50 protein-coding genes, 1 pseudogene and 1 riboswitch (1 of these 52 running past the window's edge) are annotated in these 57,671 nt (G+C 27.2%); of the genes and pseudogenes, 47 read left to right on the forward strand and 4 right to left on the reverse strand.

All coding sequences use genetic code 11. From position 1 onward, the window contains the following. The 5 genes from RYM86_RS10610 to RYM86_RS10630 all read left to right on the forward strand — a co-directional run. Window positions 1–460: carbohydrate-binding protein (locus RYM86_RS10610; RefSeq protein ID WP_315080335.1), on the forward strand; the 460-nt coding region annotated here is incomplete at its 5' end. A 336-nt stretch (window positions 461–796) separates the two neighbouring features. Further along, window positions 797–881: riboswitch (cyclic di-GMP riboswitch) on the forward strand. A 271-nt stretch (window positions 882–1,152) separates the two neighbouring features. After that, entirely contained in the window at window positions 1,153–2,913 is a 1,761-nt protein-coding gene (locus RYM86_RS10615; protein WP_315080337.1) for an immunoglobulin-like domain-containing protein, read from the forward strand. Window positions 2,914–3,270: 357 nt separating this feature from the next. Beyond that, a complete protein-coding gene (locus RYM86_RS10620) occupies window positions 3,271–4,188 on the forward strand; it encodes an LD-carboxypeptidase (protein ID WP_315080340.1) in 918 nt (305 codons plus the stop codon). A gap of 116 nt (window positions 4,189–4,304) precedes the next feature. Continuing rightward, complete coding sequence (locus RYM86_RS10625) at window positions 4,305–5,120, forward strand: mechanosensitive ion channel domain-containing protein (RefSeq protein ID WP_315080343.1); 816 nt, start codon at window positions 4,305–4,307, stop codon at window positions 5,118–5,120. A gap of 355 nt (window positions 5,121–5,475) precedes the next feature. After that, the gene (locus tag RYM86_RS10630) at window positions 5,476–6,423 is read left to right on the forward strand and encodes a ComEC/Rec2 family competence protein (protein WP_315080345.1); all 948 of its coding nucleotides are present in this window, start codon (window positions 5,476–5,478) and stop codon (window positions 6,421–6,423) included. A 15-nt stretch (window positions 6,424–6,438) separates the two neighbouring features. Here RYM86_RS10630 and RYM86_RS10635 read toward each other — a convergent pair whose 3' ends face one another. Further along, window positions 6,439–6,879, reverse strand: coding sequence for an MFS transporter (locus tag RYM86_RS10635; RefSeq protein WP_315080349.1), 441 nt, complete (start codon window positions 6,877–6,879; stop codon window positions 6,439–6,441). Between the two features lie 432 nt (window positions 6,880–7,311). Here RYM86_RS10635 and RYM86_RS10640 point away from each other — a divergent pair, with 432 nt between their 5' ends. From RYM86_RS10640 to RYM86_RS10700, 13 genes are all read left to right on the forward strand, one after another. Further along, window positions 7,312–7,458 (forward strand): hypothetical protein, encoded by a 147-nt coding sequence (locus RYM86_RS10640; RefSeq protein ID WP_315080350.1) that lies wholly within the window; start codon window positions 7,312–7,314, stop codon window positions 7,456–7,458. Between the two features lie 302 nt (window positions 7,459–7,760). Further along, window positions 7,761–9,377, forward strand: coding sequence for a cell division protein ZapA (gene zapA, locus RYM86_RS10645; RefSeq protein ID WP_315080351.1), 1,617 nt, complete (start codon window positions 7,761–7,763; stop codon window positions 9,375–9,377). 154 nt (window positions 9,378–9,531) lie between these two features. After that, window positions 9,532–11,877 carry a U32 family peptidase gene (locus RYM86_RS10650; protein ID WP_315080353.1) on the forward strand — a complete coding sequence of 782 codons (2,346 nt, stop codon included), beginning with the start codon at window positions 9,532–9,534 and terminating at the stop codon, window positions 11,875–11,877. A 13-nt stretch (window positions 11,878–11,890) separates the two neighbouring features. Continuing rightward, window positions 11,891–14,248, forward strand: a complete 2,358-nt coding sequence (locus RYM86_RS10655; protein WP_315080356.1) for an endonuclease MutS2 — start codon at window positions 11,891–11,893, stop codon at window positions 14,246–14,248. A 375-nt stretch (window positions 14,249–14,623) separates the two neighbouring features. Then, entirely contained in the window at window positions 14,624–15,355 is a 732-nt protein-coding gene (locus RYM86_RS10660) for a DUF523 domain-containing protein (RefSeq protein ID WP_315080358.1), read from the forward strand. A 166-nt stretch (window positions 15,356–15,521) separates the two neighbouring features. Then, window positions 15,522–17,249, forward strand: coding sequence for a phospho-sugar mutase (locus RYM86_RS10665; protein WP_315080359.1), 1,728 nt, complete (start codon window positions 15,522–15,524; stop codon window positions 17,247–17,249). Between the two features lie 99 nt (window positions 17,250–17,348). Beyond that, entirely contained in the window at window positions 17,349–18,437 is a 1,089-nt protein-coding gene (locus RYM86_RS10670; RefSeq protein WP_315080360.1) for a tetratricopeptide repeat protein, read from the forward strand. Window positions 18,438–19,037: 600 nt separating this feature from the next. After that, window positions 19,038–19,751 (forward strand): WecB/TagA/CpsF family glycosyltransferase, encoded by a 714-nt coding sequence (locus RYM86_RS10675; RefSeq protein ID WP_315080361.1) that lies wholly within the window; start codon window positions 19,038–19,040, stop codon window positions 19,749–19,751. Window positions 19,752–19,756: 5 nt separating this feature from the next. After that, the gene (murJ, locus tag RYM86_RS10680) at window positions 19,757–21,289 is read left to right on the forward strand and encodes a murein biosynthesis integral membrane protein MurJ (protein WP_315080363.1); all 1,533 of its coding nucleotides are present in this window, start codon (window positions 19,757–19,759) and stop codon (window positions 21,287–21,289) included. A gap of 11 nt (window positions 21,290–21,300) precedes the next feature. Then, entirely contained in the window at window positions 21,301–22,584 is a 1,284-nt protein-coding gene (locus RYM86_RS10685; protein ID WP_315080364.1) for a glycosyl transferase group 1, read from the forward strand. A gap of 5 nt (window positions 22,585–22,589) precedes the next feature. Next, window positions 22,590–23,753: a glycosyltransferase gene (locus tag RYM86_RS10690; RefSeq protein WP_315080365.1), complete on the forward strand. Its 1,164-nt coding sequence runs from the start codon at window positions 22,590–22,592 to the stop codon at window positions 23,751–23,753. Next, complete coding sequence (locus RYM86_RS10695; protein ID WP_315080367.1) at window positions 23,734–24,972, forward strand: O-antigen ligase family protein; 1,239 nt, start codon at window positions 23,734–23,736, stop codon at window positions 24,970–24,972. Before RYM86_RS10690 ends, RYM86_RS10695 begins: the two co-directional genes overlap by 20 nt. 12 nt (window positions 24,973–24,984) lie before the next feature. Continuing rightward, window positions 24,985–25,635, forward strand: coding sequence for a cyclodeaminase/cyclohydrolase family protein (locus RYM86_RS10700; RefSeq protein WP_315080369.1), 651 nt, complete (start codon window positions 24,985–24,987; stop codon window positions 25,633–25,635). A 381-nt stretch (window positions 25,636–26,016) separates the two neighbouring features. Here the strand turns inward: RYM86_RS10700 and pdaA are convergent, their stop codons facing one another. Next, on the reverse strand, window positions 26,017–26,763 hold the full coding sequence (pdaA, locus tag RYM86_RS10705; RefSeq protein ID WP_315080451.1) for a delta-lactam-biosynthetic de-N-acetylase: 747 nt from the start codon (window positions 26,761–26,763) through the stop codon (window positions 26,017–26,019). A 550-nt stretch (window positions 26,764–27,313) separates the two neighbouring features. Between pdaA and ychF the strand changes: the two genes are divergently transcribed. The 3 genes from ychF (at window position 27,314) to RYM86_RS10720 (ending at window position 30,863) form a co-directional block, all read left to right on the forward strand. After that, on the forward strand, window positions 27,314–28,411 hold the full coding sequence (gene ychF / locus RYM86_RS10710) for a redox-regulated ATPase YchF (protein ID WP_315080371.1): 1,098 nt from the start codon (window positions 27,314–27,316) through the stop codon (window positions 28,409–28,411). A 151-nt stretch (window positions 28,412–28,562) separates the two neighbouring features. Continuing rightward, the gene (locus RYM86_RS10715) at window positions 28,563–29,399 is read left to right on the forward strand and encodes a TerC/Alx family metal homeostasis membrane protein (protein WP_315080373.1); all 837 of its coding nucleotides are present in this window, start codon (window positions 28,563–28,565) and stop codon (window positions 29,397–29,399) included. A gap of 126 nt (window positions 29,400–29,525) precedes the next feature. Further along, window positions 29,526–30,863, forward strand: coding sequence for an FAD-dependent oxidoreductase (locus RYM86_RS10720; protein ID WP_315080375.1), 1,338 nt, complete (start codon window positions 29,526–29,528; stop codon window positions 30,861–30,863). A 275-nt stretch (window positions 30,864–31,138) separates the two neighbouring features. Here the strand turns inward: RYM86_RS10720 and RYM86_RS10725 are convergent. Beyond that, window positions 31,139–31,597, reverse strand: a pseudogene (locus RYM86_RS10725) (AzlC family ABC transporter permease); the annotation flags it as partial. A 194-nt stretch (window positions 31,598–31,791) separates the two neighbouring features. Here RYM86_RS10725 and RYM86_RS10730 point away from each other — a divergent pair. The 21 genes from RYM86_RS10730 (at window position 31,792) to RYM86_RS10830 (ending at window position 50,780) form a co-directional block, all read left to right on the forward strand. Next, window positions 31,792–32,073: a hypothetical protein gene (locus RYM86_RS10730; RefSeq protein WP_315080376.1), complete on the forward strand. Its 282-nt coding sequence runs from the start codon at window positions 31,792–31,794 to the stop codon at window positions 32,071–32,073. A gap of 169 nt (window positions 32,074–32,242) precedes the next feature. Beyond that, the gene (gene mraZ, locus RYM86_RS10735; protein WP_315080377.1) at window positions 32,243–32,671 is read left to right on the forward strand and encodes a division/cell wall cluster transcriptional repressor MraZ; all 429 of its coding nucleotides are present in this window, start codon (window positions 32,243–32,245) and stop codon (window positions 32,669–32,671) included. A gap of 12 nt (window positions 32,672–32,683) precedes the next feature. After that, window positions 32,684–33,616, forward strand: a complete 933-nt coding sequence (gene rsmH / locus RYM86_RS10740; RefSeq protein ID WP_315080379.1) for a 16S rRNA (cytosine(1402)-N(4))-methyltransferase RsmH — start codon at window positions 32,684–32,686, stop codon at window positions 33,614–33,616. Between the two features lie 37 nt (window positions 33,617–33,653). Then, entirely contained in the window at window positions 33,654–34,166 is a 513-nt protein-coding gene (locus tag RYM86_RS10745) for a cell division protein FtsL (protein WP_315080380.1), read from the forward strand. 166 nt (window positions 34,167–34,332) lie between these two features. Continuing rightward, on the forward strand, window positions 34,333–36,591 hold the full coding sequence (locus RYM86_RS10750; protein ID WP_315080381.1) for a stage V sporulation protein D: 2,259 nt from the start codon (window positions 34,333–34,335) through the stop codon (window positions 36,589–36,591). A 124-nt stretch (window positions 36,592–36,715) separates the two neighbouring features. Beyond that, complete coding sequence (locus RYM86_RS10755) at window positions 36,716–38,170, forward strand: UDP-N-acetylmuramoyl-L-alanyl-D-glutamate--2,6-diaminopimelate ligase (RefSeq protein WP_315080382.1); 1,455 nt, start codon at window positions 36,716–36,718, stop codon at window positions 38,168–38,170. A gap of 18 nt (window positions 38,171–38,188) precedes the next feature. Next, window positions 38,189–39,550 carry a UDP-N-acetylmuramoyl-tripeptide--D-alanyl-D-alanine ligase gene (murF, locus tag RYM86_RS10760; RefSeq protein ID WP_315080384.1) on the forward strand — a complete coding sequence of 454 codons (1,362 nt, stop codon included), beginning with the start codon at window positions 38,189–38,191 and terminating at the stop codon, window positions 39,548–39,550. Window positions 39,551–39,590: 40 nt separating this feature from the next. Then, window positions 39,591–40,565, forward strand: coding sequence for a phospho-N-acetylmuramoyl-pentapeptide-transferase (mraY, locus tag RYM86_RS10765; RefSeq protein ID WP_315080386.1), 975 nt, complete (start codon window positions 39,591–39,593; stop codon window positions 40,563–40,565). A 142-nt stretch (window positions 40,566–40,707) separates the two neighbouring features. Next, window positions 40,708–41,832 (forward strand): stage V sporulation protein E, encoded by a 1,125-nt coding sequence (gene spoVE, locus RYM86_RS10770; protein WP_315080388.1) that lies wholly within the window; start codon window positions 40,708–40,710, stop codon window positions 41,830–41,832. Window positions 41,833–42,409: 577 nt separating this feature from the next. Further along, complete coding sequence (locus tag RYM86_RS10775) at window positions 42,410–43,075, forward strand: FtsQ-type POTRA domain-containing protein (protein WP_315080452.1); 666 nt, start codon at window positions 42,410–42,412, stop codon at window positions 43,073–43,075. A 15-nt stretch (window positions 43,076–43,090) separates the two neighbouring features. Further along, on the forward strand, window positions 43,091–43,819 hold the full coding sequence (locus RYM86_RS10780; RefSeq protein ID WP_315080389.1) for a DUF881 domain-containing protein: 729 nt from the start codon (window positions 43,091–43,093) through the stop codon (window positions 43,817–43,819). Window positions 43,820–43,839: 20 nt separating this feature from the next. Then, window positions 43,840–44,178 carry a small basic family protein gene (locus tag RYM86_RS10785; RefSeq protein ID WP_003371191.1) on the forward strand — a complete coding sequence of 113 codons (339 nt, stop codon included), beginning with the start codon at window positions 43,840–43,842 and terminating at the stop codon, window positions 44,176–44,178. Between the two features lie 13 nt (window positions 44,179–44,191). Continuing rightward, on the forward strand, window positions 44,192–44,923 hold the full coding sequence (locus RYM86_RS10790) for a DUF881 domain-containing protein (RefSeq protein WP_315080393.1): 732 nt from the start codon (window positions 44,192–44,194) through the stop codon (window positions 44,921–44,923). Window positions 44,924–45,023: 100 nt separating this feature from the next. Continuing rightward, complete coding sequence (locus tag RYM86_RS10795) at window positions 45,024–45,698, forward strand: YggS family pyridoxal phosphate-dependent enzyme (protein ID WP_315080396.1); 675 nt, start codon at window positions 45,024–45,026, stop codon at window positions 45,696–45,698. Continuing rightward, the gene (locus RYM86_RS10800) at window positions 45,698–46,159 is read left to right on the forward strand and encodes a cell division protein SepF (protein WP_315080398.1); all 462 of its coding nucleotides are present in this window, start codon (window positions 45,698–45,700) and stop codon (window positions 46,157–46,159) included. Before RYM86_RS10795 ends, RYM86_RS10800 begins: the two co-directional genes overlap by 1 nt. 8 nt (window positions 46,160–46,167) lie before the next feature. Next, window positions 46,168–46,434 (forward strand): YggT family protein, encoded by a 267-nt coding sequence (locus RYM86_RS10805; protein ID WP_315080401.1) that lies wholly within the window; start codon window positions 46,168–46,170, stop codon window positions 46,432–46,434. 2 nt (window positions 46,435–46,436) lie between these two features. After that, the gene (locus RYM86_RS10810; protein WP_315080403.1) at window positions 46,437–47,201 is read left to right on the forward strand and encodes a YlmH/Sll1252 family protein; all 765 of its coding nucleotides are present in this window, start codon (window positions 46,437–46,439) and stop codon (window positions 47,199–47,201) included. Window positions 47,202–47,214: 13 nt separating this feature from the next. Continuing rightward, a complete protein-coding gene (locus RYM86_RS10815) occupies window positions 47,215–47,835 on the forward strand; it encodes a DivIVA domain-containing protein (RefSeq protein WP_315080405.1) in 621 nt (206 codons plus the stop codon). Between the two features lie 277 nt (window positions 47,836–48,112). Then, the gene (locus tag RYM86_RS10820) at window positions 48,113–49,021 is read left to right on the forward strand and encodes an RluA family pseudouridine synthase (RefSeq protein ID WP_315080407.1); all 909 of its coding nucleotides are present in this window, start codon (window positions 48,113–48,115) and stop codon (window positions 49,019–49,021) included. A gap of 27 nt (window positions 49,022–49,048) precedes the next feature. Then, window positions 49,049–49,591 (forward strand): bifunctional pyr operon transcriptional regulator/uracil phosphoribosyltransferase PyrR, encoded by a 543-nt coding sequence (pyrR, locus tag RYM86_RS10825; RefSeq protein ID WP_315080410.1) that lies wholly within the window; start codon window positions 49,049–49,051, stop codon window positions 49,589–49,591. A gap of 28 nt (window positions 49,592–49,619) precedes the next feature. Next, entirely contained in the window at window positions 49,620–50,780 is a 1,161-nt protein-coding gene (locus tag RYM86_RS10830) for a class I SAM-dependent RNA methyltransferase (protein ID WP_315080412.1), read from the forward strand. Window positions 50,781–51,265: 485 nt separating this feature from the next. Here RYM86_RS10830 and RYM86_RS10835 read toward each other — a convergent pair whose 3' ends face one another. Beyond that, window positions 51,266–52,999 carry an NFACT RNA binding domain-containing protein gene (locus RYM86_RS10835; protein WP_315080413.1) on the reverse strand — a complete coding sequence of 578 codons (1,734 nt, stop codon included), beginning with the start codon at window positions 52,997–52,999 and terminating at the stop codon, window positions 51,266–51,268. 262 nt (window positions 53,000–53,261) lie between these two features. Between RYM86_RS10835 and dapF the strand changes: the two genes are divergently transcribed. The 5 genes from dapF to RYM86_RS10860 form a co-directional block, all read left to right on the forward strand. Further along, on the forward strand, window positions 53,262–54,083 hold the full coding sequence (gene dapF, locus RYM86_RS10840; protein WP_315080414.1) for a diaminopimelate epimerase: 822 nt from the start codon (window positions 53,262–53,264) through the stop codon (window positions 54,081–54,083). A 26-nt stretch (window positions 54,084–54,109) separates the two neighbouring features. Continuing rightward, window positions 54,110–55,114, forward strand: a complete 1,005-nt coding sequence (locus RYM86_RS10845) for a hypothetical protein (RefSeq protein WP_315080415.1) — start codon at window positions 54,110–54,112, stop codon at window positions 55,112–55,114. Window positions 55,115–55,208: 94 nt separating this feature from the next. Next, a complete protein-coding gene (locus RYM86_RS10850) occupies window positions 55,209–56,585 on the forward strand; it encodes a GspE/PulE family protein (RefSeq protein ID WP_315080416.1) in 1,377 nt (458 codons plus the stop codon). Further along, window positions 56,572–57,648, forward strand: coding sequence for a type II secretion system F family protein (locus RYM86_RS10855; protein WP_315080418.1), 1,077 nt, complete (start codon window positions 56,572–56,574; stop codon window positions 57,646–57,648). The genes RYM86_RS10850 and RYM86_RS10855 overlap by 14 nt, the downstream gene beginning before the upstream one ends. Then, a protein-coding gene (locus tag RYM86_RS10860) for a prepilin-type N-terminal cleavage/methylation domain-containing protein (RefSeq protein WP_315080420.1) crosses the window boundary here: on the forward strand, window positions 57,645–57,671 show its start. It continues 411 nt past the right edge of the window; 27 of the gene's 438 nt are visible here — the first part of the coding sequence; the start codon lies at window positions 57,645–57,647; its stop codon lies off the right edge, out of view. The genes RYM86_RS10855 and RYM86_RS10860 overlap by 4 nt, the downstream gene beginning before the upstream one ends.

Genomic DNA, 57,671 nt, shown 5'->3' on the forward strand with positions numbered 1-57,671 from the left:
GGCAGGTGTTACTGCAAAAGATAAGGAAGATGGAGACTTAACTTCAAAGATTAAAGTTGAAGGTGACGTTAATACTGAAGTAACAGGTAAATATAACTTAACTTATACAGTTGCAGATAGTGAAGGACTTAAGGATGTTAAGGAATGCTACATTACAGTTAAAGAAGTATCAGAAATTGAAGATACTTATGATCCAAACAAAATATATTTAGAAGGTGATACTGTAATCTACAAAGGTAACAAGTACACAGCTAAGTGGTGGGTTAAGGGAGAAAATCCTGACAAATCAGAGGCTTGGAAAAAGGAAGTTATTCCAAATGAAGACGGATCTGTAGATTATGAAGAAGGATCTATTTATGTTGAAGGTGATAAGGTTAATTATAATGGAAAAATGTATGAAGCTAAATGGTGGACTAAATCAATTCCAGGCAGCGATGATTCTTGGAAGTTAATAGCATAATATAAAATTAAGGATGTCTTAGAATTCTAAGACATCCTATTTTAATGAATGATTTTAAAACAAAGCTTAAAATTTAATTTATGATTGTAAAATATAATTGGCAAACGGTGGGTTTGTCTTTTGTTGGCATTTTATAAAATATGAATAAATTGTAATGCTATAAAGTTAATTTGTTTTCATACGATAAGAATTATGTAGACATTGTTATTTTATTGTTACTTTCAAGAGGATATTTGTTACTTTGGGATAATACATTTTAAAGTGCTTTTACAGATTATCCTAAAGTGTAAATAGACTAGAAAAATGCCAATAATTATATGTATACAACTTTCAATAAAATTCAATAGGCATAGCTAGGGAAATCTAGTGACGCAAAGCTAAAGGGGCTAAAGAAGAAATTCCATGCCAGCCAGTTGCCGATTAATATTAATTTATTAATTGTATAAGATTTTCTTTGTTTTAAAAAAACTAAGACACATTTCAAAAATAATAGACCAGTATGCTTATCTATTTTGCATCATACTGTGTCGTCAAGTTCAGCTAATAACTCGATATTAACTAAACTTGCCTCCTTGTGTAACATCAAATATACCATGCATATTTGATCTATTATTTTCTTTTATGTGCCTAAAGAAAAACTTTAGCTGCTTATTGAAATTTTAAATAAAATTTCTAATAGGAGGAAAATATTTATGAGCTTAAAGAAAAATTACAAACTAAGGACAATGGTTGCAACATCTGTTGTATGTACAGTGATGGTAGGTATGTCATTCACACCTATGTATACAGGTATGACAGCCTTTGCAAAGGACAATGAAGAGGCAGACTTAACTTACACAGTTAAAAATTCAGAAGGATTAAAAGCAGAAAAACAACGTGTAATTGCAGTAGCTGAAAATGATGCTGATTTTGGCGTTGGACAAGGTATTCAATGGCCAAAGCAAGTTAACGCACCATTCATTGATATGGTAGCTTGGGTTACTAAACCAGGATACTCTAATAATGGCGCAGCCAACCTGGCTAAAATATCAGAAGATACTGGAGTTGAATTCTTTAACCTAGGTTTTATTCAACCTATATCTAATACGATTAAAGATGGTAAAGTTCAATGGGGCTGGGGCGGATACCAAGTATTAAATGAACAAAATAAAGATAACGATCAATATACCAATGGTATTAAGAAGTCAATAAAAGATCTACGCGAAATGGGCGGAGATGTTACTATTTCATTAGGTGGTTTAAATGGGTCAGCTTTTTGGCAGGTAACTCAAGATGTTGATGTATTAACTAATACTTATAGAGAAATTATAAAAGGTTATGGACTTACAATACTTGACCTTGATATAGAAGGTGGAGCTCAAAATAAGAATTATAATATTGCAAATGCAAAAGCAATAAAGAATGTTCAAGATGAAACTGGAGTAGACATAGTATTAACACTACCAGTATTACCAAGTGGATTAACTTCAGTACAACTAGATCTTTTAGAAGCTTACTTAGCAAATGGTGTTGATGTTAAATTAGTAAACATCATGACTATGTGCTATGGAAGTGGAACATTATTACCAGGTGAAAACTATGGTACTGGATCAATTAGAGCAATTGATTCAACTAAGGATCAAGTTAAGAATTACTTCAAGAAATATGCAAACATTCAATTAAGTGATAAAGAAGCTTATGGCAAGATAGGTACTACTTCGTCTATAGGATTTGAAAACGAAGCACATCCAATATTTACTACAGAATGGTCTAAGTTATTAGTAAATCATTCTATAGAAAAAGGCTTAGGAATGGCTTCATTCTGGTCAATGAATAGGGATGCCATGTTAGAAAGCAATAGAGGTGTATCATCACAATACGAATTTACTAATATCTTTAAGCAATTTGGTAGTGGTAATGAAGGCGGAGAAGTTAATCCACCAGCAAATACTAAGCCAACTATTTCTGGAGTTAAGAACCAAATAATTGCTGTTGGAGATAAATTTGATCCGATGGCAGGTGTTACTGCAAAAGATAAGGAAGATGGAGACTTAACTTCAAAGATTAAAGTTGAAGGTGACGTTAATACTGAAGTAACAGGTAAATATAACTTAACTTATACAGTTGCAGATAGTGAAGGACTTAAGGATGTTAAGGAATGCTACATTACAGTTAAAGAAGTATCAGAAATTGAAGATACTTATGATCCAAACAAAATATATTTAGAAGGTGATACTGTAATCTACAAAGGTAACAAGTACACAGCTAAGTGGTGGGTTAAGGGAGAAAATCCTGACAAATCAGAGGCTTGGAAAAAGGAAGTTATTCCAAATGAAGACGGATCTGTAGATTATGAAGAAGGATCTATTTATGTTGAAGGTGATAAGGTTAATTATAATGGAAAAATGTATGAAGCTAAATGGTGGACTAAATCAATTCCAGGTAGCGATGATTCTTGGAAGTTAATAGCATAATATAAAATTAAAGGTGTCTTAGAATTCTAAGACACCTTTTTTTATGTAAAGGAAAGTATAAAAATTTCTAAGGCTGAAAGTTGGAATATATATAGCTTTTAGCTTTTAAATATGTTAAAGTATGGGATTATAGCTAGACCTATACTTTTCTGAATATTTAGAAAAGTATATTTTAAAAAATTGTGGATAACTAAAATTATAATCCCATTTAAAGATTAAGAAATTAATCCTAAAGATAAAAATAATCATATGCTGCACCATATTCCTCATTATACAATTAAATTTAACACTTTAAGGATAAATGAACTTAAGTTTAAATATATTGATATTAAAGTAATTATAGAAGGTGGAGATATATTGAGAAGACCTAAAGCACTAAAAAAAGGAGATAAAATAGCTCTTGTAGGATTATCAAGTCCAACAACTGAAGAAAGATTAGAGTTATCAATTAAAGCAATGCATGATTTTGGATTTGAAGTTGTAGTTGGTGAGAGTTGCAAATCTCATTATGGTTATTTAGCTGGAAGTGATGAGATAAGAGCTGATGATATGAATAAAATGTTTTGTGATAAATCAATATCTGGAATCTTTGCAATAAGGGGAGGGTATGGAGCAACAAGGATTCTAGACAAGCTGGATTACAATATGATAAAAAAGAATGCTAAAGTATTTTCAGGATATAGTGACGTTACAGCTATTCATAATGCAATAAATGCAAGATGCAATTTTATAACATTTCATGCACCGATGCCAGCAACAGAAATGTATAGGGGACTAGATAATTACACGGAATATTATTTTAAAAAGAGTATATTCGATTCAGAGCCATTAGGCAAATTAAAAAATGCAGAAGATACAAAAATGGGAACTTTATTTAAAGGTAAAGCTGAAGGAAGATTAGTTGGTGGAAATCTTTCAGTAATTTGCTCAACACTAGGAACTGAGTATGAAATAGATACTAAAGGAAAAATATTATTTTTAGAAGAGATTGATGAATATCCATACAAAATTGATAGAATGATTATGCAATTAAAGCAGTGTAATAAATTTAAAGATGCAAGTGGAATAATTTTAGGAAAATGGACTGATTGTTTACCACCAAAGGGAAGAGAAAGCTTATCATTAATTCAAATATTTGAAGAATTAATAGTGCCAGAAAGAAAACCAACACTATATGATGTTTGCTGTGGCCATTGTTTACCAACACTTACGCTTCCTTTGGGAGCTAAAGTTAAAATCGATGCTAATAATCAAGAAATAAATATACTAGAATAAAGAAATTAAACAGTAGACTAAAATGTTAAGTCTCCTTGGCATAACTTACTTATAGAATTTTAGTATATAGATTTGTATAATAATAAGTAAACTAATGAATAAATCAAGGGGGAAAAATGAATATATTATCAGTAATATTAGATAAAGTATATAGTTGGCTAGCTTTAAGTGGATTAAAAATAGTAATTGGATTATTAGCCTTATGGATAGGATGGAAAATAGTAAATAAAATTATTAAAACTATGGACAGAATTCTTAAAAGAAAAGAATTTGATGTCACATTGACAATGTTTTTAAATGCTTTTATAAATATATCATTAAAAGTATTACTTGTAATGATTATAATGGATTATGTTGGAATGAAAACTACTGGACTTGTAACTTTAATAGGCTCAGCTGGTCTTGCAGTAGGACTTGCTCTTCAAGGCAGTTTATCTAACTTTGCTGGTGGGGTTGTTATTTTATTGATAAGACCTTTTAATATAGGCGATTTTATTGATGCAGTAGGACATTCAGGGAATGTTGAAAAAATAGGGATATTTTATACTTATGTACTTACTACAGATAATAAACAGATACTTATACCAAATGGTAAATTAGCAAATGATAGTATAATAAATTATACAGCTAAGGACAAAAGAAGAGTTGATCTACAGTTTTCAGTTGGATATGATGAAGATGTTATTACGGTTAAGAACATTATAGAAGAAGTTGCTTTAAGTAATGATAAAATATTAAAAGATCCAGAGTATTTTATAGGATTATCTGAACATGGAGATAGTTCAGTGAATTTTGCTTTAAGAATATGGACAAAAACAGAAGATTATTGGGATGTATATTATGATTTATTAGAAAGAGTTAAAATTAAGTTTGAGGATGAAAAAATAAGTATACCATATCCTCAAATGGACGTTCATATTAAAAATGACTAAAAATATGGACATGTTTTAGTAATGTGTTGATATATGCAGAAGCAAAGTGAACGGAGTAATGTACAATGGCACTTTGCCTATTGTATATATAAACATATTTTAAAACATAGCCAAAAATAATATAATTAGATAAAGTTATCAAATAAAAGTCTTTATTTGATAACTTTATTAGTTTATACTATAAATTAGCGAACGTATGTTTTGAATAATAGCTTATGTTTTATTAGTGTGTTGATATATGCAATGCCACTTTACTAGTGCATATATCAGCACATATTTAGTGACATATCTTTATTTAAAAACAGTTTAACAAAGTGATGAAAAGAATTTAAATTCTTAAGATGGAGGGAATAATTTGGGTAATAATAATGACGAATTAAAAAAAGCTTTTAAAAAGAGTATGAAAAAAAATAAGGGGAATAAAAAAGCTCAATTTATAACAATAGTACTTTTTGCTCTTATAGGGCTTATGAGTTTTGTTTTTGGAAATGACTTTAATTCCAACAAGGTAGATAATGTAGGAAATTTAAGCAATGTAAGTGGAAATTTAGAGGTTTCGTATCTGGATGTTGGACAAGGGGATGCTGTATATATAAGGGTTAATGATTTTGATATATTAATAGATGCAGGTCCAAGAAGTGAAGCGGATCATTTATTAAAGCAATTAGAAGAAAAAAATATAGATGATTTTGAAATGGTAATTGCGACTCACCCACATGAAGATCACATAGGTGGAATGAGCAAAGTATTTGAAAATTATAAGGTAGAAAATTTCTATATGCCAAAAGTTACTCATACAACAAAGACATTTGAAAATATGTTGACTTCAGTTTCAAAACAAGGACTAAAAGTGCAACAAATAAAAGAAGGAATGAATTTTGATTTAGGTTCTGGAGCTAAAATAGAGGTATATTCTCCAATGAAAAGTAGTTACGAAGAATTTAATGATTATTCTCCTATAATGAAATTAACATTTGGAGATAAAAAGTTAATTTTTACTGGAGATGCAGAAACATTGGTAGAAGACGAAGTTCTATTTAAATATTCAAAAGATCTTAAGGCTGATGTATTAAAATTTGGGCATCATGGATCAACAACATCTTCAAGCAATGAATTTCTAAAAGCTATCTCTCCACAATATGGGATAATAAGTTGTGGAAAGGATAATAGTTATGGTCATCCACATAAAGAAACTATGAATAAAATATCACAAAATGGTATAAAAACTTATAGAACAGATTTACAAGGAGAAATAACCTTAATATCTGATGGAAAAAACATATCAATCAAAACTAAAAAGTAAGAAGTTAGAGTCTTACTACTTCTTATTATATGAAGATATATTAATACAATTGAGAAAATACATTAGTACTCCACCTATTCCAACGATTAAGCTGACAATTAACCAGGCTTGTTTTATTCCAACTCTTGAAATCATTCTACTCATGATTATAGGTCCAATACCATTTCCAGTTCCATACAATAAAGGCAAAATTGAATTTATTCTTCCTCTATGGGAAGAGGAGCTTAAATTAGCTATAAAAGTTTGAGCGTTTGTGGCAATTGATATTTCCCCTATAGTCATTATAGTCACAATAATAAAAAATGAAAAGATATTAGAGGCAAAACAACAAAGACCAAAGGCTAATGAATAAAAAAGTCCTCCTGCTGAAATAATGGAAAGCATTCTATATTTCTTTGTTATACTTGTTATTATTGGAGTAAATAAAATAACGATTAATCCATTGAAACTGCTCAAAAAACCAAAGTATCTAGCACCGTTAGTGCTAAATATATCATTTTATTATTTTGCCTAAAAATAGTATATAGATCTCTTTAGGGAGTCCTGAATATGCAGAAAACATAAGTATAAATTTATTTTTTAATTTCATCGTCGATCTCCTTTTGTTAATAATTAAATCAATTAATTGTATTTAAGTATAAGGCTATGTTTTAGCAAGGTATTGGCATACGTAACTTTATTTATTGCATATGTCAACTTATATTTAAAACAGAACTAAAAAATAATTATTAAATTATACATCTAAATGGTGAAATTTTCAATTTGTATCAATTAAATGGAATTTAATTATGTGTGTTGATAAATAATATACAGATTTATTAATAATATTTATATCTTTGCACAAACTTATAATGTAGAAACTTATTATTTGAAAGGAGAAATTATATTATGGAAACATTTGGAGATGAAATAAAAGATACTGCAAGAAAAATCAAGAGTGAAATAAAAGATACTGCAAGAGAGATAAAAGGTAAGATGACAGAACAAGGTGAAATTATAAAGGAACATGCTAATAATTTAAAACATAAATTATAATGTTTTGTATTAATAAAGATTATAAGAACCAAGAGATGAAATTTTAAAATTTATCTCTTGGTTCTTATAATTTTTATATAGCATAAATATTATTAATAGTAAAAATTTAAGATTTAGTGTTAATAATTCGACTGCAAAAATTATCAAATTTTAATGTTAGATATAAAAAGACATTTAGCATTAAAAAAAGTAAGAAAAAAGTAAATATTTTTATATCATAAGTATGTACCAATATAATTGTGTTATGAGTGAATATAGAATATAATTAAATAATGAGAAAGAAATTTTAAGAGGTGTAATTTATGATTAAGGTAACAGTTAATATAAATGGTATGGATTACAACTTAAAAGGTGATAAAAATGAACAATATTTAGTTGATTTAGCTGATTTTGTTGATAGTAAAGTAAAAGAGATAATGAGTAAAAACTCTAGGTTAAGCACTAGTGCTGCAACTGTATTAGCGGCAGTAAATATAGCAGATGAACTTTACGAATGTGATTTTAATTTAAGAAATGCCATTAATAAGAAGAAAAATATAGAAACTGAAAAAAGTGAATTGATTCAAAAAGTAGACAAGTTAAATGAAGATTTAAAAACAACACTAGTAGAGAAAACAAAGCTTCAAGAACAATTAGTAAATGGTGAGCAATCTTTAAAAGAAAAATATGCAGAGATAGAACAACAACTTACTACTTTAAGGGAAGAAGCAATTAATCTAAAAAAAGAAAAAAATTTATTATTAGAAAAGAATACTAAATTAGAGAATAATTTAAAAGAAGTTAGCAATTTAAAAAATGTATTAAATAAAGAAGTCGTAGAAATAAAAGAAAAAAATAAATTCCTTAATAAAAAGATAGATGAATCTAAAGGAAAAGAAGTGGAATTAATAAATAAACTACAAGTTTCAAGTGGAAATGTTAAAGAATTAGAAAATAAAGTTTCTTCTTTAGAAAACAAATGTACTAATTTAGGCAAAAGATTCAATGATTTAAATATTTTAAATACAGAAAGTTCATTAGAACTTGAAAGAACAATTAAAGTTAGAGCTAGTTTAGAAGAAGAAAATTCTATCTTGGCTGAAAAAAGTAAGTCTTTAGAAGATAATTGTTTAGCGTTACAAAGTAAGATAGAAGAGTTAACATCATTGATGTTAAATGAAAAGAACAACAAACAAGTTCTTCAAGAAGAGTATACTAAATGTAAAGAAGAGCTTGAAAATATCAGTGATCTTTATTATGAGACTGACAAAGAAGTTACAACTTTTAAACAAAAAATAGAAGAGATTAATAGAGAAAATGAAAAATTAAATTCCAAGATAAATATGGAAATAAAAAATAAGAAGGTATTAGAAGACAATATTCAAAAATTAAATAATAATATTAATTCAATAAATAATGAGAAAAACAAAATAAAACAAGAAAATTTAAAAGTAAATGAGGAACTAAAAAGTCTAAAAGATAAGTATTCTAAGTTAATTGTTAATGAAGATAATAATAAAAAGACAATAAATATAAAATATAAAGAAATAGAAGAATTAAGAGATGATTTAAGTAATAAAGATAAATCATTAATAGATATAAAAAGTATCTTAGACGATAAAGAAAAGTCATTAGAAAAATTAAAAGCTAATGTAGATGAAAAAGAGAAAAACTTAGAGACATTAAAAAATATTTTAAGTAAAAAGGATGCTTCTGTAGTGGAATTAGAAAATAAAGTTGAAGAATTAAACAATTATAAGAGTAAACTTATGGAAAGAAGCAAAAATGTAAATAATAATCTTAGAACATCTAAGTATAAAGTTATGGAATTAAAGGATAAACTATTAACTGTAGAAATAGAATTAGCAGCGCTAAAAAGCCAACAATTTTTAAATAGTAAAACGAAAAAAGTTATAGCTCCACTTTCACATAAAAAGTAGGGTAATATAATAGAATTATAACAATTTTAAAAACTGCTATTTTTAATAGCAGTTTTTAAAGGTTTTTAAGAATAATAAAAGTATGATGTTTTGTTTTAATGCAGAATTAATATTCATAAAAACAAGGCTAATTAAAACACTCAGGAGGAAATTAATGAAAAAAATAGAGTTGTTAGCACCAGCAGGTAGTATGGAGAGCTTAGTAGCAGCTATAAATAGAGGAGCTGATGCTATTTATTTAGGCGGAAATAAGTTTTCGGCAAGAGCATATGCATCAAATTTTGATAATGAAATGATGATGAAAGCTGTAGATTATGCACATAGCTATGGAGTTAAGGTGTATGTAACTATAAATACTTTGTTAAAAGAAAGTGAAATAAAAGAAGCTTTAAAATATGCAGGATACCTTTATGATATAGGGGTAGATGCTTTAATAATTCAAGACACGGGACTTATTAATTTAATACAAAAAACATATACAGATTTTGAATTACATGCATCAACTCAAATGACAGTACATAATGGTGAAAGTGCAATGTATTTTACTGAAAAAGGATTATCTAGAATAGTTTTATCTAGAGAGCTTTCTTTAAATGAAATTAAATACATATCAAAAGATTTAGGTGTAGAAACAGAAATATTTGTACATGGAGCACTTTGTGTATGCTATTCAGGACAATGCTTAATGAGTTCTATGATAGGTGGAAGAAGCGGAAATAGAGGAAGATGCGCTCAACCTTGTAGAATGGAATATATAATACAGGGCGAAAATACTGCACCTAAAAAGGCATATTTACTTAGTCCAAAAGATATGTGCTTAATTGATGATGTAGAAGAAATAATAAAAAGTGGAACAGCATCTTTAAAAGTAGAAGGACGAATGAAGAGACCTGAGTATGTGTCAGGTGTTGTAGATACCTATAGAAGAGCAATTAATAAGGTTATTTATAAACAAAAATTTGATTTAAAAAAGGGAAGAACTCAGTTAGCTCAGCTATTTAATAGAGAAGGTTTTTCTAAAGCATATCTATATAAAAACACAGGAAAAGATATGATGAGTTATAATTTCCCTAAAAATACTGGAATTCCTGTAGGTAAGGCACTTGATAAAAGTGAAATTATATTAGAGGGAAACATAAGTATTGGTGATGGAATAAGATACGGGCATGAAGGATTTGTATTAGGGAAAATATTACTTAATGGCAAAGAAGTAAAGGAAGCTTTTAAAGGTGATAAAGTTAAATTAACACCTAGTGGTTATAAAAAAGGTGACTTAATATATAGAATGTCTGATAAAAAATTATATGATGAATTAAAGGATTATGTAAAGCCATATAAAAGAAAAGTATTATTACAAGGTGAATTAGAATTTAAAGTTGGTTTTCCTTTAAAACTTAAAACTAAATTCAAGGGAAGAGAATATGAAGTTTCAGGTGATAGTGTTGAAGCAGCAGAAAAATCACCATTAGATATAAAAAGAGTAGAAGAATGTTTAATGAAATCTGGAGAAATACCATATAAATTTGAAAAAGTATTGTTTAATACTTTTGAAGATGGATTTATAAGAATATCTTCTTTAAATAATTTAAGAAGAGAGTTATTTGAAAAAATATTAAAGCAAGAAACGTCTTCTTATAGACGAAGAAGATTTAAAGGTGATATTTTGGATAAAAACTTAAAGTTTGGTGAAAGCTTAGGATATATTTATAGTTGTATAAATAAAGAACAATTAAAAGCTTTATTAGAAGATGATGCTGTTCAAAATATAGCATTAGATATATCATATACTAAACATAAAGGTGCATTAAATATAAGTGACTTTAAAAATATAGAAAATAAAAACTTGTATTTTATGACTCCTAATATAATCAAAGAAGAATTTAAAAATATAGTTAAACAAATAGATGAAGTTAGTCCTAATATAAAAGGGTTAATAACATCTAATGTAGGATTAGTTAATTTATATAAAGATAGATTATTTATAATAGGAGATTATAAATTAAATCTTTTCAATAAAGAAGCATTAGATTTTTATAGAGAAGATATAGACGTTCCGTCATTAAGTCTAGAGTTAAATAGAAAAGAAATTAAAGAGATAATGAAGAGTGTTGATTATAATGTTGCAGTTGGAATTTATGGAAAAGCTGAATTGATGATTAGTGAATATTGTCCAATTGGAAGTACCTTTGGAAATAAATCTAACTCAAAAGAGTGTAATGGTGCTTGTATGAGAGATGAATTTACATTGGTAGATAGAAAAAATGAAACATTTAAAGTGTTAGGTGATAATAGCTGCAGAAGTCATATATTAAATTCGCTTGCTTTAAATTTAATAGAAGAAATTGAAGAATTAAAAACATTTAATATATCTACGTTTAGAGTTGACTTTAAAGATGAAACTTATAATGAGGTTAAAGTAATCTTAGAAGAAATGAAAAAACTTAAAAAAAGTGAAAATAGAAGCTATACTAAAGGTCATTATAAACGAGGTGTAGAGTAGAGGGGAACTATAAATGAACAAGAGATCTTTAAGAGTTTTAGAATTTAATAAAGTAAAAGAAATACTTAAAAAGTATGCATATAGCAGTTCTGCCAAGAAATTGGTAGATGAGCTTATGCCATATGATAATACATATGAAATAAATAATAATTTAGAGGAATCTAATGAGGCACTTGAAATATTAATGAAGAAGGGCAATCCACCAATAGAAGGGCTTTATGATATAAAGGATATACTTCAAAGAGCTAAAAAGGGAGGAACATTAACTCCAGAGCAACTATTAAAGGTATTAGGAATGCTTACAGCAACTAGAAGAATGCAAGAATTTTTTAAAAGAGAAGAGCAAGATGTGTCTTTTCCTAAGTTAGAAGATTTAGCGTATATATTAATGCCTATTAATGATTTGGAAAAAGAAATAGAGAAATCTATTTTATCAGAAGACGAAGTAAGCGATAATGCTAGTACTACTTTATATAATATAAGAAGAAGCTTAAAAGAAAAGAATTCTTCAGTTAGAGAAAAAATAAACTCAATAGTAAGAAGTAATTCAAAATATTTACAAGATTCTTTATATACAATAAGAGGCGATAGATATGTAATTCCAGTAAAGGCAGAATATAAGAGTTCAGTACCAGGACTTGTACATGATCAGAGCTCAACAGGAGCTACTCTTTTTATAGAACCTATGGGATTAGTTAATTTAAATAATGAAATAAAAGAACTTATGTTAAAAGAAAAAGCTGAAATAGATAGGGTACTTGCAGCATTATCATTAAAAGTGAAAATGAATGCAGAACACTGTGAGAGTAATTTTAAAATACTTACTAATTTAGATTTTATTTTTTCAAAGGGAAAATATGCATGCGAATTAAATGCAATAAAACCTATGGTAAGAGAAGACGGAATATTTAACATAATGTCTGGTAGACATCCTTTAATTGAAAAAGATAAAGTTGTACCTTTAGATGTGATTTTAGGTGATGAATTTGATACTTTAATGATAACTGGACCTAATACAGGGGGGAAAACTGTTACATTAAAAACAGTAGGATTACTTCATATAATGGCTCTTAGTGGACTTCTTATACCTGCAAGTTCTAATTCATCTGTATCGTTTTTTAAGGAAGTATTTGCTGATATAGGAGATGAGCAAAGTATTGAACAAAATTTATCAACTTTCTCATCACATTTAACTAATATAGTAAACATCATGGAATATGATAACAGACAATCACTTATTTTATTTGATGAGTTAGGTGGAGGAACTGATCCAGCAGAAGGTGCAGCACTTGCAATAGCTATTATAGAAAATTTAAGTAGCAAAGGTGCAAAACTAATAGCAACAACTCACTATAGTGAATTAAAGGCATATGCATTAGAAAAGGATAGAGTTGAAAATGCATCTGTAGAGTTTGATATTAATACCTTAAGACCTACATATAGGTTATTAATTGGAATTCCAGGAAAATCTAATGCTTTTGAGATTTCTAAAAGAATAGGACTTGGAAAAGAAGTTATAGACTGTGCAAAAAATTATATGTCTAAAGAAAATTTAGAGTTTGAGGGTTTAATAAAGAATCTTCAAGAAAAAAGTATTATGGCTAAAAAAGATGCAAGAGATGCAAAAGTCATTAAAGATCAAGCAGATGAATTAAAGAAGAAATACGAACAAAAACTTGAAAGACTTGAAAAAGTTAAAGATAAAGCTTATATGGAAGCCAGAGAAGAGTCTAAAAAGATAGTAGCTAATGCAAAAGATGAAGCGGATGAAATATTAAAAGCCATGAGAGAACTTGAAAAGCTTGGTATTGCAAGTGGAGGAAGACAAAGATTAGAAGAAGAACGTAAAAAACTTAAAGATAGTTTAGAAGAAAAAGAAAAGAATCTATATAAGATGAAAGAAAATGACGGTGAAGTACTTGAAAAGGTAACTTTAGGAATGGAAGCATTTTTACCATCTTTAAATCAAACTGTTGTAGTAATTTCTATGCCTGATAATAGAGGAGAAGTACAAGTTGAAGCTGGAATTATGAAAATTTCAGTTAAGCTAAAAGACTTGAGAAAAACTAAACAATCTAAAGTTGAAAAGGTAAAGAAAAAGAGAGAATTAAAATTACATTTCAGTAAAGTTGAAAATCGTATAGATTTAAGAGGTCTAGATGCAGAAGAAGCGTGTTATAGAGTAGATAAATATTTAGATGATGCTTATATGGGCAATCTTGGAGAAGTGACAATAGTTCATGGAAAAGGTACTGGAATTCTTAGAAAAGCAATAAATGATATGCTTAAGAGACATGTACATGTTAAAAATTATAGATTAGGTGGCTATGGTGAAGGTGGAGATGGTGCAACAATAGTTGAACTAAAATAATGTGATGTTTTAACATGTTGATCTTTTGTATAAAGCTCATGGACAGAGAAATTTGCTTTAAGAACTCTAAAATAAAGATTAGTCCAATTAATGCATGTTCCCAATGAAACATTGTACTGTGTGAAAGTTCGTGTTTCCAAATATAAAATTTGGACACTTACTTTTGACAAGCAATTAATTGTAAGGCTAAAGGGAAACTCGACTCATGTACATTCGCTGAGTAAGTTCGAGTAGCAAAATATAAAATTTTGACTCTTACTTAAGAGTTCTAAAAAGCAAATTTCAACGCCACTTCGCCTTTATAACAAAAGATCAACATATATTTAAAAATGGTTAGATAAAAAAATAAATATGAAGAAATTTTGAGGTGAGTGCATGTATATTATAAGTGCATGTTTATGTGGAGTTAACTGTAAATATAGTGGAGAAAATAATTTAAATGAAAAATGTGCTGAATTATTTAGAAAAGGAAAAGCTATTTTGGTATGTCCTGAACAACTTGGAGGATTAAGTACTCCTAGAACTCCAGTGGAATTAAAAAATTCTGCTGAGGAAATACTAAATGGACATGGAATAGCAATTACAAAAGATGGTGTAGATGTTACAAATCAATTTGTAAAAGGTGCATATGAAACATTAAAGATAGCTAAAGAAGTGAATGCTACAAAGGCAATTTTAAAAGAAAAAAGTCCATCATGTGGTGTTAATAAAGTATATGATGGGAGCTTCGAAGGAAATAAAATAGATGGAATGGGAATTACAGCTTATTTGTTAGAAAAAGAAGGAATAGAAGTATTTTCTGAAGAAGATATAGAACCTAATAATGAGAAATTAATATATCTAAATGAGTATTTTGAAAATAAATTAAAAAGAAAAAAATTTTTAAACTTATATGAAGATGATTTTGATTATGATGAGTCATTAGATTTGACAGAATGTTTAGATGAATTTTCCGATTTGCCAAGTCGAGTTAAGGATAATGTAAAAAGATTAATAATATCTTTAGCAGAAGATCTTATGGGATTTACTGAAATAGATGAAATATCAGAAGCTACAGGGCTAACAATAGAAGAAATTACTACTATAAAGAATGAGCATAAAAAATAATAAATGCTAGTAATTGGAAAAATTTATTGTCAAATACTATAAAATATTAAAAAAAGTATTTTTTATTATAGTTAAGTATTGTATAATAATAGAAGTATTAAGTAAAATTTTGTTAAGTTAGTATAAATGTTTAACAAATGATTTATACAAATGGGAGGGAACATATATGGATTATAAAGAAAAATATAACTCATGGATTAATTCTGAGAGTATAAATGAAGAAACAAGGAATGAATTAAAAGCGATATGTGATGAAAAAGAAATAGAAGATAGATTTTATAAAGATTTAGAATTCGGTACAGGTGGATTAAGAGGTGTAATTGGTGCAGGAAGCAACAGAATGAATGTATACAGTGTTTCAAAAGCAACTCAAGGTTTTGCTAATTACTTAAATGAAAACTTTAATAAACCAGCAGTTGCAATTGCATATGATTCTAGAAATATGTCAAAAGAATTTGCTAAGGCAGCAGCACTTACATTATGCGCTAACAATGTAAAAGTATACTTATATGAAAGTTTAAGACCAACACCAGTGTTATCTTTTGCTACAAGAGAATTAAAATGTAGTGGTGGAATAGTTGTAACTGCTTCACATAATCCAAAGCAATATAATGGATATAAAGTTTATGATGAATTTGGAGGACAAGTTACAGATGATAAAGCTAATAAAATAATAACTTGTGTTAACCAAATTGAAGATTTTTCACAAATTAAAACTATAGATGAAAAAGATGCTTTAGAAAAAGGTTTACTTGAGTATGTAGGTGAAGAATTAGATAAAGCTTATATGGAAAAAGTGAAATCTTTAACTATTAGAAACGAATTAGTTAGTGAAAAAGCTGAGGATTTAAAAGTTATATATACTCCAATTCATGGATCAGGTAATGTTCCAGTTAGAAGAGTATTAAAAGAATTAGGATATACTAATGTAGAAGTTGTTAAAGAGCAAGAAGAACCAAATGGTAATTTCCCGACAGCATCTTATCCTAATCCAGAAAATCCAGATGTATTTGAATTGGCTTTAAAGATGGCGAAAAATACAAATCCGGATATAATATTTGGAACAGATCCAGATTGCGATAGAATTGGTGTTGTAGTAAAAGACAGCAAAGGTGAATACAAGGTTTTAACTGGTAACCAAACTGGATTATTATTAACTCATTATATGTTAAGTTCATTAAAAGAAACTAATAAGTTACCACAAAATGGAGTAGTCATTAAGACAATAGTAACTACAGAAGGTGCTAAAGCAATTGCTGATGATTTTAATATAGAAATATTAGATGTATTAACTGGATTTAAGTATATAGGAGAAAAGATAAGAGAATTTAAAGAATCAGGAGAGCATACTTACTTATTTGGATTTGAAGAAAGTTATGGATATCTTGCAGGAGACTTTGTTCGTGATAAAGATGCAGTAATAGCTTCAATGTTAATATGCGAAATGTGCTTATATTATAAAGAACATGGTAAGAGTTTATATGATGCTTTAATAGAATTATATGAAAAATACGGATACTTTAAAGAAACTCTTGTATCTTTAGAATTAGCAGGAAAAGAAGGTCAAGAAAAAATTGCTTCTTGTATAGACGCTATGAGAAATAGTAAGGTAACTGAAATTAACAATGTAAAAGTAGTTAGAAAATTAGATTATAAATTAAGTACAGATGAAGATGTGGTAAATGGAAGTAAGGTATCAATTGATTTACCAAAATCAAATGTACTAAAATTTATACTTGAAGATGATTCTTATTTTGTAGTAAGACCATCAGGAACTGAACCTAAAATGAAAATTTACTTATCTATTAAAGGAAATAGTTTAACTGATGCTGAAAAACAAATATCAGAATTTAAAGAAAATATTATGAAATTAATTAATGAAAAATTAAACTAAATTAATTCTACAAATAAGCTGTTTTAAGTGATATAATAATCATTTAAGACAGCTTTTGTTCTTAAGTACTATCAAGATAAATTTAGGTGGTGTAACATAATGGATTATAAAACAATGTTGAAAGAAAAATTAAGTAAAATATTATTTTTAGAAATGGATATAGAGGGATTTAAAAACACTATAAATATTCCTGAGTATGTAACATTTAAAAACAAAGATTTATATATGCCTATAAGTTCAGAATATATAACATCTAATGTTAATGATGAAATAAAGATGAAGAACTTACCTATATATTATTTTATTGAAGGAATGTTTATATGCTTTGCATGTGATGAAAAGTTAAGATTTAATGATGATTACGGTATAATTTTAACTTATATTGCTAATGCTGAAGAATCTATAAAAAGCCTTATAGCAAATAGAATTAAAGAAGAAAGATTAGAAGAAGCTTATATATTATTAAAAGGATTATATATATATAATAGAGAGGAAGAAGTGTTTAAAAATTTATTATTAACAGGGGAAGCCTTAAGAGAGAAGGATTCTAAATTTAAATCAATATTATTAGAAGATATTGAAGACGGTAAGATAAAATTTAGAAATATGCCAGAACTTTACTTATATAATGCACTTATATTAAGAGATGATGGAGATTTTATAAACGCAAAAGAAGAAATAAATAGATACTTAAATAAAGGTGGAATAAAAACTGCTGATATAGATCAAATAATTAATGATATTAATAACGTAAGTCAATATGAAAAGGCAATAGAGCTTTTAAATGAAAAACCAGAAAAAGCAATAGAAATGTTATTGCCATTAGTTGATCAATTTGAAGAAAACCCACTTTTATATTATTACTTAGCTGTTGGATATAGAAATTTAGAAAACTATGAAAAAGCTATATATTATTTAAATCAAAGTATAAGCATTGAATCAGGTATATTAGAAGTAGTTAATGAACTTGGTATAAATTATGCTTGTCTTGGTAATTATGAAGAAGCAATAAAATATTTTAAAAAAGCTTTTGAAGCATCAAGAGATGTTGAAATTTGTACTAACATAACAATGTGTTATATGAATTTAGGAGATAATGAACAAGCGAAACTTCATTTAGAAATTGCTAAAAAATTAAATCCAGAAGATGAAATTGTTAATCAATTAGAAAAGGCTTTAACTAAATAGTTAAATTTTTATTTTAAAAGAAAGTTCATAATTTAAGTGCAAAGCTCATAGATAAACAATCTGCTTTTTTTGATAAAATAGTGTTATTCGTATAGAACATGTTTAAAAATGCATTGATTTATGCAATAAGTAAAGTGGCATTGTAATTGGACTTTGAGAATACTTAATGAGTATTGTCACATTTACTGCTTGTCTTAATTTTACATTAGGAGCAAGCTAAAATGGGACTATACTCATTTTTAGTATTCCTAAGTTCAATTACTCAGTCCATTTTAAAAATGCATATATCAATGCATGTATTAAATAATTATTATTTTAATACATAAAAAGGGATTTATTATATGATATAATAGTCTAATCAATAATAAGTGTTTATATTTATGAAAATACTACATAATGAAAGGAGAAACTACTTAAAATGTAAGTTTAAAATTGAAAGTGGAAAGTGTAGAGTGAATAAAAAATTCAATATAGGAATTTTAAAATATATTATTTTAGAAAGTATTTAAGGACTTCCAATAAAAAATGTAAACTCTTAATTTCTAATTTTCAGTTGAAAAGCGTGACGCAATAAACTTTGTAATTTAAGTAGCGAATTTTATGTTTACAGATATACTTAATTTTAAAATATTTAATGGTAGTAAAAAAGAACTGATGAAATACATAGAGAAATTTGAAAAGATAAATATTATATCAGGAAATCCAGAGATACTATTTAATGGATTAAATGATAAAATACTTAATAAATGTTTTAAAGAAGATAATTCCGTGATTATTCCTGATGGGGTGGGGACCGTTATTGCTTCTAAATTGTTAAAAAATCCTGTAAAAGAAAAAATAGCTGGAATAGAAGTAATGAGAGATCTTTTAGAGAAAGCCAGTTTGGAAAATAAATCTATTTATTTATTGGGAGCAAAAGAAGACGTAATTCAAAAATGTGCGGAAAATATTAAAAATGAATTTAATAATTTAGATATATGCGGTGTACATAATGGATACTTTGATTTAGATCATTGTGATGAAATAATAGATGAAATAATAGAAAAAAAGCCTTGGGCTATTTTTATTGCAATGGGATGTCCAAGACAAGAATATTTTATTAAAAAATATATGGATATATTATCTTGCAATATATTTATGGGAGTTGGAGGAAGCTTTGATATATTTTCAGGAATGTCTAAGAGAGCACCTAAATGGATGATAAATTTAGGTCTGGAATGGCTTTATAGGGTGGCAAAGGAACCTTGGAGAATAACAAGACTTACTTCTATACCTAAGTTTTTAATAAAAGTATTAAGGTATAATAAAAGGTGATAAATATGAAGGAGAACACTTTATTAAAATCTACTTTAATAATAATGATAGTATCATGTATAAGTAGAGTTATAGGTTTTGTCAGAGATATACTTATTGCAAATAATTTTGGTGCTGGTATGTATACGGATGCATATAATATTGCTGTTACTGTACCTGAAACCATTTTTATGCTTATAGGGCTTGCAATCTCTACAGCATTTTTACCAGTACTTAGCAAGATAAAAGCAAAAAATGGTACAAATGAAATGTATGCTTTCGCAAATAATGTGATTAACATATTATTTATTATTTCAGTTATATTTTTTCTAATAACTAGTATTTTCTCAAAAGAAATAGTTATGGCTTTAGGAAAGGGACTTGACACAGAAACAACGATTTTAGCAATTAGATTAACTAGAATTACATTGATTAATTTATTGTTTATGTCAATTAACGCATGCTTTACATCATTGTTACAAGTTAATGAAGATTTTGTTATACCATCAATATTAGGTTTGTTTTTTAACTTACCTATGATTATATATTTACTATTTTTTAGAAGCTATGATATTATTGGATTAACTATAGCTAATGTTATAGGAAACTTTTTTAGAGTGCTAGTACAAGTACCATCTTTAGTTTCCCACGGATATAAGTATAAATTTTTTGTTGATTTAAAGGATGAAGGACTAAAATCTATTTTAATACTAATAATTCCAGTAGTTATAGCAGCAGGTGCAAATTCTTTAAATATGATAGTTGACAAAAGAATTGCATCATCATTAGAAATTGGTTCTATTTCAGCATTAGGGTATGCAGAAAAACTTATATTTTTTATAAATAGTATAATAACAACATCTATATCAAGTGTTGCATATCCTATGATGGCTAATGCTAGGAATGCAAAAAAGATAGATGAGTTTGTAGGGTTATTAAAAAAATCTCTTATATATTTAGCTCTAATTTTAATACCAATTACAGTTGGAGTTATAATATTTAAAGAAGATATTGTAAGTATTATATATAAAAGAGGGAAGTTCACAGATTATGCAGTAAAATTAACAAGTTTGGCTTTACTTGGTTATACAGTTGGGATATTCTTTACTGGAATGAGAGATATATTAAACTCTACTTTGTTTTCTATGGGGAAAACTAAGATTACAACTTTAAATGGAATTATAGGAGTAATCATAAATATATGTTTAAGCATAATATTATCAAAAACTATGGGTATATCTGGAGTAGCATTAGCATCTTCAATAGCTATGGTTATAACTTCTATTTTATTATTTATTAGTATTACAAAATTAGAACGTAATTTTACTTATAAAGATTTATTTGTTAAAATATTCAAGATAATTATTAATTCAATTTTAATGGGATTAGTTATTATTACATTTATAAATTTAATAGATGGAAAAATACCAAAAATAGTGATTATGATTTTAGGAACTATTATTGGTATTATAAGTTATTTTATATTATGTAATTTATTTAATATAAAAGAGGTACAGGAGATAAAAAAATTATTTTTAAACAAAGTAAAGAAGAAATAATAGGAGGACATATGAAAATATTATTTATAGCTTGTTATTCTCCATTAATAAATAATTCAGCTGCAATAGAGACTTTGCAGTATTTAAATAAATTAAGCGAAATTCCAGGAAATGAAATACATTTATTAACAGTGAATTTTCCGAAAAATTCAATATATTATGATGAATATTTATTTTCTATGATGGATAGTAAAATAAAATATCATTTAATTGATGGGGGAGCAATATTCAAAAAATTTATTCCTAGAAAGCAAAGTACAGCTAATGTAAATAAAGAATCTATAAAAAATAAAAAGTTTTTAAGAAAGATTAAAAATGCATTTGTAATACCTGATATGTATTATGGATGGGCTAAAAAGGCAGCTAAGTATGGAATTCAACTTATGCAACAAGAAAAAATTGATGTTATATTTTCAATGCATGAGCCACCATCTTCTCATTTATGTGCATATTATATAAAAAGAAGATTTAAGAATGTGCCTTGGATAACTTATTGGAGTGATCCGTGGCTTAAAGATTCAACACGTCAAAATTCTTTTGTTTTAAAAAGATTGATTGAAAAGAATATGGAAAAGAATGTAGTTGAACTAGCTAATAAATTTATTTTTGTAACTGAAGAAAACAAAAAAGATTACTTAAATCAATACAAAGTTGTTCAATCTAAAAGTGATTTTACTTATATATTAAACAGGGGATTTGATAAAGAATTGTATAATAAATTATCATTAGAAGATACCCCATCTTTTATAAAAAGAAATAAATTGAATATGGTTTATACAGGAGAAATATTTACTAAATTAAGAAATATAAATCCTTTTATTGAAGCACTAGAAGAAATTAAAAGTGAAAATAAAGAAGACTATGAATTACTTAATATTTTGTTTTTTGGTAATATAGATGATATTGAGATTAAAAGAAAATTAAGTAATTTAGATATAGCAAAAGTTTCGAATAGAATACCTTTTGATGAAGCACTTAAGTATATGTTGAACTCTGAAGTACTACTTTTATTTGGTAATAAAAATTCTAAGCAAATACCTGCAAAGATATATGATTATTTTGGAACTAATGCAAGAGTTTTTGTTATTTATGGTGATGATAATGATCCAATTAAAGATGTAGTTGAGAGGAATGAAAAATGTATTAATACTGGTAATTCTGTTAAAGAAATAAAAAATAACATATATAAGTTAATAGATTTATATAAAAGTAATAATATAAAAACAGCACCTGACTATAAATATGAATGGAATAGCATAGTCAAGAAATTAAATACTATATTAGAAGAGAAGTGATTATAATGCATATTATGGTAATACCATCGTGGTATTCATCACCGAGAAATAAGGTTCATGGTAGCTTTTTCAAAGAACAATTTAAAGCTTTAGCAAGTAGTGGTGAAAAAATTACAGTGGCGTATAATGAAATTTGGCCACTTACGTTAATTGGTAAAACAAAGGAAAAAAGAAAAATTAATTTCAGTATTGAAGAGAATCTTAGAACTTATAGATATAAAGATTTTAATTATTTTCCTAAAAATCCACTGATGTTTAAAAGTTTTAATAAGAGAATGGATAAATTATATAAAGAAATAGTTAAAAAAGAAGGAAAAGTTGATATAATACATGCTCATTCTGCAATGTGGGGTGGAATTTCTGCAGCTTATATAAGTGAAAAATATAATATACCATTAGTTATAACAGAGCATTCATCATTAAAGTATGCAAAATATTTAAAAGATAGCTATAGAAAACATATTTATAAAGTCTATGAAAGTTGTGACTCATTAATAGCAGTAGGTAATGGTTTAAAAAAGGAACTTAACGCATATGTAAATAGAGATATAGAGGTTATTCATAATATGGTTGATTTATCTTTATTTAATACGGAAGCAAATTATCATAAAGAAATAACAAGTAATAAGGCTACATTTTTTTCATGTGCTTTTCTTGAAGAGGGAAAAGGAATAGAATTATTAATAAAATGTTTTAAAGAAGCATTTATTAATGAGAGCGTTGTCCTTAAAATAGGGGGAGACGGCTCTCTAAAAGCTTCACTAGAAGAATTTGTTAAAAGTATAGGTATGAAAAAACAGATATTTTTTTTAGGTGCTTTATCGAGGCAAGAAGTCGCTAATGAAATGAAAAATTGTGATGTTTTTGCATTACCATCAGAACATGAAACTTTTGGCATTGTTTATATAGAGGCGTTAGCTTGTGGCAAGCCTGTTATTGGTGCTAAAAATGGTGGAGCTGAAGATATAATAACTGAAGAAAATGGAATTATTATTGAAAAAAATAATGAGGAACAATTAATAGAGGCTTTGAAATATATGAAAGATAATTATAAAAATTATGATGAAGATAATATTAGAAATATGACAATTAAAAGCTATTCTGAAGATTTGTTAGTGAAGAATTTGAAGGGAGTGTATAAAAGAGTAAATGAAAGAGGTATTAAATAAAATTTACAATTTTGTAGATAACAGATTGTATTTTAGATTACTATATATATTAGTTAGCTTAGGATTTGCAACTATTTTTTTTTATGTCCCAGCAATAAAGAAATTAAATACTATTGTTTTAGCTTGGGGTATTTTACTAATATTAATTATGATGTTTAAAGATTATAAAACAAGGAAGGTATACAAGTTTGATATTCCAATAATTTTATTTATAATTTTTACTTTAGCACTTAACATATTTGCTTATAGGACTACGGAAAACATCAAAAAATGGATAGTTAATTTAATGATATTTACATCGTTATATACGATAGATGTATTTAAAAGCAAAAGACAAAATATAAAAGAAATGAGGATTATATCATATTTTTATATTGCTTTAATGTTACCACTGTCAATAGTATCATTATATGTTGACTATAAGAAGATAACTATACAGGCAACTGATATGGTATTTGGAACAGGTCGATCATTTGGAATCTTTGTAAATCAAAATGCTTTATCTATAGCAGCAGGATTAGCACTTGTATTAAGTATTTATTTAATGTTAAAAAATAATAGTAGTAAGATGAAAATATTATTATTTTTAAATATTATTATACAAGGAATTACAATGGTGAAAGCAAATGGAAGAAGTTCATATTTGCTTATAATTGCTGTAATATACTTATTTATATTTGTGTATTTAAAAAATAAATATTTAAGAATAGCATTATTAATAATTCCGTTTTTATGTTCAAGTGTATTGTTAACTTTTAATGATGATAGATTACATGGGTTTACAAGTGGAAGAAATATTTTATGGAAATCAGCTGGTTTTGTTATAAAAGACAATCCGATGATTGGAGTAGGAAATTCAGATTTAATAGAAGCAGTAAGAAATGCTAGAGTAGTTGAATATTTACCAGGAATAGAATATGGTGGACTTCATAATGTTTATCTTGAAATTGCAGCTACAAATGGGATTGTTTCATTAGCATTAATGTTGGTATTTTTAATAAGCATCATGGTATTTATAATAAAATATTTAGATAAATTAAGAGGAAAAGAAAAACTTCAAATGACTACAATAGCATCTATGCTACTTGGAATATTAGGAGTTAATGCATTTGAAAGTAATTTAGTTTATATAATAAGTTTTATATCCATTATGTTTTGGATATATCTTGGGTATACAATATCTATATTAGATAATAGAAATATAAGCAATAATAACTAGGGGGATTTTTAAATGGAATTTTATAAACAAACAATAAAAGAATTTATTGGGGATGTAGAAAGTGATAAGGCATCACCAGGTGGTGGAAGTGTAGCAGGATTATTAGGGGCATTATCAGGGGCATTGAACTCAATGGTATATTCTTTAACTGTGGGCAAGAAAAAGTACCAAGAATTAGATGAAGAAACTAAAGCTATGATAGATAACTTTAGAGAACAATCTAAAGAATTTACATATAGAAGCTTAGAATTAATGGAAGAAGATCGAAATGGATTCTTGAAGTTAATGGAATGTTATAAACTTCCTAAAGATACAGAAGAAGAAAAATGTAATAGAAATAATGCTATAAAAGAAGGCGCAAAAGAGGCTATGATGCCACCACTAAAATTAGCTAGGGAGTCATTTGCATTTTATAAAAACTTAGATGTTATGAGCAAATATGGTAACAAAATGCTTTTATCAGACCTAGGTATGTCAGCAGTATTATTACACTGCACTATAGAAAGTGCAATAATGAATGTTAAAGTTAACTTAAATGGCTTAAGAGATGATAAAATATTCTTTAATGAAATAAAAGAGGAATTAGACACTTTACTTAATAAATCTAGAGATAAAAAAGAAATAATCGTAACTGAAGTAAACTCAGTTATATTTCAAGAATAATAATTTGCAATTAAATCTATGTTTATATATGCAATAGGCAAAATGGCATTGTAATTGGATTTTGAAAATAGTTAAGTGAGAGTCGGAATTTTCATATTTCGTTCCTCGAACTTACTCAGCGACTAAATAGGAGTCGAGTTTCATTTTTAATTTACATTTATTGCTTGCCTCAATTTTATATTGGGAACAAGCTGAAATGGGACTATACTTGTTTTTAGTATTCCTAAGTTCAATTACTCAGTCCACTTTGCTTATGCATATCTTAACATAGATTTAAATTATAGTCTTAAATAGAAAAGGGACTATACATAATGAATAAAAATTATGCATAGTCCCTTTTTATATATTTAAAAGCATTGTTTAAGAATAGACTAAATATCTTTATTCTGTTGGAAGTTCATTTAAGGATTTAAATTCATATCCATCATCTTGTAATTTTTTTATAACAGTATCTAATATTTTTGCATTGGTATCAGATACTGCATGAAGAAGCATTATACATCCAGGATGAGCACCTTTAGTTATTTTATCTATTGCAAAGCTTTCAGCAGGCTGATTTTTCACCAACCAATCTTTATAAGCAAAACTCCAAAATACGGACTTATATCCTAAGTCTTTTGTCATTTTTAAAGAATCTTTTGAATATTTACCCATTGGTGGTCTAAAATATTTTGGCATATCTTTTCCTACAACCTTTTTATAAGCTTCTTCTACATCAGTAAATTCGGCTTCAAATTTAGCTTTATCATGAATTGATGCCATTGAAGGATGATGTGATGAATGATTACATACTAAATGTCCTTCATCAACCATTCTTTTAATTAAATCGGGCTCAGTATCAATATAAGGTTTAACAACAAAAAAGGCAGCAGGTACATTTAATTTTTTTAATGTATCTAATATTTTACCTGTATTACCATTTTCATATCCTTCATCAAAAGTAAGATATATTACTTTTTTAGATGTATCTCCAAGATAACAAGCATCATTTTCTTTTAGGAAATCTACAGATTCTTTTGGTCCTTCAGCTACATTATCCTTACCTTTACCAACATAATACCAATTTAGCTCTCCTTGATCTGAAAATAATGAAAATATATCTTTAACTTTACTTTCCTCAAATTCTATAAATTCTTCTTGCTCATTTTCTTTTGATTTCTTAGATCTTGCATTAATAGGTAATGCAAGAGAATTTATTGTTAATACTGAAACTAATAAAGCTAAAATTGATCTTTTATAATATTTTTTCAATTTGTCACCCTCTATCTTAAAACTATTTATTTTGACTATATTTTAAAAGTGTGCTGATATTGTAGTATAAAGCTAGCAGACAGAATTTAAAAATTCAATTAAGCCATTATACGAAAATATCAACATTGGCTTAAAATATATCTATTTTATATAACGTTTTCTAAATATTATATAGAATAATAAATTTCTACAGATTTAGAATATGTTCATATTAAATATTCTTTGTATTTTATCAAATTATTAATCATGGTAATTTCTATTAAATATAGATTTTTATTTAAGTAACTATTTATTTTAGGCATGTTGAACCAAAATCCTCTGTCTACAAGCCCCATACTACAATATCAAACATATTTAGTTGAAATGAAAAGCGTTCTAGAGTATAATTTTTAAAGGTGTATTAAATGTTAGAAAGGACTGTACATAAATGAAGTTAGGAATTGTAGGATTGCCGAATGTAGGTAAAAGTACATTATTTAATGCGATAACAAAAGCTGGCGCAGAATCAGCTAATTACCCATTCTGTACGATTGAACCAAATGTTGGAGTAGTTAGTGTTCCAGATAAGAGATTAGATGTTTTAGAAAAAATGTATAATACAAAGAAAAAAGTATATACAGCCATAGAATTCTATGATATAGCAGGACTAGTTAAAGGAGCTTCAAAAGGTGAAGGTTTAGGAAATAAATTTTTAGCCAACATTAGAGAAGTTGAATCAATAGTTCACGTTGTAAGATGTTTTGATGATGAAAATGTTGTTCACGTTGAAGGTACTGTTAATCCAATAAGAGATATTGAAACTATAAACTTAGAATTAATTTTTTCAGATTTAGAAGTTTTAGAAAGAAGAATGGAAAAAGGTATAAAACTTGCAAGATCTGGTGATAAAACGGCTAAGTTTGAATATGAAATTATGGAAAAAATTAAAGAACAATTAGAATCTAATAAACCAGCAAGAACTTTAGAATTTACAGATGAAGAGCAAGCTTTTGTAAAAGGATTATTCTTAATTACTTCAAAGCCTGTTTTATATGCTTGTAATATTTCTGAAGATGATGTTATGGAAGGAAACTTCGAAAATAAATATGTAAAAACAGTAAAAGAATATGCAGCATCTGAAAATTCAGAAGTAATAGTTGTAAGTGCTAAGATAGAAGAAGAAGTATCTGGTTTAGAAGAAGATGAAAAAAATGAAATGCTAAGAGAATATGGTTTGGAAGAATCTGGTCTTGATAAGTTAATTCAAGCAAGTTATAAATTATTAGGACTTATGAGTTTCTTAACAGCTGGAGTTCAAGAAGTTAGAGCTTGGACTATAAAAAGAGGAACTAAAGCACCTCAAGCTGCTAGTAAAATTCATACTGATATTGAAAGAGGATTTATTAGAGCGGAAGTTGTTGGATATAATGATTTAGTTGAGTGTGGATCAGAAGCAGCAGCTAAAGAAAAAGGTAAGTTCAGACTTGAAGGAAAAGATTACATAATGGAAGACGGAGATGTAGTTAACTTCAGATTTAACGTATAACATAATTTTTTATACTAAAAGGAACCTTTGAGTGAAGGTTCCTTTTTTTCTTTAGAAAATTATATTTTAAAATTAAACTTTTATTATGTAAGGATATATTTAAAATAAAAATAATATATATACTTTAAGAATGTTTATAAGGAGTTATTTTATGGAAACAAAAAAATCATTACGTAATTTGAGCTTTTGGATAATTTTATCTATATTATTTAATCTATTTATTTTTCATTTTAAGGGTGAAAGTGCTGCAATTGAATATTTTGGAGGCTACATAATAGAAATGTCTTTAAGTTTAGATAATTTATTTTTATTCTTAATGATATTTTCAAGCTTTGGAATAAGAGAAGAGTATCAAGAAAGAGTATTATTATATGGAGTTGTTGGAGCTATGATACTACGTCTTATATTTATTTTACTTGGCGTTACTATAGTAAATAAGTTCCACTGGATTCTTTATGTTTTTGGAGTGGTTTTGCTATTTAGTGGATTTAAAATGTTGTTTTGCAAAGATGACAATATAGAATTTCATGATAATTTTACTGTTAAATTATTAAGGAAAATTATACCGGTGAGTAATACAATGAATGGTAATAAGTTCTTTGAAAGAAAAAATAAAACTCTTTATGCAACTCCATTGTTCGTTGTTTTATTAGTAATAGAATTTTCAGATGTAATATTTGCTTTGGATTCAATACCAGCAATATTCTCAATAACAACAGATACCTTTATAGTATATACGTCTAATATATTTGCAATACTTGGATTAAGAAGTATGTATTATGTGCTAGCTAAAATGAATAGTATATTTAGATTTATGAAATACGGAGTTGGATTTATATTAATGTTTACTGGAGTAAAGCTTATAATAATTCATTTTGGAATTGAAATCTCAGTATTAAATTCAGTATTAATAATCATGATTATATTACTTACAAGCATTTTATTTTCATTATTATTTGATAGTAATAAAAAAGAGAAAAGATGCTAATATTAAAAATAAAAATAAAAAATTTTACTAATAGTATTTAACTTTTATCACATAAGGAGTATTATGTATTAGAAGATAATAATTATTTATTAATACATAATATTCAAAATGGGGAGAGATATAATTATGAAGATTGTTGTAATAGGATGTACTCATGCAGGAACAGCTACTATTGTTAATTTGAAGGAACGTTATCCAGAAAGTGAAATAACAGTTTATGAAAGAAATGATAACATATCATTTTTATCATGTGGTATTGCCTTAAGTGTAGGTGGTGTCGTTACAGAAACAGAAAAACTTTTTTATAATTCACCAGAAAATTTAGCATCTCTTGGGATTAAAACTAATATGAAGCACGACGTTTTAGATATAGATTTTAACAATAAAAAAGTTAAAGTTAAAAATTTAGATACAGAAGAAATTCTTGAAGATAATTATGATAAGTTAGTTCTTACCTTAGGATCTTGGCCGATAGTACCTAAATTTGAAGGTGGAGAATTAGAGAATATTATTTTATGTAAAAATTATAATCATGCAAAAGTTATTGAAGCAAAATGTAAGGATGCAAAAAATGTAGTTATAATTGGAGCAGGATATATTGGTGTTGAACTTGCAGAAGCTTTTCAAATAAAAAATAAAAGTGTTACTTTAATTGATGCAGAAAAAAGAATAATGGCTAAATATTTAGATGAAGAATTTACTAACATAGCAGAAACAGAATTTAAAAATCATAATGTAAATCTAGTTTTAGGTGAAAAGGTAAAATGTTTTAAAGGTGAAAATGGTAAAGTAACACATGTAGTAACTGATAACGGAACTTATGAAGGTGATTTAGTTATCTTATGTATAGGATTTGCACCTAGCACTTCATTAGTGAAAGGAAAATTAGAGACACTACCTAATGGTGCAATTATAATAGATGAATATATGAGAACAAGCAAAGAAGATGTTTTTGCGGCTGGAGATTGTTGTGTAGTAAAATATAATCCAGCAGGTGATACAAGATATATTCCACTTGCAACAAATGCTGTTAGAATGGGAACTTTAGTTGCAATGAATATAGAAAAGCCAAAATTAAAGTATATGGGTACTCAAGGTACATCAGGTATTAAGATATATGAAAAGTGTATAGCTTCAACTGGACTTACAGAAGAAGTTGCAAAAAGTACAACTTCATTTAATGTAGAATCAGTAGTGGTTAAAGATAATTATAGACCAGAATTTATGCCAACTTTTGAAGAAGCATCATTAAAATTAGTTTTTGATAAAGAAACAAGAAGAGCTCTTGGTGGTCAAATAATATCTAATTTAGATTTAACACAATTTATGAATACACTTTCAGTAGTTATTCAAAATAATATGACTGTTGAAGAACTTGCAATGACAGATTTCTTCTTCCAACCACATTTTAATAAACCTTGGAGTTTATTAAATATAGCAGCTTTAGAAGCTATAAAAAAATAATTTTAAAAAGTATAGGCAATATTGAAAAATATTTCTTATACTTTTTTTCATATATACCAAGTATAGATTTTTTTAAGCTTGAAAAGTTGATAAAGCTTAAGTTAAAGATAACTATCATCTTTCAACTTTTAATTAGTAAAGTGTGGTGCAACTACTTTACGTTTCTATACAAAGACATTTAAACAATAAATAACTAACACTGAAGAAACTGCAACAATAAGCAAATCTTTTCCAAAGTATGCTAAAACTATAGCAGCTAAAGTTCCGAGTGTTCAACCTAAATAGGGAAGAGTCATTAATCCTAACATAAATTCAGACGTTAATTCATCTTTTTCAAGTGATGCGAGTGTAAATGTTTCATCTGTGATACCAAAGGATATTATAAAACGTTTAAACAAAGGTATTTTATCTTGCATTTTTTGAGATAAAGATAATGACATAAGCATATATCTAATATTTATAACAAAGATAGTTAAAACTATTTCTAAATAAGAAGCAGAAATAAAGATTAGATTAATACCAGCGAATTGACTAGCTGATGTTAAATTAGTCATTGATATTAATAATGCAATCCAAGAACTAAGACCTCCACGTACAGCCATCATTCCAAAGGTGATAGAAACAGATATATATCCAAGTGAAATTGGTATGCCTTTCTTTAAACCGTATTTATAATCATCTAGATTATAAATTTTTCTTGTATTTATAGTTTTTAATTCAATATTTTCTTTCAAGAATAAGCCCCCACAAAAATAAGTGAAAATTTTTATAAATAAAATTATATCAAAAATATATTTGAAAATATATACATTAAAGTGACGGTACTATAAATTAAAATTTTATTTTAAAATTTTTTTATTTATTTAAGATACTTTTAACTAAATTTAAATAAGTATATATTAAGAACAATTAAATCAGGAGAAATTTTATGAATTTAGTATTAGTATTTTTAATTACAGCAATAATTGCTTGGAAAAGCATATATACAGTTAAGTTAATTGTAAAATTTACTATAGAAAAAAATGAAAAGGAAAAATATATTAATGTAGTTTTATTTAATGTATATATCATATATTTTTATTTTTTATACAAAGCTGCTACAAATTCATTAGAATCTCCAGTTGAAGGTCCGATTTGGTTAATATTAATTTTTATACTTCTTATATTTGGAAATTTGCTCTATGATTTTAAAAATGGAAGAAAAAGATAAAAATTTTATTATTTGTTTAAAAAATTTAATTAAATTTCAAAAAAACTAAGTATATGGAAGGAAATATAATATTTATATAGAATAAATATTATAAAGTGGTTTAAAGTGGTTTAAAGTGGATTGAAATAGAGCTTAAATTGCTGTAAATTATTAAGGTGAGGGTAAATTAATGTTTATTGGAGAATATCAACATTCACTAGATTCTAAAAATAGAATGATTGTTCCATCAAAACTAAGAGAAGACTTAGGAAATAAGTTTGTAATAACAAAAGGTCTTGATGGATGTATTTATGCTTATACAATTAAGGAATGGGGAATTTTGGAGAATAAGCTTAAAACCTTACCTTTGACAAATAAAGATGCAAGAGCATTTGTAAGATTCTTTTTTTCTGGTGCATGTATAGTAGATTTAGATAAGCAAGGAAGAGGATTAATTCCACAAAATTTAAAAGAATATGCAGGCATAGAAAAGGACATAGTAAGTATAGGGGTATTATCTAGAGTCGAGATTTGGAGCCGGGAAAAGTGGATTAATTACAACGAATCAGATATAGATTATGATCTGATTGCAGAAAAAATGAATAATTTAGGAATATAAGGAGTTTTTAATATGGAATTTAAACATATTTCAGTTTTACTAAATGAATGCTTAGATGCATTAGATATAAAGGATAATGGAATTTATGTTGACTGTACACTAGGTGGAGCAGGACATTCATCTCATATATTAGAGCGTTTATCAAAGGAAGGTTTATTAATAGGGATAGATCAAGATAGAGATGCCTTAAAAGCGGCAAAAGAAAGATTGAAAAGGTTTGAAAATGTAAAATATGTTCATAGTAACTTTTATGACATAGATAATATTCTTCAAAATTTAGATATACCCAAAGTAGATGGTATATTAATGGACCTTGGAGTATCTTCGTACCAATTAGATGAGGGCGCAAGAGGATTTAGTTATATGAAAGATGCTCCTTTAGATATGAGAATGAATAGAGATAATGATTTTTCAGCTTATGAAATTGTAAATGAATATAGTGAAGATGAGCTATATAAAATAATAAGAAATTATGGTGAAGAAAGATTTGCAAAAAGAATTTCTAACTGCATAGTAAATAGAAGAAGCGATAAGCCTATAGAGACTACTATGGAACTAGTTGACATAATTAAAGCAGCTATTCCAGCAAAAGCAAGAAGAGAGGGTCCACATCCAGCAAAAAGAACTTTTCAAGCTATAAGAATAGAAGTAAATTCAGAACTTAAAATACTTAACCAGACGATTGAGGATGGTGTAAATAGATTAAAGCCAGGTGGAAGAATGGCTATAATAACTTTCCATTCTTTAGAAGATAGAATAGTTAAGCTTAAATTTAGAGAACTTAATGATCCATGTACATGTCCAAGGGAATTTCCAATGTGTATTTGTGGCAAAAAACCTAGCGTTAAGTTAGTATCTAGAAAAGGAATAGAACCTACTAAAGAAGAGGTTGAAGAAAATCCAAGAAGTAGAAGTGCAAAACTTAGAATAATTGAGAAATTATAAAATTTAAATTTTATTATGTTATAAATTAAGCGGGGATGTGAATAAATTGGAAGGAAAAGAATATGATTATATTAAAGGTAGTACAGCAGTAAAACCATCGAGAAAAAGAATAGTAAGTAGACCAAAGAAAAGTAAACAAAATTTACGAAAAGTTAAAAAGAACAAGAATATTAAGATAAAAAATGAAAAAATAGAAGCAAGAAAAAGTACTCTTATAATATCTATATTGATAGTTTCATTAGGACTTATGACTATTTCAGGAGATGCCAAGGTTTATAATATGCAAAAGAATTTAGGGAAAATAGATAGTGAGATTAATAATGCTGAGGAAACAAATGAAGCATTAAGAGTTAAACTTTTAAAATTTGGATCTTTACAAAATATACAAGAAACTTCAGAAAAGCAGTTATCAATGACATTACCTACTAAAGATGACATAGTAAAAATAGACTTTTCTGAGAATTATTTTGCAAATTTAGAAACAAATAGTCCTACTAAAGTTAATCAAAAACAAAGTTTTATATCTAAATTTATAAGCAAATTCAGATAATAATTTTTGATTAATTTAAAATAAGTAGTAAAGTTTAAGAACTTAATAGCTTCATATTCTTAGATAAGTATTTTTTAGACTAAATTATAAGAGGATTTTTAATTACATTACAGTTTAAAAAAGAGACACTTAATCTAATAGAAATTATATGGAGGAGTTATAAGTAGTGAAAAAACTAAATTATAAAGATAGAGCAAAAATGCGCAAAAGAATGACTATAATTATTGCAGGATTAAGTTGTGTGTTTTTAGTGCTGAGCATTAGACTATCTTACATAATGATAGCTAAAAGGCAAGAATATGCAGCAAGAGCGGAAGAACAATGGACAAGCGAAGTAAAAATAGATGCAAGAAGAGGAAGAATATTAGACAGAAATGGCAAAGAATTAGCTGTATCTGCTAATGTATATAGAGTTGACTTTGATTTAAACTCTATAAGATCTTTTTTAAGGCAAGATTTAACTGAAAAAAGACGAGAAAAGCTTAGTAGTGTTGGAATTAATGTAAAACCAGGACAGGAAGCCTTAACAACTGCTGATATTGCTCCTGTTATTGCAAACGCTCTAGATTTAGATTCAGAAAAGGTAAAAGAAAAATTAGAAACTAAGCTCCCAAGTGGAGCAGATGCTGGTTCAGCAACGCTTATAAGAAGAATTGAAAAAGATGCTGCTGATAAAGTAAGGGATTTAAACATTAGTGGTGTTTTAGTATCACCAGATACCAAAAGATATTATCCAAATAATAACTTTTTATCACATGTTCTTGGAAGTACTAATGTTGATGGTCAAGGGTTAACTGGAGTAGAAGTACAATATAATAATTATTTGTCTGGAGTACCTGGAATGAAAATTTCAGAGTTAGATAGAAATAGTGGAGAACTACCGTATACAATATCACAATTCACACCTCCAGTAGATGGAAAAGATATAACTTTAACAATTGATGAGAATATTCAGTTCTTTGCTGAAAAGGCAGCTGAGCAAACATATGAAGATAACAAAGCTAAAGCAGTATCTATATTAGTTATGGATCCTAAAACTGGAGAAGTTTTAGCTATGGTTAATAAACCGGATTTTAACCCTAACGCTCCATATGAAGGCACAGAAGATTTTGAAGGTGCAAATGAATCAGAAAGATTACAAAAGATGTGGAGAAATAGAATTGTAAATGATACGTTTGAACCAGGATCTATTTTTAAGGTCGTAACAGCAATTACTGGATTAGAAGAAAATATTGTAAATGCAAATACAGATTTTACATGTGGTGGTGGTTTGCATTTTGGAAATAGATATATAAAGTGTTGGAGAACACAAGGTCATGGAGCTCAAAAATTTCCGGATATAATTCAAAATTCATGTAATGTTGGATTTATGAAGCTTGGAGAAATGATAGGAAAAGAAAAGTTATGTGAATATATTGAAAAGTTTGGATTTGGAAAGGTAAGTGGAATTGATTTACCAGGAGAAGCTAAAGGGATCGTTAAAAAGGTTGATAAAATCTCAGAAACAGATTTAGCAACTATAGCTTTTGGACAAACTAACACTGTAAATTCAGTTCAATATATGACAGCCTTTAATGCTGTTGCAAATGGTGGTCAATTAATACAACCACATGTTATGAAGGAAATTACTCATAGCGGTGATAATGGAGTGAAAATAGTTGATGAATCATTTAATCCTAAAATAACTGATGTAGCAACTAAGGAAAAAACAGCAGAACTTAGAAGTTATCTTGAAAGAGTTGTAACTGGAGGATCTGGAGCAGGAACATTTATGGAAGGATATCACATTGGAGGAAAAACAGGAACAGCTCAAAAAGTTAATCCTGAAAATGGTACTTATGGTGCTGGACAGTATATATCATCTTTTGTTGGTATGGCACCAGTAGATGATCCTAAGATAACTGTGATGGTAACAGTAGATGAGCCGAGTAATGGTGAATATTATGCAGGTCAAGTATGTACACCAGCAGCTAAAATGTTATTCTCTGATATATTTAATTATTTAGACAGTAAATTTTCAGATGAAAATTTAAGTCAAATATCTAGAGATGTTATTATTCCAGAAGTTAGAGGAATGAAGGTTGATGAAGCAAAGAAAGTGTTAAAAGAATCTAAGTTAAATTTTTCTATAGATGAATCAAGTGATACTGTTGTAGATATGAAGCCATATCCAGGATATGCAGTAAAGGAAGAATCTGAAATAAATCTTTACACAGGTAACAGTGGGTCTTATAATAAAAATGTTGTGATGCCTGATGTAAGAGGATATTCTAAAGATGATGCTAATCAATTATTAACTAGTATTGGAATAACACCTATCTTCCAAGGTGAAGGTATGGTAATAGAACAAAATGTTAATCCGGGAGAAGTTATAACGAAGGGCACATCGGTTAAATTAACTTTAAATTCAGATTATAAAGACTAATTAGAATACTTAAGTTAAATTTTTAGCATGTGGGTTTTGCTCACATGCTAAATTATTGTAAAATAATCTTTTATATAGTATTTAAATAACATAATAAGCATATTATTTAAGGAGATGGTTAAAAATGAACCTTAAAGATATTTTAAAGGGAATAGACTATAAGCTTGTACAAGGAAGCTTAGACAAGGAAATATCTTCAGTTAATTATGATAGTAGAAAGATTAATAAATCAGATATTTTTATCTGTATAAAGGGATATGCTACTGATGGTCATAAATATATCCAAAAGGCAATTGAAAATGGTGCCTCTGTTATTATAATGCAAGATGAGGTTGAAGTAGTAAACACAAATATATCTGTTATTAAAGTAAAGGATACTAGAAAAGCTCTAGCTCTTATAGGTATAAATTATTACGATAATCCAAGTAAAAAAATGAAAATTATTGGTATAACAGGTACTAATGGCAAAACAACAACTGCATTTATGATAAAATCAATTCTAGAATCCAATGGTAAAAAGGTAGGACTTATAGGAACTATAGCAAATTACATTGGAAATGAAAAACTTCATACGGAAAGAACTACACCTGAATCATTAGAATTACAAGAATTATTTAACAATATGGTTAATAAGGGTGTAGAATATTGCGTTATGGAAGTATCTTCTCATTCTCTTGAATTAGATAGAGTATATGGAGTTGATTTTGAGGTTGGAATTTTTACGAATTTAACAAGGGATCATTTAGATTTTCATAAGACTTTTGAAAATTACTATAATTCTAAATTTAAATTATTTAAGAGAAGCAATATAAGAATAATAAATAATGATGATGATTATGGTAAACAAGTAATAAAAGATTTAAATAAACTAAAAGCAAAAAATATATATGATTATTCTATAAAGGGAGACTCTAATTTTAAAGCATTTGACGAAAAAATGGGAAGCAAAAATATAAGCTTTAAAGTTAATTTAGAAAAAGATGAAGAATTTATATTATCAATACCAGGAGAGTATAATATATATAATGCTTTAGGTGCTATAGGAGCATGTTATAAGTTAAATATACCAATGGATGCTATAAAAAATGGAATTAATAAAGTTATAGTTCCAGGTAGATGCGAAAGAACAGCTACTAACTATAATTTACCTTATGACATAATAATAGATTATGCTCATACTCCAGATGGATTACAAAATATCTTAGAAACTGCAAGAGGATTTACGCAAGGAAGATTAATTGCAATCTTTGGATGTGGAGGGGATAGAGATAAGGTAAAACGTCCTCAAATGGGCAAAATAGGAACTGATATAGCAGATATAGCTATAGTAACTTCAGATAATCCAAGAAGCGAAGAGCCAATGGGAATAATAGAGGATATATTAGTAGGAATAGAAAAAGATAATTATGAAGTTATAGAAAATAGAAAAGATGCTATAAAAAAAGCAATGGATATAGCTAAAGAAAATGATGTAATAGTTATAGCAGGAAAAGGACACGAAACATATCAAATTTTAAAAGATAAAACAATACATTTTGATGAAAGAGAAGTTGTTAAACAAATATTAGATGATAAATAATAAGAGGTGAAATATATTATGGATTTAACTCTAAATGAAGTACTAAAAGCAATTGATGGTGAATTGCTAGTAAAAAATAATGAAGGAAACTTTGAAAAAATTTCAACTGATACAAGAAAAATTGATAAAAATAGTTTATTTATAGCATTAAAGGGTAATAATTTTAATGGAAATAATTATGTGGTTGAAGCAATAAAAGCTGGAGTAACTGTTGCAATAATAGATGAAGTGAATTTTAAATTAGAAGAGTTAAATGATAAAGGAACAGTTATTAAAGTAAATGATACAAAAACAGCATTAGGAGCTTTAGCAAAATACTATAGAGAAAAATTAGGAATAAAGGTGGTAGGTATAACAGGATCTACAGGCAAAACATCTACTAAAGATTTAGTAGCAGCTTTTTTAAGTGGGAAATATTCTATATTTAAGACAAAAGGAAATTTTAATAATGAAATAGGGTTACCACTTATGATTTTTGAATTAGATTCAAGTTATGATATTGCAGTTCTTGAAATGGGAACAAGTAACTTTGATGAAATTCATAGATTAACTAATATTGCAAGACCTGATATGGCTATAATTACTAATGTAGGAGTATCTCATATAGAATATTTGAAGACAAGAGAAAATATTCTTAAAGAAAAGTTTAGCATAACAGACTTTTTTAAAAAAAATAATACTTTAGTAATAAACTATGAAAATGATATGCTTCAAAAAGTGAATGAAGATCATGAATTTAAAATTGAAAAAATTGGATATAATAAAAAATATGATTTATATGCAGAAAACATAGAGTTAACTGAAGAAAGCACTTCTTTTGATGCAGTTAATAGTACTGGAGAGCGTCATAGATTTAAATTAAACATGGTGGGAGAACATAACATATTAAATGCGCTTTTAGGAATAAGAATATCAGAAAACTTTGGTATTACATTTGAAGAAATGGAATTGGGACTAAATAATTTTGAAGCTACTTCTATGAGATTAGAATTTATAAAGAAAAATAATTTTACAATAATAAATGACTGTTATAATGCTAGTCCAGATTCAATGAAATCGGCTTTAAGTGTTTTGAAAACATATAGTGGAAATAGAAAAATTGCTGTATTAGGAGATATGGGAGAGCTTGGAGATCATGCTAAGTCATCTCATGAAACGGTAGGTCAAGATGCAATAGGGAAAGCAGATATTGTTTTAACAACAGGTGAGTTTAAAGAAGATTATAAAAGTGGTTTTGGAAAAAATGCAGTGACTTTTAACTGTAAAGAGGAATTACAAAATTATCTATGTAATTTAATGAAAGATGGAGATGTTATTTTGGTTAAAGCATCAAGATCAGCAAAATTTGAAGATATAGTAAAAAATATAGAAGCTTTATAGTATAACAAAGGAGGTGAACTGCCTAAAAAGGCAGTATAAGATGGGGGATACAATAAAAGAATTATTAAATCCAACAGTTTTATCAGCATTATTAATGGGATTTGCATTTTCAATGGTTTTAGGACCAATATTTATACCTATGCTGCATAAATTAAAATTTGGTCAAAATATAAGAACAGATGGACCTAAAAGTCATCTGAAAAAGTCAGGGACTCCAACTATGGGAGGACTTATATTTTTTATTTCAGTAAGTGTAACAATGCTTATTATAGGATACAAACCAACTGATGAAGGTATGATAATATTATATTCATTGATTGCATTTGGTATAATAGGATTTTTAGATGATATGTTAAAAATAATCCATAAAGACAATTTAGGACTAAGAGCTTATCAAAAGATGATTTTATTATTACTATTTTCTATTGCGTTAGCTTATTATGGATATACTAATGTAGGAACAGACATTATAATTCCATTTATGAATTCTAAATTGAATTTAGGAATATTTTATATACCATTAGTAGTTGTATATTATGCAGCAACAACTAATGCAGTAAATCTTACAGATGGAATAGATGGCCTTGCGTCATCAGTAACAGTTATAGTTTTAACTTTCTTTGCAATAGTAGGTTTTAAAACAGGACATTATCAAGTTGGAGTATTCTCAATTGCTCTTGCAGGTGCTTTATTAGGATTTCTTAGATATAATGCCTTCCCAGCAAAAATATTTATGGGAGATACAGGCTCATTAGCACTTGGAGGTGCAATAGCAACAATAGCTTTAATACTAAAAATGCCATTATTCATAATAATAGTTGGTGGAATATATGTAATAGAAACATTATCTGTTATCATACAAGTTACATCTTTTAAGACGACAGGTAAAAGAGTATTTAAAATGGCTCCAATCCATCATCATTTTGAACAATGTGGATGGAGTGAAGTTAAATTAGTTACAGTCTTTTCAATAATAACATTAATACTATGCATTATAGGCTTTATTGCACTTTAATTAATTGAAAGTAAATAATTGAAAGATTATGTTTTAAATAAATGTTGGTATTATACTAAAACATCAACAATACATTAAAACAAAGCGTAATACGATAACATTATTTTAATTAACTTAGTAATTAAGTTTGGAGGATTTGTGTATGAGAGTTAGTAAACTCAAAAAAAAGAATATGGGTCAAATGGACTATGGGATATTCTATAGCGTAGTTTTGCTATTAGCAGTTGGAGTTGTTATGGTATACTCTGCAAGTTCTTATTATGCTATGTTTAAAAACAATGATAGTATGTACTTTTTAAAAAGGCAACTTGTTTGGGCTGTTTTAGGAATGATAGTTTTATGTACAACAATGTCAATTGATTATCATAAAATTAAAAGATATACATTATGGCTTATGATAGGGTGTATACCCCTATTGCTAGTTGTGTTTCTATTTCCAGGGGTAAATGGAGCTCAAAGATGGATTCAAATAGGTCCATTATCATTTCAACCATCTGAATTAGCTAAATATGTAGTGGTTTTATTTTTAGCTAAGTCCATAGAAATGAAAGGTGATGGAATAAAGAATTTTTCAACGGGTATTGTTCCATATTTATTTGTTTCAGGAATATATGCAGCTTTGGTATTAGCTGAGAAAAACTTAAGCATAGCATCTGTAATAATGATAGTTACATTTATTGTTCTTTTTTCAGCAGGAGGAAGAATAAAACACTTATTTGGCATAGTTGCGCCACTTATGGTAAGCGCAGCTGTTATATTTACTGTTGGAGAACCTTATAGAAGAGATAGAATGCTAAATTTTATAGATCCGTGGAAAGACCCAATGGGAAATGGATATCAGCTGATTCAATCTTTTTATGCACTAGGTGCTGGAGGCATTACGGGCCTTGGTTTAGGTCAATCAAGACAAAAGACATTATATATGCCTGAACCACATAATGATTTTATATTTGCGATAATAGGAGAAGAATTAGGTCTTATTGGTTGTTTATGCATAATAACACTTTTTATAGTCTTTATATGGAGAGGTATAAAAGTCGCTATGAGTGCAAAAGATACTTATGGAACTTTATTAGCAATCGGTATAACGTCTGTTATTGCAGTACAATCGTTAATAAACATTGCAGTTGTAACTGGTTCTATGCCTGTTACAGGGGTACCTTTGCCATTTATTAGTTATGGAGGGACATCTCTGGTAATAAATATGGCGGCTATGGGGATTCTTTTAAATATATCGCGTCAGACAGAAGGAAAAAAAGATATTTAAATTAGGCTATGTTTTAAAATTATGCGTTGACATATGCAATAGGTGAAGTGGTATTGTAATTAGACTTTGAGAATAGTTAAGTGAGAGTCGGAATTTTTATATTTCGTTCCTCGAACTTACTCAGCGACTAAAAGGAGTCGAGTTTCATTTTTAATTTACATTTACTGCTTATCCTAATTTTATATTGGGAGCAAGCTAAAATGGCACTATACTCATTTTTAGTATTCCTAAGTTCAATTGCTCAGTCCAGTTTACTTATGCATATATCAATACTTCCTAAAAACATATTCTTAAACAAAGATAAGAGTCATAATTTTTTAATAATTATGACTCTTATTTTATTAAATTTTTCTTATTATGTAAAATCCATTAAAAAGTTGATGAAAATATTCAAACAAAGTGGTATTATTATATAAGAAATTTATTGAAGAAAAATTTAATTTTAAGATAAATTTTAAATATATATTTAAGTAGAGAAATAGGGATGGGCATGGTAAAAAAAACGAATAAATATATTATGAAGTCTAAGCGTAAAAGAGTAATAAAAAAAATAATAATAACGCTTCTTTTTTTAATTATGGGAGTAATAATATTTGTTACTAAATCAAATGTTTTTATAGTAAAAAAGGTGGCAGTTACAGGTAATCCAATAATAACTGGTGAAGATGTAAAAGAGAGATGCGAAAAAGTACTTGGAGAAAATATCTTTTTTGTAAGCAAGTCTGATTTGACAAAGGAAGCTAAAAAAAATCCTTATGTTGAGTCTGTAACTGTAACAAAAAAATTCCCTAAACAAATAAATATAAATATAGTAGAAAAAGAAGGAATTTACTACATAGATGAGGGGAAAAATAAACTGATTTTAAGTAACAGATTAGTTTTGCTTGAAAGAACCGATGATTTAAGAGGAAGAAATTTAGTAGAAATAAAAGGAATTGAATATAAAGAAGGGGAAGTCGGAGAACGAGTTTTAGAGGATAATAGAATTAGTGAAATATTAACCACTTTTTATAATATAGTACGAAACAATCCAACTGAATATAATATAAGTTCCATAGATCTTCGTGATTTAACTAACATTAAAGTATATATAGGCGAAGTAGAAGGAAGACTAGGAAATGATGAAAATTTATTAGATAAAATGAATAAAATAATTCATATTGTATCAAGTCCAGAGGTAGCAATGAATAAAGGGTATATAGATGTTAGTTTTGGAGGTTCACCTGTATATTATCATGAATAGGAAAGGTAGGTAAAAATGAAAATATCTAAATCACAAATTTTTGTAGCACTGGTATGTGCACTTTTAGGCTTTTTATTAGCATACCAATTTAAGGTGTTATCTAATAAAAATGGTCCAACTGAAATAAGCAATTATGATAAAAATAATATTATTGCAGAATTAGAAAGCTTAAGAAAAGAAAAAGAAGAATTGCAAAAGTCAAATGGTGCAATATCAGAAGAACTTAAGGCACTAGAAGAATCAGCTTCTAAAGAAGGCGATTTAGGAAAAGAAATTAAAAATAAGTTAGACACTGCAAGAATGCATTTGGGTATAGTTGATGTTAAAGGACCAGGAGTAGTTATTACAATAACTCCTAAAACATCAATATTTGAATCTAATACTGGAGTAAGCGGAGTAAGTTTAGGGGAAGAAGAGCTTGTTCATATAGTAAATTTACTTTGGTATTCAGGAGCAGAAGCAATTTCTATAAATGATATACGAATAACACCACAAACAGGTATAAAAGTAGCGGGTAATGGCATATCTATAGGTTCATCAGGAAGAATATATCCTAATGATAAGATAACTATAAATGTTATTGGGGATAAAGGAAGATTAAATGTAGGAATATCATTTCCAGGATCTTTAGATTATGGAGCACTTCCTAATTATAATTGTGAAGTTAAACCAAGTGATGATATATTAATTTTAAAAACAACTCAATCTATAAAGAATGAGTTTATAAAAGCAGTTAAAGAATAGTATTATAAGGAGGAAGAAAGTTGATTGCAATAATTGGTCTATTGATAGGAGTCATATTAGGTTTTGTATTTGATGTTAATATTTCTGAAAGTTTTTCACCATATATGTCAGTTGCAATACTTGCATGTTTAGATTCAGTCTTTGGTGCAGTAAGAGCGAACTTATCTAAGAATTTTCAAACAGATATATTTATATCAGGATTTTTTGGTAATGCATTGCTTGCAGCAGGCTTGGCATATCTTGGAGATAAACTTGGAATTCCTATATACATAGCTGCAGTAATAGTATTTGGTGGAAGAATTTTTAATAATTTTGCTATAATAAGAAGACTCCTATTGGAAAAATTAAAATCGCGCTAAAGTAGGTGAAATTGTGAATAAAAGTAAGCAGACATTCCTTATTTTTCTTACGACTTTAATTTTAGGAATTTCAATTTCAACAAATATTAATCTTGGAGAAATACAATCATTTGTAGAGCTAAATGCTAAGCAATATAAAGATGCTATAGAAGAACGAGCTAATTTGTATAAAGAAATAGGAAATTTAAAAGAAAATAATAGTGAAATTAAAGATAAAATTAATGACTATATGAAAGAAGACGAAAAGAACGATAAAATTCTTGAAGATATGAAAGCGCAAATTTTAGACTATGAATTATTTGTAGGTTCAAGTCAAGTTGAAGGGCCTGGAATAGTATTAAAAATAAATGATGCAAGTATTAATTTAGAACAAGACTCACAGTTTGAAGTGGCGGATAAAATATTTCATGATAATGATATGGCATTAGTTTTAAATGAGTTACGAAAAGCAGGGGCAGAAGCTATTAGTGTTAATAATCATAGGGTGATTCCATGGACAGGAGTAATATGCAATTGGGCTTTTATAGGATTTGATGATAACACCATGGAGTCAGCTCCGTTTAGTATATATGCAATTGGAGATCCAGAAAAGCTAAAGACGGCATTATTAGAAGATGGAAGTCACGTGAAAGAACTTATAATTAGAAATCTTTATGTAGAAATAGAAGAAAAAGATAAAATAACATTACTCCCAAGTAGAGCTGGCAATGAGATTGAATTTATGAAAAGATACGAAAATAATTAAAAAAAATTAAAAAACTTTAATTTTAATACACTTTATTAAAGGAAATTTAATTTTTATAGAGAATAATATTAAAGAGAATAATAAGTAAAAGGAGTAGACTATGGGCATTAAGGAAAATATAGAAAAGCTAAAATTAGAAATTCCTAACAATGTAGAGCTCCTGGCTGTTTCTAAAACCAAACCTATAGAGGATTTAAAACAAGCATATGAAGCAGGAATTAGAGATTTTGGTGAAAATAAAGTACAAGAACTTGTTAGTAAGGAAGAAAATCTTCCAAAGGATATAAGGTGGCATCTAATAGGTAAACTTCAAACTAATAAAGTCAAATATTTAGTGGATAAAGTTTACTTAATACATTCTTTGTCTAGTATAAAACTTTTGAATGAAATTGAAAGAGTTTTTGAAAAAAATAATACAGTAGCAAATGTACTAATTCAAATAAATATTGGTAGAGAAGAAAGCAAGAGTGGAATATTAAAAGAAGAATTACCAGACATGATAGAAGCTATTGAAACATGTAATCATGTATTAGCTAAAGGCATCATGGTTATTATTCCTAAAGGTGATGAAAAAAATAATAGAAAATACTTTAAGGAAACGAAGGAAATATTCGATTATTTAAAAGTAAGGGAATATAGGAATATAAAAATGGAAGTACTTTCTATGGGGATGACTCATGATTTCAATGAGGCAATAGAAGAAGGTTCTACCTTGGTGAGAATTGGACAGGGAATATTTGGAGAAAGAAATTATAGTACAGGAGGAGAAAAATAATGAGTAATGTATTAACAAAAATGAAGTCATTTTTAGGATTAGGGGACGAAGAATATGATGAATATGATGAATATGATGAAAATTATGAAGATTCAGAAGATGATGATGCAGAAGACATGATAGAACCTGTTATCACAAATAAAAAGAATAGCAAGGTTGTAAATATTCATACATCACCAACAACAAAAGTAACAATAACAAAACCGGTTGATTACGAAGAAGCAACTGAAATTTGTGATGCTTTAAAAAACAGAAGAATAGTCTTAGTAAACACTACTTTATTAGAATTAAAAATAGCACAAAGATTATTAGATTTTATAAGTGGTTCTTGCTATGCTTTAGGCGGGGAGCTTCAACAAATAGAAAAAGGTGTTTATATCCTTTCTCCATCAAATGTAGAAGTAACTAATGAGTTAAAGAATGAATTAAGTTCAAAAGCTTTGTTTAACTGGTCAAAATAGGAGGAAACATGGTATTTATTATTGGGAATTTTATTAGTACACTTTTTAGAATATTAGAATTAGCTATACTAATAGAATGTATATCTTCTTGGATTTCTCCAGGAAAGCAAAATCAATTCCTTAATATAATAAGTAACTTTACTTATCCAGTGCTAGAACCATTTAGAAAGCTTCAATATAAGTTTATGCCAAATATGATGGTGGATTTTTCACCTATTTTTGCAATTTTTGCATTAGACATAATTAAGGCTATTATATTATCTATAATATATTAATTATGAAAGAAAAAATAATTAATTACTTCTCAGAAGAGGATAAAATTGAAGCATTAAACTTATATGAAAAATATATTCTAGCATTAGATAAGGACATACCTGTTTTTGGGAATTATTTTTATTCACCAAAGATGTGGAAATGGTTTAAGGAAAATTGTGAAACTGGAAAATTTAAAGTTACTTGTGAAGGTATTTTTAAGGACTGTGAAAGAAAGATGATTTCATTTAATAATATTTATGATAGTCCTTTTCCTATAAAATTACTTAAAGTTGAAGGAAAATCTAAGTTTTCCAATTTAGAGCATAAAGATTTTTTAGGTGGAATCTTGTCACTAGGAATAGAAAGAAATAAAATCGGAGATTTAATAGTTGAAGATAATGTATGTTATTTACCCATTCATGAAGACATAGTGAAGTTTCTATTATCTAATGTTGATAAAATTGGAAAGACTCCTTGTCGTATTACTGAAATACAAAATGAGGGAGACTTTCCACAAATAAAATTTAAAGAGGATGTTATTTTAGTTTCTTCTTTAAGAATTGATGGGATTGTTTCAAAAATATCTAAGTTATCTAGAGCAAAAGCTCAAATGTTAGTAGATCAAGGTCAAGTTTTAATTGATTATACTAAGATTAAAGATAAAAGTTATGAAGTTAAAATTAATGAAAGAATTGTTATAAGAGGAATTGGAAAATTCATTATAGGAGAAGTTATTGGAAGCAGCAAAAGCGGAAAATATAAACTGATTATAAAAAAATATACATAGTTGAGGTGAGTTTATGAAATTAACACCAATGGATATAACAAATAAAGAATTTAAAAAAGGATTAAGAGGATATAACGTAGAAGAGGTTGATGAATTTCTAGATGAAATAGTAGAAAACTACGAAGAGTTATATAAGGAACATTCTAATTTAAAAGAAAAGTTAACAAATATGCAAGAAAAAGTTGATCATTATTCACAAATAGAGACAACAATTCAAAATACATTAGTTTTAGCACAAAATGCAGCAGAACAAGCTAAGAGTAGTGCACAAAAAGAAGCAGAGCTAGTACTTAAAAATGCAAATGAAACTGCTCAAAAAGTTCTTGATAAATCTCATAATGATGTTATTGGCATTAATGATGAATATGAAAGAGTTAAACAAGAATTTATTAAATTTAGAGCAAAATATAGAAATTTCATGAATACTCAACTTGAAACTTTTGATGATCTAGAAAAAGATTTTATAAAAAATTACAATGTTTCAGAACCTATTGATGATGGTGATATGAAAGAAAAAGACATTGTTGATCAAGAAGTAGCAGTAGAAATTTCAGATGATGATTTGATCGATTACGATAAAAATTCACTTACTGAGGATTTAAGCGAAATAAAAAGCTTTTTTGCTAAGGAGTAAAATTTATATTACGTAAGTCTATTTTACCTTTAAATTGTTATGTATAATTGCAGTTTAAAGGTATTTTTATTTATTATATTAAAACATAATCTAATGATAAAAAGGAAAAAGTGTTTAAATGATAAGAGTTAACATATTATAATGTGAAGATTCTATTGTATGAATAAAAAACATACAGTCATTGTAGCAGATTTGGTAATATGTATATATATTTGTTGAGTAATATATAAGATTATATTATAATATTGAGAGAATATTTACAGAAAGGCTATTATTTATGGAAGAAAATATTTTAACAGTAAGTAAAGAGAATGAGGGAACTAGAATAGATAAATATTTAAGTGAAATATTAAATGGAAAATCTCGTTCTTTTGTTCAAGGCCTTATTGAAAAAGAAAACATTAAGGTAAATGGTGAATTAATTAAAAGCAATTATAAATTAAAAGCTTGTGATGAAATAGTAATAACAATACCAGAAGCTGAAACTTTAAAAGTTGAATCTGAAAATATAGATTTACATATATTGTATGAAGATAAGGATATAATAGTAGTTAATAAAGAACAAGGAATGGTTGTTCATCCTGCACCGGGCAACTACAATGGAACCCTAGTAAATGCATTATTATTTCATTGTACTGACTTATCTAGTATAAATGGAGTCATAAGACCAGGAATAGTACATAGGATAGATAAAGATACTTCAGGAGTATTAGTAATAGCTAAAAATGATGAGTCTCATAATAAATTAGCAGCTCAACTTAAAGATCATTCAATGAATAGGGAATATTATGCTCTAGTAGAAGGTAGGTTTAAGAATGATTCTGGCATTATAGATAAGCCTTTAGGAAGAGATAAAAAAAATAGATTAAAAATTGCAATAACTCAAGATGGAAGAAGAGCAGTAACTCATTATGAAGTTTTAGAAAGATATGATGTAGGATATACACTAATAAAATGTAAACTTGAAACAGGTAGAACCCATCAAATAAGAGTACACATGGCATCACTTGGGCATCCTTTAGTTGGAGACCCTCTTTATGGATTTAAAAAACAAAGATTTAAATTAAAGGGACAAATGCTACATGCTAAAAAGTTAGGATTTATACATCCAACTAAAAATGAATATATGGAGTTTGTAACTGAATTACCACAATATTTTGAAGAAATATTACAAAGATTAAGATAAAATATAAGAGTATAGGAGGAAGAATTTATGGAATTAAAATCAATTTTATTAGATGATAAGGCGATAAAAAGAACATTAATTAGAATTTCTCATGAAATAATTGAAAGAAATAAAGGCGTGGAAGACATAGTTCTTATTGGTATAAAAAGAAGAGGTTATCCATTAGCAGAGAGAATAGCAGAGCATATTGAAGGAATTGAAGGAAGAAAGGTAGAAGTTGGGTATGTTGATATAACTTTATATAGAGATGATCTTACTATATTAGAAAAAGATCCTACAGTTAAGAGTATAGATATAGGAACAACTATAAAGGATAAGAAAGTAATATTAGTTGATGATGTACTATATACATGCAGAACGGTTAGAGCTGCTATTGATGCTGTTATGGATGTTGATAGACCTGAAGGTATACAACTAGCTGTTTTAATAGATAGAGGTCATAAAGAGCTACCTATAAGAGCAGATTATGTTGGTAAAAATATACCTACATCTAAGAATGAAGTTATAAAAGTTATGTTAAATGAAATTGATGGAGAAGATTCAGTAAAAATATACGATTCTATTAACTAATAGATGAATTTTATAAAAGGAGCAAAATATGTATAATTTAATTGCAACAAGTACGTTTGGTATAGAAAGCATAACAGCTAAAGAACTAAGAGCGCTTGGTTATGAAGACTTAGAAATTGAAAATGGAAAAGTAACATTTGAAGGAGATGAAATGGATATAGCTATAGCTAATGTTCATTTAAGAACTGCGGATAGGGTATTAATTAAAATGGCTGAATTTGAAGCAACATCTTTTGAAGAACTTTTCCAAGGAACTAAGAATGTAAAATGGCATGAAATAATACCTAAAGATGGAATTATGCATGTTGTAGGAAAATCTGTAAAATCAACACTACATAGTGTACCGGATTGTCAATCTATAGTAAAAAAAGCTGTAATTGATAGTATGAGTGAACATTATGGTATTGAAACATTCAGCGAAAGTGGCTCTACATATAAAATAGAAGTGGCTATTTTAAAAGACAAGGTAACATTAACAATAGATACCACTGGTCCTGGATTACATAAAAGAGGATATAGAGAACTTGCTGGAATAGCACCATTAAAAGAAACATTAGCAGCATCAATGCTTTTACTTTCAAGATGGAATGATAAGTTTGAACTTGTAGATCCATTTTGTGGCTCAGGAACTATACTTATAGAAGCTGCTATGATAGCATTAAATATAGCACCAGGATGTAATAGAAATTTTGTGGCAGAAGAGTGGTCTGATGATATAAGAAACACATTTGCTATGGTTAAAGATGGAGCTAAAAAAGCAGTTAAAGATAAAGAAATAGATTTAATAGGATATGATATAGATTATAGAGTTTTAAAAGTTGCTATGGACAATGCTGAAAAAGCAGGAGTTTCTAAGTATATAAAATTCCAAAAGAGAGATTTTATGGACTTTTCAAGTTCTAAAAAGCATGGATTCATGATATCAAATCCACCATACGGTGAAAGAATAGGTGAAAAAGAATTATTAGAGCCTCTTTATAAGTACATGGGTCAAATGAAGAGAAAACTTAATGAATGGGACTTTAATATTTTAACGTCTATTGAAGGATTTGAAAAATTATTAGGAGTAAAATCTACTAAAAATAGAAAGTTATATAATGGAACAATTAGATGCTATTATTATCAATATTTTGATAATATAAAAATTAAAAATCCAGGTGACACATTAATCAATGAATTAATGGACTAAATATATATTTTAAATAAAGGTTATGTTAAAAAAATGTTGATATATGCAATAGGAAAAGTGGCATTGTAATTGGACTTTGAGAATAGTTAAGTGAGAGTCGGAATTTTTATATTTCGTTCCTCGAACTTACTCAGCGACTAAAAGGAGTCGAGTTTCATTTTTAATTCATATTTACTGCTTGTAACAATTTTACATTGGGAGCAAGCTAAAATAGGACTATACTCATTTTAGTATTCCTAAGTCCACTTTGCTTATGCATATATCAACACTTTGCTAAAATATAGTATAAGTAAAAAACGATAACTCAAAGTTAATTTTTGGTTATCGTTTTTTTGTTTATAAAATTGTAGAATTTTTGAAGACTTTTAATCAAAACGTTCATTAAGCTACTTTTAATTAAAAAAGTATGACACATCCATTCTGTTCTTTAAATAGTATCCAGAAAATTATATGATTATAAGAATTCAATCCGTGAATAGCTTAATTTATAATTCTAAATTAAGGTTATCAAAATCTTTTGGTTCTACTATTAATGTCTTATTTGTATGATAAATTACCATTCCAGGTTTTGCGCCATTTGGTTTTTTAAGTTCCTTAACTTTTGTATAGTCAACTGGAACTTTTGAAGAATTTTTAGCTTTGCTATAGTAAGCAGCTATTATTGCAGCTTCTTCTAAAGTTTTATCTGGTATTTCATATTCAGCAATAATAACATGAGAACCAGGTATATCTTTTGTATGTAGCCAAAGATAATTTTTATTAGCAAATTTTAAACTTAAATAATCATTTTGTAAGTTATTTTTACCAACATAGATATCTATACCATCACTAGATTTAAAGTGATGTGGTTTAGATGTCTTTTTCTTTTTATTGATTTTATCAGATTTTTTGAATCGTATATAACCAGTTTCAACAAGTTCATTTTTTATATCGCCTATTTCATAATAGCTTTCTACATTTTGAATATTAGTAAGAACAGAATTTAAATACTCTTCTTCTTTAATATTTTTATCAAGCTGAGATTTAGCGTATTCTTCTGAAACTTTTAGTTTATTATATTTCTTATAGTAAGCTTGAACATTTTCAGAAGGAGTCTTAAAAGGATCTAATCTTATTTCTAAATATTCTTCTTGTTCACTATAATAATTTAACAGAGAAGCGTTAGTATCACCTTTTTTTATACTATATATATATGATGTTAGTAAATCACCCTTAATTCTCGAACTTTCTTTTTCATCACATTCTTTTAAAGTTTCATGTAAAATTTTTGATTTCTTTTTGCATCTATCTATGTTTGTGATAATTAATTTTTGCAAATCTATAGATTTATTATGAAGTCTATCTTGTTTATCTTTTTTATAAAAGAAATTATCCATAAGTACATTAGGATCATCATATTCTATAGTGGAAAAATTAGCTTCTAAAGAAGATAATTTTAAGAAATAAAAATCCTTATAAACTCCACTATCATTAGTGTAGATATTATATGAAAGATTTTTATTAAGATTTAATATAAAATTCTTAAAAATTTCATAAATTTCTTCTCTAGTAGGTGATGAATTGGATTTTATAATGTTATAATATAAATCTGAAGACAATAATTTACTAATACCTGTAAAAGTTTTTGAAAAGAAACTTTCATCAAAAATTATTGAATTATTAGATATAAAATTATTGAAATCTTCATATTCAAATAATAGAGGATTTAATTTATTAGATTCTGGTGGATAGACATAATTAACACCAGGATAGAGAACTCTAAAAGTATTAATATCTGGAGTTATGTGTTTTATTGATTCCATAACCTTATTATCTCTATTTCTAACTAATGTGATATTAGAATGTCGACCCATAATTTCAATTATAAGTGAATAAATGCTATTAAAGCCTAATTCATCACGATTTTCTATATCCATTACTAAAACTCTATCATTGTTTTTTTGAGTTAATTTAGTAATTCTACCACCTAATAAGTATTTACGTAGCACCATTAAATACATTGGTGCTTTTATAGGATTGCTTTTAGTTGAATTGGTTAAGTGAATTCTAGCAAATCTTGGAGATGCCGATATTAAAAGCTTTAAATTTTTACGTTCTTTTCTTAGTGTTAAGATTACTTCATCCTTTTCAGGCTGATTTATTTTATCTATTTTAGAATCTAATATTGAATTTTTTAAATCGTTAACTAAACTATATAAGTAGATACCGTCTAGTGCCATTGTAATTCGTCCTTTCTTAGTGCGACTAGGCAAAAAATAATGCCTTTAAGATAGTATAACATTATAACTGCTTTATTATCAAATATTCATATTACATAGCAAAGCAATAATATTTTATTTATAAAAACTTTTAAATTTAACGTTAATTTTAAGATATTATTAATAATTTAGTATAAGTTAAATTCAAATGCCATTGGGGCATTAAGTTAAATTGCTAATAATTATTTAAGTAAAAATAAGATAAATTGGGGGAGATATTAAAATGGAATTTTATAAGATGCATGGAGCAGGAAATGATTTTATTTTTATTGAAGACTTTAATTGTGAAATTAAAGATGAATGTGATTTAGCCAAAAAAGTTTGTAATAGACGTTTTGGAATTGGAGCTGATGGTTTAATTATTGTTAGAAAATCAGAAAATTCATCAGCAAAAATGGTTATTATAAATTCTGATGGCTCTAGAGCAAATATGTGTGGAAATGCAATAAGATGTTTTGGAAAATATATTTATGAAAATAAAATCATAAATAGTATTAAGTTTTCAGTTGAAACAGGAGATGGTATTAAGGAAATAGAATTAATACTAAGAGATGATAAAGTAGAATATGTAAAAGTGTATATGGGAAAACCATCTTTTCATGGAAGAGACATACCATTGAATAATTTAGAAGAATTGATAGATAAGGAAGTTATTATAGATAAAGAAAAATATAATATGACAAGTTTACTAATGGGAGTGCCTCATACTATTATTTTTGAAAAGGATAAGGAATATGAGGTTAAAGAAGGAGAAAAGATAGAAAAATTTTCTTTATTTAAAGAAGGAACAAACGTTAATTTTGTAAAGGTTAATGATGAAAATCATATACGTGTAAATACATGGGAAAGAGGAGCTGGAGCAACACTTGCTTGTGGTACCGGTTGTTGTGCTTCAGTTGTAGTTGCAAAGAAACTAGGATATGTAAGTGGAGAAAAGATATTTGTAAAGGCTCCAGGTGGAAATCTTATAATAGAAGTTCTAGAAGATGGAGTATATATGAGTGGACCAGCAGAATTTATTTGTAAAGGAAATATTATTTTATAGCTATAAATTAATTGAGGGGATAAAAAATGAGCGTGTTAAAAAAGAAAAAAATGAGTATTCTAGTATTTATTGTTCTACCTCTGCTTATGCTTGGATGTTCAGCTAAGAATGATGAACCTGTTAGCGTAGCAGAGGAATTACAAATTAATCAAGGTGCAATATTAAAATATGAAGAAGATAAGTATAACTTATATGATTACGAAAAAGATGAATATAAATTATACGAACCAAATAAAGCAGTAGTAGCTTATGACGAATCAAGTTCTAATTATATATACAGTGAAGATAAAAAATATTATATTGTACATAACGGAGAAAAAAATGAAGTAAAAGATAAGAAATTTACAGACATAAAAATATCCCCTAATGGAAAATATATATCATACTTTATAGAAGATGAAGGGTTGCATTTAAAAGTATTTGAAACAGATAAAAATAAAGAAGTTAAAATTAATTCTAAAGTATCTGTATCAGGTGTTTTATATGATTGGTATGATGAAAATATCATTCTTTATTATGGAGTTAGTAATGATGGTGTAAATGGAATTTTCACATATGATTTAGATAATAATAAAGAAAATCTTATTTATAAAATAGATGAGGGATTTTTAGGATTTATAAAATCTTCAAAAGAAAATGTTATATTTTTACAAATGGATTTCGATAACAATAAAGAGCTAATGATACTTAATAAATCCAATAATGAAGTGGTATTATTAACTGATAAAATTGAGTTATTACAGGATGCTATAATTGAAAATGATGAAATATATTTTGTTGGAAAAGCTTATAATGATAAGGAATCTCTTTATAAAGTGAATGGAAATAAGGTACAGAGGTTAGTATTTGACTTTCCTTCAATAGTAGAAGCTGATAAGGGTTTAAGTATTGACAAAAATGGAGAAATCTTATTTATAGGTAAAGATAATAGCTCAAAAAAGAAAGCAGTATATAGTTGTTCTGAAGATAAGACAATAAGTTTGGTATCAGATAAAGCTAGTGATTACGATTTTATAAGATTTAATAAATAAAATAAAACGCTGAAATTAGAGAGTAACTTCTTTAATTTTGGCGTTTTTACTATTTTTTGAATATATTTACATGAAGAGGGTATAGTACTTAATAATGATGAGGGGAGGTATAAATATAATTGAATATAAAATTAGAGATGTAGATGTAAGCATTTCGAGAAGGATAAGTAAAAAGATATCCGACAAATATAAAGTTATTCCTATAAAACAAGAAAAAAATACAACTATTGTATTAGGACATGAAATCAAAGATGAAGCAGAAGAATACTTAAGATTTATTTATAATAATAAAATCATTTTAAAAGAAATAAGTAAACAAAATTATGACTATTTAAGAGATATCATATTTAAAGTAGAAGATGAAGATATAGAAAATACTTTAATTTATAATGCTATTTTAAGGAATGCTAGTGATATACATTTTGAACCTTGCGAAAAAGAGGTAGATATAAGATATAGAATTAATGGTGGATTAATTCTAGTTCACAAAATGCTTTTATCTGAATATTTAACTTTAGCTTCAAAAATAAAGCTTAAAGCTAATATGGATATATCAGAAAGAAGAAAGCCACAAGATGGAAAAATACTTATAAATTATAACGATAATAATTATGATTTAAGGGTTTCATCTATTCCGGTAGTTTATGGTGAAAAAATAGTTATAAGAATACTATATAGCGAAAATTTTAACTATAAATTAGAAGATTTATACTATTCAAAGGAAAAAATAGAATTAATAAAAAAGATTATGTCATTAAAGAAAGGTCTAGTTTTAGTTAATGGACCAACTGGAAGCGGGAAATCGACAACTCTGTATACTATATTGAAAGAAATTAATATAGAAGATATAAATATAACAACTCTAGAAGACCCAGTGGAAGCAATCATTCCAAATATCAATCAAATGAGTTTAAATAAAAAATTAGATATAAATTTTTCAAATGGTTTAAAAAACATATTAAGGCAAGATCCAGACGTTATTATGGTTGGTGAAGTTAGAGATGAAGAGACAGCAGCTATGTCTGTAAGAGCATCAATAACAGGACATAAAGTGTACACCACTATCCATACATCAACACCAAGAGAAGTCTTTCTTAGACTTGAGGATATGGGAATAAAACCTTACTTACTTAGAGATTCGATTGTAGGAATAATATCTCAAAGATTAATAAAAATATTATGTGAAAATTGTAAAAAGGAAGACATTAAAAATACTTATAAGGGAATTAAATTATATAAAAGAGCTGGTTGCTCAAAATGTAATTATTCTGGATATGAATCAAGAAAACTTATAAGTGCTATATATTTCTTAGATAAGGAATATGACGAAATTGATATCTATAAAGACAAGTACTGCTTATCTAATATTGGCATGAAAGATGATTTAGAAAAGTTATTAAAGAGAGGGCAAATATCCTATGAAGATTATGTAAGATTTATGAAAGGAGAAGGGTTAAATGAGTATCTTTAAGAAAATAGATTGTTTTCTTAAGAAAAGGTACAAGAAAATAAACTACAATGAATTAAGTTTGATCTCTGGAAGCTTAGCACAATTATATAAAGATGGAATAAAAATAAATGAAGCTTTAAATTTAATAAAAGAAGTTATATTAACTAAAGAATATAAAAGAAGTATTAGTGATATTGTTAAAAACATAGAAAATGGAATGACATTATCTAATGCTTTCGATGAAAAAAGAGAATTATATCCTAAGTTTTTTATAGGAATAATTTCTATCGGAGAAAATTCAGGGAAGTTATATGAAGCTTTAAAGACACTAAAAAATTATTATGGGAAAAGAGCATTTATAAATAAGTATATTATAAGCTCATTAACATATCCAATTATATTAATGATAAGTATATTAGCTCTAATGGTATTTTTAGCTTTAGTAGTAATACCTAATTTTCATGGTATTTATTTATCAATAGGAATAAAACCACCTTTTAGTTGTGAAAAAATATATGAATTAAGTAATTATATAAAAGAAAATCCACTTTTTAGTTTTATATTTTTTATGTGCTGGGGAGTTTTTATACCATTTATAAGCATAAAGAGATTAATAGATAAAAGATATATAAGTTTATTAAGTAATTTTAAGATTTTCAACAAGTTTTTAGAGTATATAATTGTATTTATATTATCTATTATTGTTAATAGTGGAATGAATATTTCGTATGGGCTTAGGTACTGTTCAGATAGTATGAATTTTAATCATATAAGTGACAAACTTAATAAAATTAATGAAGATATATTAAAAGGAAGTACATTAAGTGAAGCAATAACTGATACAAATATATTTTCTAAATATACAGTTGCAGTAATAAAAGTGAGAGAAGAAAGTGGCTCTATAGGAGAAGCCTTAAAAGAACTAAGTTTAATATTAGAAGAATCTTTAATTAAAACAGTTAATAAATATCTAAGTTTATTGCAACCATTTCTTATAATATTTATATCAATACTTATAACAGTATTTTTTATGATTTTTATTCTGCCTTTATTTGATAGCTTAAAAATAGGAGCAATTAAATGAAGAAAAAGGGATTTACATTAATA

Source organism: uncultured Clostridium sp., from assembly GCF_963527835.1.
In the GTDB taxonomy this organism is placed as follows: Bacteria; Bacillota; Clostridia; order Clostridiales; family Clostridiaceae; genus Clostridium.

Excerpts from the sequence above, each read along its gene's own strand:
- RYM86_RS10615 (WP_315080337.1), top strand. The coding sequence starts at position 1,153 with ATGAGCTTAAAGAAAAATTACAAACTAAGGACAATGGTTGCAACATCT.
- RYM86_RS10625 (WP_315080343.1), top strand. The coding sequence starts at position 4,305 with ATGAATATATTATCAGTAATATTAGATAAAGTATATAGTTGGCTAGCT.
- RYM86_RS10640 (WP_315080350.1), top strand. The coding sequence starts at position 7,312 with ATGGAAACATTTGGAGATGAAATAAAAGATACTGCAAGAAAAATCAAG.
- zapA (WP_315080351.1), top strand. The coding sequence starts at position 7,761 with ATGATTAAGGTAACAGTTAATATAAATGGTATGGATTACAACTTAAAA.
- RYM86_RS10650 (WP_315080353.1), top strand. The coding sequence starts at position 9,532 with ATGAAAAAAATAGAGTTGTTAGCACCAGCAGGTAGTATGGAGAGCTTA.
- RYM86_RS10655 (WP_315080356.1), top strand. The coding sequence starts at position 11,891 with ATGAACAAGAGATCTTTAAGAGTTTTAGAATTTAATAAAGTAAAAGAA.
- RYM86_RS10660 (WP_315080358.1), top strand. The coding sequence starts at position 14,624 with ATGTATATTATAAGTGCATGTTTATGTGGAGTTAACTGTAAATATAGT.
- RYM86_RS10665 (WP_315080359.1), top strand. The coding sequence starts at position 15,522 with ATGGATTATAAAGAAAAATATAACTCATGGATTAATTCTGAGAGTATA.
- RYM86_RS10670 (WP_315080360.1), top strand. The coding sequence starts at position 17,349 with ATGGATTATAAAACAATGTTGAAAGAAAAATTAAGTAAAATATTATTT.
- RYM86_RS10675 (WP_315080361.1), top strand. The coding sequence starts at position 19,038 with ATGTTTACAGATATACTTAATTTTAAAATATTTAATGGTAGTAAAAAA.
- murJ (WP_315080363.1), top strand. The coding sequence starts at position 19,757 with ATGAAGGAGAACACTTTATTAAAATCTACTTTAATAATAATGATAGTA.
- RYM86_RS10685 (WP_315080364.1), top strand. The coding sequence starts at position 21,301 with ATGAAAATATTATTTATAGCTTGTTATTCTCCATTAATAAATAATTCA.
- RYM86_RS10690 (WP_315080365.1), top strand. The coding sequence starts at position 22,590 with ATGCATATTATGGTAATACCATCGTGGTATTCATCACCGAGAAATAAG.
- RYM86_RS10695 (WP_315080367.1), top strand. The coding sequence starts at position 23,734 with ATGAAAGAGGTATTAAATAAAATTTACAATTTTGTAGATAACAGATTG.
- RYM86_RS10700 (WP_315080369.1), top strand. The coding sequence starts at position 24,985 with ATGGAATTTTATAAACAAACAATAAAAGAATTTATTGGGGATGTAGAA.
- ychF (WP_315080371.1), top strand. The coding sequence starts at position 27,314 with ATGAAGTTAGGAATTGTAGGATTGCCGAATGTAGGTAAAAGTACATTA.
- RYM86_RS10715 (WP_315080373.1), top strand. The coding sequence starts at position 28,563 with ATGGAAACAAAAAAATCATTACGTAATTTGAGCTTTTGGATAATTTTA.
- RYM86_RS10720 (WP_315080375.1), top strand. The coding sequence starts at position 29,526 with ATGAAGATTGTTGTAATAGGATGTACTCATGCAGGAACAGCTACTATT.
- RYM86_RS10730 (WP_315080376.1), top strand. The coding sequence starts at position 31,792 with ATGAATTTAGTATTAGTATTTTTAATTACAGCAATAATTGCTTGGAAA.
- mraZ (WP_315080377.1), top strand. The coding sequence starts at position 32,243 with ATGTTTATTGGAGAATATCAACATTCACTAGATTCTAAAAATAGAATG.
- rsmH (WP_315080379.1), top strand. The coding sequence starts at position 32,684 with ATGGAATTTAAACATATTTCAGTTTTACTAAATGAATGCTTAGATGCA.
- RYM86_RS10755 (WP_315080382.1), top strand. The coding sequence starts at position 36,716 with ATGAACCTTAAAGATATTTTAAAGGGAATAGACTATAAGCTTGTACAA.
- murF (WP_315080384.1), top strand. The coding sequence starts at position 38,189 with ATGGATTTAACTCTAAATGAAGTACTAAAAGCAATTGATGGTGAATTG.
- mraY (WP_315080386.1), top strand. The coding sequence starts at position 39,591 with ATGGGGGATACAATAAAAGAATTATTAAATCCAACAGTTTTATCAGCA.
- spoVE (WP_315080388.1), top strand. The coding sequence starts at position 40,708 with ATGAGAGTTAGTAAACTCAAAAAAAAGAATATGGGTCAAATGGACTAT.
- RYM86_RS10775 (WP_315080452.1), top strand. The coding sequence starts at position 42,410 with ATGGGAGTAATAATATTTGTTACTAAATCAAATGTTTTTATAGTAAAA.
- RYM86_RS10780 (WP_315080389.1), top strand. The coding sequence starts at position 43,091 with ATGAAAATATCTAAATCACAAATTTTTGTAGCACTGGTATGTGCACTT.
- RYM86_RS10795 (WP_315080396.1), top strand. The coding sequence starts at position 45,024 with ATGGGCATTAAGGAAAATATAGAAAAGCTAAAATTAGAAATTCCTAAC.
- RYM86_RS10800 (WP_315080398.1), top strand. The coding sequence starts at position 45,698 with ATGAGTAATGTATTAACAAAAATGAAGTCATTTTTAGGATTAGGGGAC.
- RYM86_RS10805 (WP_315080401.1), top strand. The coding sequence starts at position 46,168 with ATGGTATTTATTATTGGGAATTTTATTAGTACACTTTTTAGAATATTA.
- RYM86_RS10810 (WP_315080403.1), top strand. The coding sequence starts at position 46,437 with ATGAAAGAAAAAATAATTAATTACTTCTCAGAAGAGGATAAAATTGAA.
- RYM86_RS10815 (WP_315080405.1), top strand. The coding sequence starts at position 47,215 with ATGAAATTAACACCAATGGATATAACAAATAAAGAATTTAAAAAAGGA.
- RYM86_RS10820 (WP_315080407.1), top strand. The coding sequence starts at position 48,113 with ATGGAAGAAAATATTTTAACAGTAAGTAAAGAGAATGAGGGAACTAGA.
- pyrR (WP_315080410.1), top strand. The coding sequence starts at position 49,049 with ATGGAATTAAAATCAATTTTATTAGATGATAAGGCGATAAAAAGAACA.
- RYM86_RS10830 (WP_315080412.1), top strand. The coding sequence starts at position 49,620 with ATGTATAATTTAATTGCAACAAGTACGTTTGGTATAGAAAGCATAACA.
- RYM86_RS10835 (WP_315080413.1), bottom strand. The coding sequence starts at position 52,999 with ATGGCACTAGACGGTATCTACTTATATAGTTTAGTTAACGATTTAAAA.
- dapF (WP_315080414.1), top strand. The coding sequence starts at position 53,262 with ATGGAATTTTATAAGATGCATGGAGCAGGAAATGATTTTATTTTTATT.
- RYM86_RS10845 (WP_315080415.1), top strand. The coding sequence starts at position 54,110 with ATGAGCGTGTTAAAAAAGAAAAAAATGAGTATTCTAGTATTTATTGTT.
- RYM86_RS10850 (WP_315080416.1), top strand. The coding sequence starts at position 55,209 with ATGATGAGGGGAGGTATAAATATAATTGAATATAAAATTAGAGATGTA.
- RYM86_RS10855 (WP_315080418.1), top strand. The coding sequence starts at position 56,572 with ATGAGTATCTTTAAGAAAATAGATTGTTTTCTTAAGAAAAGGTACAAG.